This window comes from Pseudomonas sp. KCJK9058, assembly GCF_046230975.1.
Classification (GTDB): domain Bacteria; phylum Pseudomonadota; class Gammaproteobacteria; order Pseudomonadales; family Pseudomonadaceae; genus Aquipseudomonas; species Aquipseudomonas alloputida.
In genome coordinates this window covers 1-57,671 of record NZ_JBJJLR010000025.1, presented here as the reverse complement: position 1 = coordinate 57,671, position 57,671 = coordinate 1, and the positions used below count along the sequence as shown (strand labels likewise).

Here is a 57,671-nt window from a genome sequence, read left to right as displayed (position 1 = left end):
ACCGACAATCTGCTCGCTCAACGCGTTGAAATCCTCCGTGGCAGCCTCCGCGGTCAAGATAAGCCGCTCTATCTCGGCCTGAGCCTTGGCGATCGGTCCGCTAAGCTTCTTGCGCAGTCGCTCGCGGGCCAACTCGCCGGAGCGATCATTGCCACCGTGCAAGCGCGAATTATTGAGGCGCCAGACATCGCCGTCGCGCATCAGGTAGGGCCCAACCGTGCCGTCCGGACCGATGATGCGAAACGCTGCGTTATCAAGGCTGACTCGGTAGACATTACCGTCCAAAGACACGTAGAAATCATCCCCAATCCGCACCAGCCCCGCAGCCACGCCCTGCGTCTGCGGTTCACGCCCCTCCAGCGAAACGCTGGCCGCCAACGCCCGCATTTGGCCGCGCTGGGCACTCGACAGGCCGTTGAGCCCCCCAGCCCCACGCCAGGAAAAGTCGAGGTGGGTGTTGGCCATCGCCTGCAGGCTGTCGACCGAGACGCTGGGCTCCCGCGTCGCGGTGGAAAGGTTCGCCAACTCGATCCCATTGCCTGCAGCAGGCCCCTGGAGCAGCGATGGCGGCAGGTCGCCAGAGACGGGCGGCGCTGCCAGTTTCGGCGTCTGCAGGTGTATCAGCGCCAGCAGGGTGTTGTTCAGCACATCGACCATCGCCTGGATGCGCTCGTCGAAATGCGAACTGGCCAGGCCATGCACATCGTTGATCAAGCTGCGCATGCCGATGTAGAGCCAGGCAACCGAGGTGAGCGGCCCCGGTAACACCGGAAACACGACATTCAGCAGTTCCCAGGAAAATGCCGTGACCAGCCGCCAGCGCACCTCGCTGTTGCTCATGGCGCTGCGATCCGCCAGCTCCAGCAACATCCGGCCCTTGGCTTCGAACATTTGCCGATCCACATCCTGCGCCCAGAATTGCAGCGCCAACTGAACAGGCTGCGGTTTCTCCGGGAGGGTGTAAGGGTCGAGCAGCCATTGGGGCAGGTGCGGCTCCCGGAAGCCGCCATTGTCGTAGACCGCGCGCTGAGCTTGCTCGATCCACAGCAGCACGCTGTCCTGCAACGCCCCCGGGCGGCTGATCGCATCCAACAGTGCCTGAGCGCTGCCGAACTGAATCAGCGCCTTTTCGGTGTACAGCGGGCAGTACAACAGATGAACACCCAACTCGATGATTTCGATCACGTAGAAACCATGCGCCACGTCGACCCTCTCTGATGTCGGCGAGCGTTTGAACGCAAGCGGTGCAATCCGCACAGCGGCTGCACCTTCTTGGCCGCTACGGCAGAATTCTGCCAGGGCGCCGTAGGCGAACTTGTCGAGCCGTTTGACGGCACGCGCCCGCGCAGCATCGAACATCAGGGTGATACGCCAGCGTATGGCAAATGCCGAGATGTGTTCGGCCCGGCTCGCCGAGCGATCGATCATCGACTGTACATGACGTGGATAACTGCCGCCGATGTCGACTCGCTGTACCAGCTCACGGACGTAATCAATGGTCATCCACTTCATGATCAGCTGGTTTTCACGGTGCGCGATGTGTGTCACCACCCCTCCTGCGGTGGCATCCAGGCGGCCGATCGCCAACTGCGTCAAAGTCAGCTTCTTGTCGCCGGTCTTCTGGCCGAAGCCCAGCCCGTGACCGTCACTGACAAAGCGCTCGACAGTGAGGATAAGGTCATCAGGAAAGTAATTGGCGTCCACCGGGTGGTCATGCAGCATCTCCTCGCGCAGGCGCGTCGCCGCATAGGTGTGCAAGTCCGGCAGACCGTCCTGAATGCCCTGGGCTGGGGTGCGCTGTTGCAGTAGCGACAAGTCGAGCATGGCTTGTAGGTAGGCGGTCTGGCTATCCGTATCGGCTCGCGACAGGCCCTTGGGAAGCGCCAAGCCCAGCCCACCGGAGCCATAGTCACTGAACTCGGCAAAAAAGGACGCGGGGTCGCAGGCCACATGGCAGTAATGCTCCAGTTGGTCGACGCTGTCGATCGCACTCCAGCGCAGGCGGGCCACGCGCTCGAGCAAGATTTCCAGCAACAAGGCGCTGTACAGGGCGAAAGCGTCGCCCTCCACCGTCAGGCCTTGCCAGCTCAACTCATCAAACCGGTAACGTCCCGCCATCTGCATTTGCAACGCCGAGCCGAACGCAGCCTGGGCGTCAAAACTGCGGACCAGGCCTTCGGGAGAACACCAGAGTGTCAGTTCGCGAACCTCACTGGAGGCGGTAATCAGCAAGCCGGGCAACAGCTCATGGAAAGTGTCTTCGCCCTCACGTAATGCAACCCGCACCAGCTGCACATCGAGCCCGGTACGGTTGCCCATCATCAGGTCACGTAGCAGCTTGCGTTGTTCGTCGTCCAGCGCTTCGTCTTTCAGGCCATCGAGCAGGTTGGCGCGCAACAACTGCTGCAACCACAGGTCCCGGTCGATCGTGGCGTCGCCGTTCCAATAGTCGATCTGCGCTTGCTGGAAGTGCCAAAGCAGCATTGGCAGCAACGCGTTGAGGCCATCGGTCAGGCGCGCGGGCTCGATCAAATCGCCCTCAGCCGTTTCGAAGCTCGACTCGATGGCGAAAAAGCGCCGAGGCGGGTTCAGGCTAAGGCGGTAGTCACCCGCTGGGGTGAGGTCCAGTGGTTTAGCCGCAAGCAGGGCCTGCAGCACAACATCCACCAGCGGCTGAGGGTGCCAGACACCATCCGGTTGCAGGGACATCAGGTACAACGGTACAGCCGAGGTCATTTCAGGGCGATGCATGCCAACCAGAGGATAGTGCTCCAGGATCACCTTCATGATCTGTTCACCTGCGACCTGGCGGAATGTAGGACGGCTGGCGAACTGGGCGGCGACTGCGTGATTGAGGTTGTGCGCGTGAGTGGCGGGCATGACCAGGACTCGTTGTGGAATGAACCACAAAGCGTCCTGGAGATGTTATCGAATGAGGTGCTACATATTGCTGCTGGCAAGCCGCGACACCTGGCAGTGCGGCGGCCTGCCGGGAAGTCAGCTATAGACGCGGCCAAGCACCTGGCGATGGCTCTCGAACTGATCGAGCACATCACGCACGATCTGGTCTGGGGCAAAGCCCATCAGGTCGTACTCCTGACTGCCGTCATGCAGGTAGACCTCGGCGCGGTAGAAGCGCTGGCGCAGTTCAGGCTCACCCTCGACCGGCGGCTCGCTCGACGCGGCCATATAGCCGTCAAGGCTCACTTCGTAGACGAAAGGGTTGCCTTCTTCCATCATCACCCGCAAGCCCATCAGGTTGCGCGACTGGCCAACGCGGGTTTCCACCTCGAAGCCCTGCGTCTGCAGCTGTGCAGCGGCTTCTTTCAACGCCGGGCTGACCTGCTTGTCCATGAAGCGCTGCACCACGGCCTGGGTCGGCTGCAGTTCCAGCTGAGTCAGGCGCTCGCTAAAGCCGCGACGGCCACGGGCGGCCAGTTCGGCGCGCTCCTGCTCGATCACCACGTCCTGCTTCATGGCCTTGTACAGGCCGAACATGAACAGCACCAGCACCACCGAGAATGGCAGGCCCGCCAGCACGACCATGGTCTGCATGGCTTCGAAGTTACCGGCAAACAGCAGGCCGATGGTGACCAGGGTGATCACCACGGACCAGAACACCACCATCCAGTGCGGGGCATCTTCGTCGACCTTGCCGCCTGTGCACGACAGGTTGGCCATCATCACCGCGCCGGAGTCGGCCGGTGTGAGGAACAGCACGAAACCGACGAACACTGCCACACCAATGACGATCTTGGCTGCCGGGAAGTATTCCAGCAGCTGGTAGATCGACATCGATGGCTGTTCCAGCGCAGTCTTGCCCAGCTCCACGGCGCCCTGGTTGATCACCAGGTCCAGTGCGGTATTGCCGAAGATCGACAGCCAGGCCAGGGTGAAGCCCAGCGGGATCAGCAGCACACCCATCACCAGTTGGCGCACGGTGCGCCCCTTGGAAATACGCGCAATGAACATGCCGACGAACGGGCCCCAGGAGATCCACCAGGCCCAGTAGAACACGGTCCACAGGCCCAGCCAGCGCTCCGACTTGCCGGCTTCGCCTTCATACACATAGAGGTCGAAGGTTTTCAGCACGATGCCGTTGAGGTAGTCGCCAACGTTCTGCACGAAGCCGTTGAGCAGGTGCAGGGTCTCGCCGCCCAGCAGCACGAAGATCAACAGGCCACTGAACAGCATGATGTTCAGGTTGGACAGGCGGCGAATACCGTTTTCAACACCCGATACCGCTGCCACGGTAGCCACGCCAGCCATGACCAGGATCACCACCAGCAGGTTGGTCTTGCTGTGGTCCATGCCGAACAGGTATTCCAGGCCGGACGACACCTGCATCGAGCCGATGCCCAAGTTGGTCACCAGGCCCAGCAGGGTGACGAACATGCCGAAGATGTCGACGGCGTTGCCGGCAGCGCCCTTGACCCAACGCTCGCCCACCAGCGGGTACAGCGCCGAACGCAGTGCCAGCGGCTGGTTGTGACGGTAGGCAAAGTAACCCACGGCCAGGCCGACCAGGGCATAGATCGCCCAGCCGTGCAGGCCCCAGTGCAGGAAGGTCAGCTGCAGGCCCTGGCGCGCGGCCTCGAGGCTGGCAGGAGTGCCCTCCGGTGGGTTGAAGTAGTGGTCCAGGGGCTCGGAGGCGCCGAAGTACAGCAGCGAAATACCGATACCGGACGAGAACAGCATGCCGGCCCAGGCGCCGTAGCTGAAGTCAGGCTGGTCGTCCTTGCCACCCAGCTTGAGGCTGCCGTAGTCGGAGAAAGCCAGGTAGACGACGAACAGCAGGTATCCGCAGATGACCAGCATGTAGTACCAGCCAAAGGTGCGCGTCAGCCACTTCTGGGCCACGCCCAGCACCTGGCCGGCAGTTTCGGGTACAGCGATCAGCAAGGCAGTCAGAACAAGGATCATCAGCGCGGAGGTGAAGAACACCACGCGGTTGACCCGTACCCTCTCGGCGGGGGGCTTGGTAAGTGAGGCAGAACTCATTGCACGAATGCTCCGGGCAGTGCGGCTGTGGAGGCTAATCAGTCTTTCCCGAGCAATTGGTGGAATATCCCCACTGCATCAGGTGTTATAAAAGAACCCTGGAAACCGTGATCCCGAATCGATACGTTGCCAAAAACAGACAGGTGGCCTGCTGAAACTGCCACGCCTCAACGGAGGTGCGCGCATTCGTCACAGATCACCCCGCCCGCTCCAAGGGCCTGTCGCAGGGCCAATGGCCGTACGGCAGAATCTGCATTTCGCATCGCTCATGCCCGTCAACACCTTGTATTCCGGGGGTTACGCGATTTCCTGGGGTGTCAATCCGTGCCGTCTCGACCGCCTGAAAAACTGTCAATGGCACAAATTGTCGCAGAGCTTATTCTTTATTGATTGAACGTTCAATCAAAACAAAATAGACTGGCCTTCGCCGAGTCAGCCGCCTGTCGTCTGCTCGCAGGCCTGAGGAGATAGCAAGATGCCCAAGGTCGGTATGCAACCCATCCGGCGCCAGCAGTTGATCGAAGCCACATTGCAGGCGGTCGATCAGGTCGGACTGGGGGACGCCAGCATTGCGCTGATTGCCCGTTTGGCCGGTGTGTCGAACGGCATCATCAGTCACTACTTTCGGGACAAGAACGGCCTGATCGCAGCGACGATGGGTTACATCATGAGCATGCTCAACGAAGGCGTCAGAGCACGTCGCCAGGCCCTGAAAGACGACAGCCCGCGCGCCCACCTGAAAGTGATCATCGAGGGCAACTTCGATGCCAGCCAGGTAAACGGCCCGGCAATGAAAACCTGGTTGGCCTTCTGGGCTTCCAGCATGCACCAGCCCGATTTGCACAGGTTGCAGCGGATCAACGACCACCGCTTGTATTCCAACCTGTGCTGCCAGTTCCGCCGCGCCCTGCCGCTCTACCATGCGCGCAAGGCAGCCCGCGGCCTGGCAGCCCTGATCGACGGTTTGTGGCTGCGTGGCGCCCTGTCGGGTGATGCATTCGACACCGACCAGGCGATACGGATTGCTTACGAATACATGGAACTACAACTGGCCAAGCAGCACACCCTGGGCACAAACGACCAGGCTGCTGACAATGCGCGCAGGGCCCTTGCCAACCCGGCAGGAGCATGACGCGCAAGCCAAACCACACACTGCACTTGCGAGGACACTATGGCCCGTTTCGGAACGCAAAAACTCTACATTGATGGCGCTTACGTCGACGCTGGCAGCGATGCCACTTTTGAAGCCATCAACCCGGCCACCGGCGAAGTCCTCGCCCACGTACAGCGTGCTACCGAGGCAGACGTCGAGAAGGCCGTGGAAAGCGCCGAGCGTGGCCAGAAAGTCTGGGCTGCGATGACTGCCATGCAGCGTTCGCGCATCCTGCGCCGCGCCGTCGACATCCTGCGCGAGCGCAACGATGAGCTGGCCATGCTGGAAACCCTGGACACCGGCAAGTCTTACTCCGAAACCCGCTACGTCGACATCGTCACCGGCGCCGACGTGCTGGAATACTACGCAGGCCTGGTACCGGCCATCGAAGGCGAGCAGATCCCGCTGCGCGAATCGTCCTTCGTCTACACCCGCCGCGAGCCGCTGGGCGTGACCGTGGGTATCGGTGCCTGGAACTACCCGATCCAGATCGCCCTGTGGAAATCTGCCCCGGCCCTGGCCGCTGGCAACGCGATGATCTTCAAACCGTCGGAAGTCACCTCGCTTACCACCCTGAAACTGGCCGAGATCTACACCGAAGCCGGCCTGCCAAACGGCGTGTTCAACGTTCTGACCGGCAGCGGCCGCGAAGTCGGCACCTGGCTGACCGAGCACCCGCGCATCGAAAAAGTGTCCTTCACCGGCGGCACCACCACCGGCAAGAAAGTCATGGCCAGCGCCTCCAGCTCTTCGCTGAAGGAAGTGACCATGGAGCTGGGCGGCAAGTCGCCACTGATCATCTGTGCCGACGCCGACCTGGACAAGGCCGCTGACATCGCCATGATGGCCAACTTCTACAGCTCGGGCCAGGTGTGCACCAACGGCACCCGCGTGTTCATCCCGGCTGAAATGAAGGCGGCCTTCGAAGCCAAGATCGCCGAGCGCGTTGCCCGCATCCGCGTTGGCAACCCGGAAGACGAAAACACCAACTTCGGCCCGCTGGTCAGCTTCCAGCACATGGAAAGCGTGCTGGGCTACATCGCCAAAGGCAAGGAAGAAGGTGCCCGCGTGCTGTGCGGCGGCGAGCGTCTGACTGCCGGTGACTTCGCCAAAGGTGCCTTCGTTGCCCCGACGGTCTTCACCGACTGCACCGACGACATGACCATCGTCAAGGAAGAGATCTTCGGCCCGGTGATGAGCATCCTCACCTACGAAACCGAAGAAGAAGTGATCCGCCGTGCCAACGACACCGACTACGGCCTGGCCGCCGGCGTCTGCACCAACGACATCACCCGCGCCCACCGCATCATCCACAAGCTCGAAGCCGGTATCTGCTGGATCAACGCCTGGGGTGAATCGCCGGCCGAAATGCCGGTAGGTGGCTACAAGCAGTCGGGCGTCGGCCGTGAAAACGGCGTCAGCTCGCTGGCTCAATACACTCGCATCAAGTCGGTCCAGGTCGAGCTGGGCGGCTACAACTCGGTTTTCTGAACCCTGTCTAGCCCCGCCCGTGCCACCGCGCACGGGCGTTCCCGCTCCCCGATCACCGCCAACACGAGGGTACCTTCATGTCCCAAGAATTCGATTACATCATCGTCGGTGCCGGCTCGGCCGGTAACACCCTGGCGACCCGCCTGACCGAAGACGCCGGCGTCACCGTATTGCTGCTGGAAGCCGGTGGCCCCGACTACCGCTTCGACTTCCGCACCCAGATGCCAGCCGCCCTGGCCTTCCCGCTGCAAGGCCGCCGCTACAACTGGGCCTACGAGACCGACCCGGAGCCGTACATGGACGGCCGCCGCATGGAATGTGGCCGTGGCAAGGGCCTGGGTGGCTCGTCGCTGATCAACGGCATGTGCTACATCCGCGGCAACGCCATGGACTTCGACGGCTGGGCAGAACTGCCAGGCCTGGAAGACTGGACCTACCTGGACTGCCTGCCGTACTTCCGCAAGGCCGAAACCCGTGACATCGGCCCGAACGACTACCATGGCGGCGAAGGCCCGGTCAGCGTGACCACGCCGAAAGCCGGCAACAACCCGCTGTTCCATGCCATGGTCGAAGCCGGCGTACAGGCCGGTTACCCACGCACAGAAGACCTCAACGGTTACCAGCAGGAAGGCTTCGGTCCGATGGACCGCACCGTGACCAAGAACGGCCGCCGCTCCAGCACTGCCCGTGGTTACCTGGACCAGGCCAAGAAGCGCCCGAACCTGACCATCGTCACCCACGCCCTCACGGATCGCGTTCTGTTCGACGGCAAGCGCGCCATCGGCGTGACCTACCTGGTCGGCGACAGCGAAGAGCGCGTCGAAGCCCGTGCCCGCAAGGAAGTGATCGTCAGCTCCGGGGCCATCGCCTCGCCGCAACTGCTGCAGCGCTCCGGCGTCGGCCCGCGCGCCCTGCTGGAAAGCCTCGACATCCCAGTGGTCCACGACCTGCCGGGCGTTGGCGAAAACCTGCAGGACCACCTGGAACTGTACCTGCAGTACGCCTGCACCCAGCCGGTTTCGCTATACCCGTCGCTGCTGTGGTGGAACCAGCCGGCGATCGGTGCCGAGTGGATGTTCAACGGCACCGGTATCGGCGCCAGCAACCAGTTCGAGGCCGGGGGTTTCATCCGGACTCGTCCGGAATTCAAGTGGCCGAACATCCAGTACCACTTCCTGCCGGTTGCGATTAACTACAACGGCTCCAATGGCGTGAAGGAACATGGCTTCCAGGCGCACATGGGCTCCATGCGCTCGCCTGCCCGTGGCCGCATCCAGGCCAAGTCGAAAGACCCGCGCCAGCACCCGAGCATCCTGTTCAACTACATGTCCACCGAGCAGGACTGGCAGGAATTCCGTGACGGCATTCGCCTGACCCGTGAAATCATGGCCCAGCCGGCGCTGGACCCGTACCGTGGCCGCGAAATCAGCCCAGGCGCCGACGTGCAAACCGACGAACAGCTGGACAAGTTCATCCGCGAGCACGCCGAAACTGCCTTCCACCCGTCCTGCTCGTGCAAGATGGGCACCGACGACATGGCGGTGGTCGACGGCGAAGGCCGCGTGCACGGCATGAAGGGCCTGCGCGTGGTCGATGCCTCGATCATGCCGCTGATCATCACCGGCAACCTCAACGCCACCACGATCATGATCGCCGAGAAGATTTCGGACAAGATCCGTGGCCGCAAGCCACTGCCGCGCAGCACCGCCAAGTACTACGTGGCGGGCGATGCGCCAGTGAAAGGCAAGCCGATGCGTGAAGTGAAGCAGGGCTGAGGCCTTGATCAGGGGCCGCTCAGCGGCCCCTTTCACGTGTGCTCAGGAGGGCAGCGCAAAGAATGTGCGCATCAACGAATCATCCTCCGTGCCCAGCCGCATCGCCAGTGCCTGGCGATCGAACAGCTTGCCTGTGCGCATATCACGCACTGCCTTCCCGCTTGGCGCCTGCGCCAGCGCCTTCAGGCACACCTCGGTAAAGCGATAATTGTGCCCTTGAACGGCCGTCACCTTTTCCACTTGCAGGTAGCGCCCGGGCATCATCAAAGACTCCGCCTCATCCGGTCGCCTTGAAAAGGGCCCGATAGGCGTCGCCTGCATATCCTCGCCCGGCTCCAACACATAAACCAACGCGTTTTCATCAAAAATATCCCTGCCACTGATTTGAGCCTGCGGGTCGTTGAAAACCTCCCAGAGGGCATAGGGGTTTTCAGTGAATGACGTGAAGTCGGTGGTCACCAGCACGTCACCCACTTCAATGGCACCCTCACCAACTGCCTGAAAACCCGTGCCCCGCAGGCTGGAGGCAGCCCGATACAGCCTCACTTGATTAGTCACGCCGATCTGCCCAAGTGCGTGAGCAAGCGCATGGCTGCGCTGGATATGCGCGGCGCGCGTGCCCTCTAGCGGCATACCCCGCCACAGGTTGTTGTAACGCTCCGGCGAGCTGGTGTACTCGGCAATGGTGGGCGAGCCAAAGCCGTGCTCATCGCGAAAGACGGGGTAGGGTTCACTGAAGGCATCCAGATACTCGCCATTGGGCCCCAAGGCATCGAGATCAGCCCACGGTACCGCGCCCAACAGAGCTTGCTGGCGGGCCAGCGCCTGATCCGACACCGCCAGCAATTCATCCGCCGCCGGGGCCATGTAAAGCCCCCAGTCGACCTTGGCGGCAGAGGCTTGCGCCTGGCCAGCCACCCGCGGGGGGACGTGGCCATCGGTAAACAGCTCGCTGGCTCGCAGCATGGCTATATCAAGCAGGATGAACAGGATATCCGTCAGTACTGACCACCATGCTGCTGTGCGCCAGCCCTGCTTGCCATTAATTGCCCGGTCCAGATGCAACGCCAGGCTGGCGGTGCCCAGACCGAGCGATGCCAATATCACTGGCCAGCCAAACGGCGCCATCGGTGCTAGCACGAAGCTCGCCGCTTGCACGCCCGCCAGCCACTCGGCCTTTCGCAGCTGGGCATTGGTGGTGAGCCGTTCGTGAGCGTCGCGGGTCAGATCATCCATCACCGCATCACGTAGACGAACGAACAGGTCCCCTTCAATGGACTGCCCCAAGATGGCGGTTTCACCTCGCGACTGTGCGAGCAACTTGAAGTAATTGCGTAGTCGCGGGCGTAGCGACTGCGCCAGTACCCCGTCCCCGACGAACAGCCTGACCAGCCGCTCTCGCCCCACCGTCGTGGCGGCCTGGTCAGCCATCCACTCCTGAAACGCATGACGATCGTCGAACACCTGCACCACAGCCTGAACATCGGCAAGGTAGAGGCACAACCTGCCAGTCTTCAGCTTGCGCAAGAACATCAGCTTGGCGCTGATACCGCCGATGACAAGCGCGTTCCACCCAGATTGAGCACTCCCTTCCCGGGCCAGTCGCAAGGCTTTTACGGTAGTCGGCAGTGCGGGTGCAGCGAGCGTCACCCCCATTTGTTCCTGGCGCTCAGGTTCGCTCAACCCAGATTGCCCCACAGCAGCCATGAAGCGGGCGCGGGCCAGGACACAATAGTCTTCGCCATGCCGTGACCGAAACGTGCTCAGCGCCTCGGTGTAGCGCCCTGCAAAGTCCAACCGCCAGAACGCCGTCAGTACTTGCTGAGGGTCGAGCCGCACTTCGTTGCGCTCGTCGTAAACTGCGTGGCTGGCATCCACCCGGTAGAAGCCACCATAAATACTCAACTCGTCAGCACTGGCCTGCTGCTGCGGGCTGAATCGTTGGATGACCAGTTCGGTAAGGCTCAAAGAGCGTCGTGGCGGCCCACTGTGGCGCCAGCCGGTGAAGCTCAAAGAACTGCTGGCCGCCGACTGGAACTCGTGCCAATAGAGCCCGTCCGGATCCAGCCAGTACCCCAGTTGGCGGCGAAGCACATGGCCCGCCGCCTGGCGCGCCAAACTGTGCAAATCAGGAAATTGCCCGAGCAGGCGCTGGGCCACCTGGGCGAGAGAAATGGTTTCTTTGACATTCATGTCACTTGGCTGCCTGACAGTGGGCAAACCATTACAGCCGCAAGCCGCAGCGACGATGCGGTATCGCTTTACAGCCTGCGTCGGCCTCAGGTTAGAATCGATTGGCACGCGACCTGCTAGCTTTTGCTGGAAAATGCGCTACCACGTCCCTTCCCCGCTGTCTCGGAGTACCTGCCTTTGGATGCAAGCACCATCAACAGCCTGTTCCTGATCGGCGCATTGCTGGTGGGTGCAAGTATCCTGGTCAGCTCGCTGTCGTCGCGCCTGGGCATCCCTATTCTGGTCATCATCCTCGCCGTCGGCATGGTCGCCGGTGTCGATGGTGGCGGCATCATCTTCAACAATTACCCAACCGCCTACCTGGTGGGCAACCTGGCACTGGCCGTCATCCTGCTTGACGGTGGCCTGCGTACGCGGGTGGCAAGCTTCCGCGTGGCGCTGTGGCCGGCGCTGTCGCTGGCCACAGTCGGGGTGATGATCACCACCGCCCTCACCGGCCTGGTTGCCGCCTGGCTGTTCAACCTGAGCCTGATTCAGGGCTTGCTGATCGGTGCGATCGTCGGCTCCACCGACGCCGCTGCAGTGTTCTCGCTGCTCGGCGGCAAAGGCCTGAACGAGCGGGTTACGGCTACCCTCGAGATCGAGTCGGGCAGCAACGACCCGATGGCGGTGTTCCTCACTGTCACCTTGATCGACATGATCGCCAGCGGCCAGACCGGGCTGCACTGGGGCCTGCTGGGCCACTTGTTGCGTGAGTTCGGTATCGGCGGGCTGCTGGGCTTGGGCGGTGGCTGGCTGATGCTGCAACTGGTCAACCGCATCAACCTGGCCGGCGGCCTTTACCCCATTCTGGTAGTGGCCGGTGGCCTGGTGGTGTTCTCGCTGACCAACGCCCTGCATGGTAGCGGCTTCCTCGCCGTTTACCTGTGCGGCCTGGTGCTGGGCAACAAGCCTATCCGCAGCCGCCACGGCATACTGCACATGCTCGACGGCATGGCCTGGCTGGCGCAGATCGGCATGTTCCTGGTGCTGGGGTTGCTGGTCACGCCGCACGACCTGCTGCCCATCGCCCTGCCGGCACTGGGCCTGGCGCTGTGGATGATCCTGGTGGCGCGGCCACTGTCGGTGGTCGCGGCCCTGCTGCCGTTCAAGGCTTTTCACGGCCGCGAAAAGGGCTTCATTTCGTGGGTCGGCCTGCGCGGCGCGGTACCGATCATTCTGGCGGTGTTCCCGCTGATGGCGGGCCTGCCAGACGCCCAGCTGTTCTTCAACCTGGCGTTCTTCATCGTGCTGGTGTCACTGCTGGTGCAGGGCACCAGCCTGCCGTGGATGGCCAAGCTGCTGAAAGTGACCGTACCGCCAGACCCGGCGCCGATTTCCCGCTCCGCCCTTGAGGTGCACATCACCAGCGAGTGGGAGATGTTCGTCTACCGCCTGGGCGCCGAAAAGTGGTGCATTGGTGCCGCCCTGCGCGAGCTGAAAATGCCCGAAGGCACACGGATTGCCGCGCTGTTCCGTGGCGAGCAACTGCTGCACCCGTCGGGCAGCACCGTGCTGGAGGTTGGCGACATGCTCTGCGTGATCGGCCACGAACACAACCTGCCGGCCCTCGGCAAGTTGTTCAGCCAGGCGCCACAGCGTGGCCTGGACCTGCGTTTCTTCGGCGACTTCGTGCTCGAAGGCGATGCCGAACTGGGTGCGGTGGCAGCGTTGTACGGCCTGAAACTCGATGGCCTCGACGCGAAAATGCCGTTGGCCCAGTTCATCCGACAGAAGGTCGGAGGCGCTCCAGTAGTGGGGGACCAGGTCGAATGGCATGGCACTATCTGGACCGTGGCGACCATGGACGGGAACAAGATCCAGAAAGTAGGCGTCAGATTCCCCGAAGGAACGCGACCCGGACCAGGATTGTTCCTCTAAACTTCGTTTCAGCCGGATCCACAAGTAGTCTGCCTATGTCCCTGCGCGTGTACCTTCGCACAGCCCTGCTCGGGTTGTGCCTGTCCCTTTCTTTTGCCGCTAGCGCGGCAGAAGCCCCGACCACCGCCAGTATCCAGAACAGCCTCGACAAGATCGCCGAGCGCAAGCTGCCCGAGGCAGACCAGAAGGCGCTGCAGCAGGTGCTCGAACAAACGTTGAGCCTGCTTGCTGCCAAGGAAGACAACGAAAAGAAACTGGCTGCACTCAAGCAGCAGCTGAGCAGTGCCCCCAAGGAGACCAGCGACAGCCAGAAGGAGTTGGCCAGGCTCAAGGAAACCAAGGCACAACCGGTGGCACAGCGCTACGCCAACCTCACCGTGCCACAGCTTGAACAGATGCTCAGCGAACGCAACACGCTGCAGGGCGAGCTGCAAAAGGCGTTGTCTGAAGCCAACAGCCTGATCATCAACTCGCAAACCCGCCCCGAGCGTGCCCAGGCGGAGATCAGCAGCAGCCAGACCCGCACCCAGCAGATCAACAACATCCTCAAAACCGGCAAGGACGGTGGCAAAGCCATCAATGCCGACCAGCGCAATCAGCTCAACGCCGAGTTGGCCTCGCTCAACGCGCTGACCCTGCTGCGCCGCCAGGAACTGGCCGGCAACAGCCTGCTGCAAGACCTCGGCAATGCGCGTCACGACCTGCTGGTCGAGCGCGCTGCGCGCCTGGAGCAGGAAATCCAGGACCTGCAGACGCTGATCAACGCCAAACGCCTGGCCCAGTCCCAGGAAGCCGTCACCCAGCAGTCGATTGAGGCTCAGAAGGCCGGCGGCAGCAGCCTGCTGGCCACTGAAAGCGCGATCAACCTCAAGCTTTCCGACTACCTGCTCAAGAGCACCGACCGCCTTAACGAACTGACCCAGCAGAACCTGCGCACCAAGCAGCAACTCGACAGCCTGACCCAGGCCGACCAGGCGCTTGACGAGCAGATCAACGTGCTCAAGGGAAGCCTGCTGCTGTCGAAGATTCTCTACAAGCAGAAACAGACCCTGCCGCACCTGAAGGTCGACCGCGACCTGGCCGACCAGATCGCCGACACCCGCCTGTACCAGTTCGAAGTCAACCAGCAGCGCGAGCAGATGAGCAGCCCGGTCACCTACGTCGACAAGCTGCTGGCGGCGCAACCGCAGGAAGATGTGACCCCGCAGCTGCGCAAGGCCCTGCTGGAAGTGGCCATCACCCGCAGCGACCTGTTGGAGCGGCTGAACCGCGAGCTGTCGGCGCTGCTCAACGAATCGATCACCCTGCAGCTCAACCAGAAGCAGCTACTGGGCACCGCGCAGAGCCTGCGCACCACCCTCGACGAGCAAATGTTCTGGATCCCCAGCAACAAGCCGCTGGACTGGGACTGGCTGCAATACGTGCCGGAGCGCCTGGCCGACCAGGTCGCCAACCTGCCGTGGGGCTCCAGCCTGAAAGAGCTGGCCGATGGCCTGAGCCAGCGCCCGTTGCTGTTCCTGCCGCTGCTGTTGGTGATCGGCGCGCTGTTGTGGCGGCGCAAATACCTTTACCAACGGTTAGGCAAAGTGCACCAGGATATCGGCCACTTCCGCCGTGACAGCCAATGGCACACGCCCCAGGCAATCCTAATCAACATTCTGCTGGCGATGCCGGTCAGCCTTGGTCTGGCGCTGTGCAGCTACGCCCTGCAGATCGACGCCCGCGGGCAGAATGCCAACCTGGGCGCCGCACTCTGGCAGCTGGCCCAGGCCTGGCTGGTGTTCTATACCGCCTACCGTATCCTCGCACCCGGTGGCGTGGCGGAAGTCCACTTCCGCTGGCACAAACCGCAGGTCGAGTTCCTGCGCGGCTGGGTTCGCCGCCTGGGCACCGTGGTGCTGGCACTGGTCGGCGTGGTGGCGGTGGCCGAGCACCAGCCTTCGGCATTGGCAGACGACGTGTTGGGCATCGGCGTGGTGCTGACCTGCTATGCGCTGATGGCCTGGCTGCTCAGCCGCCTGCTGCTCAGCAGCCCGGCACACCGTGACACCTCGCTGTTCCGCAGGGCGGTGGGGGTAGCGTTCACCGCCCTGCCCATCGCCCTGTTCGTCGCCGTGTGCTTCGGCTACTACTACACCGCATTGAAGCTTACCGACCGACTCATCTACACCCTGTACCTGCTGCTGTTCTGGCTGGTGATCGAGGCCGCCTTCGTGCGCGGCCTGTCGGTGGCTGCACGACGCCTGGCCTACCAGCGTGCGTTGACCAAGCGTGCGGCAGCCAAGGAAGGGCTGGATGGCGAAGTCATCACCGAAGAGCCAACGCTGGATATCGAACAGGTCAACCAGCAGTCGCTGCGCCTGATCCGCCTGGCCCTGCTCGGCGGCTTCATCGCCGGCCTGTATTGGGTATGGGCCGACCTGATCTCGGTGTTCGCCTACCTCAACAATTTCGTCCTCTACGAATACACCAGCGGCACCGGCGCCGCGGCCAGCATGGTACCGATCAGCCTCGGCGACCTGCTCGGCGCGCTGGTGATCGTCGGCATAACTTTCGCCCTGGCCGGCAACTTGCCAGGCTTGCTGGAAGTACTGGTGCTGTCTCGCCTGAACCTGGCCCAGGGCAGTGCCTACGCCACCACCACGCTGTTGTCGTACACCATCGTCGGCATCGGCATCGTCAGCACCCTGTCGACCCTGGGGGTGAGCTGGGACAAGCTGCAATGGCTGGTGGCTGCGCTGTCAGTAGGGCTGGGCTTCGGCATGCAGGAAATCTTCGCCAACTTCATCTCCGGCATCATGATCCTGTTCGAGCGCCCGGTACGGATTGGCGACACCATCACCATCGGCAACCTGTCGGGCACGGTAAGCAAGATCCGCATCCGTGCCACCACCATCACCGACTTCGACCGCAAGGACATCATCGTCCCCAACAAGACCTTCATCACTGGCCAACTGATCAACTGGTCGCTGACCGATACGGTCACCCGGGTGACGCTGAAGCTGGGCATCGACTATGGCTCAGACCTCGACCTGGTGCGCGACCTGCTGCTCAAGGGCGCGCATGAGAACCCACGCGTGCTCAAGGATCCGGAACCGATCGTGTACTTCCTCAACTTCGGCGAAAGCTCGCTGGACCACGAACTGCGCATGCACGTCCGTGACCTGGGCGACCGCAACCCGACGCTGGACGAGATCAACCGCTACATCAACCGCGAGTTCAAGGCCCACAACATCAAGATCTCGGTACGCCAGGTAGAGGTGTTCCTGATGGATGCGAAGGGCAGCAAGCAGCAATTGATTCCGATGGAACAGCCGAAATCGGATGGCACTGCTTCGGCCTGAATGGGCTCGAATACTTTATTGTGTGCAAAATGGCTGCGAGGGCTTCGCCCTCGTTCGCGGGTGAACCCGCTCCTACACAGGGACCGCACGGCTTTCAGGCGCGGCATGTTCTTTGTAGGGGCGGGTTCACCCGCGAAGGGCCGCCAAGCGGCCCCATTGGCACCGATTCCAAGGAGCAGTCCCGTGAAAGCCCTCGACCAACTCACCTTCGACAACCGCTTCGCCCGCCTGGGCGATGCGTTCTCCACCCAGGTGCTGCCCGAGCCCATTGCAGACCCGCGCCTGGTGGTAGCGAGCGAGTCGGCCATGGCCTTGCTCGACCTCGACCCCGCCCAGGCCGAGCTGCCGGTGTTCGCCGAACTGTTCAGCGGCCACAAACTGTGGGAAGAGGCCGACCCTCGGGCGATGGTTTATTCCGGCCACCAGTTCGGCTCGTACAACCCACGTCTGGGCGACGGCCGTGGCCTGCTACTGGCCGAAGTGCTCAACGACGCAGGCGAACACTGGGACCTGCACCTCAAGGGCGCCGGCCAGACACCCTACTCCCGCATGGGTGACGGCCGCGCCGTGCTGCGCTCGTCGATTCGCGAGTTCCTCGCCTCCGAAGCCCTGCACGCCCTGGGCATCGCTACCAGCCGGGCACTGTGCGTGATCGGTTCCAGCACCCCGGTGTGGCGCGAAACCCGTGAAAGCGCGGCCATGCTGACGCGCCTGGCGCAGAGCCATGTGCGTTTCGGTCATTTCGAGTACTTCTACTACACCAAGCAGCCCGAGCAGCAGCGCGTGTTGATCGACCACGTGCTGGAACAGCACTATCCCGAATGCCGTGAGGCCGAGCAGCCCTACCTGGCCATGTTCCGCACCATCGTCGAGCGCAATGCCGAACTGATCGCCCGCTGGCAGGCGTATGGCTTCTGCCACGGCGTGATGAACACCGACAACATGTCGATCCTCGGCATCACCTTCGATTTTGGCCCCTACGCGTTCCTGGATGACTTCGACGCCAACTTCATCTGCAACCACTCCGACGATCGAGGCCGCTACAGCTACGCCAACCAGGTGCCCATCGCCCACTGGAACCTCAGCGCGCTGGCCCAGGCACTGACCACCGTGATCGAAGTTGAGCCACTAAAGGAAGCGTTGGGCCTGTTCGTGCCGCTGTACCAGGCCCATTACCTGGACCTGATGCGCCGGCGCCTGGGGCTGACCACCGCCGAAGATGATGACATGGCGCTGGTCGAGCGCCTGCTGCAGTGCATGCAACGCGGTGGCGTGGACTACAGCCTGTTCTTCCGCAAACTGGGTGAGCAGCCGGTGGCTGAGGCGCTGAAGGCAGTGCGCGATGACTTTATCGACCTGGCCGGCTTCGATGCCTGGGGCGCAGACTACCTGGCCCGCTGTGGGCGTGAACCCGGCAATGCCGAAGGCCGCCGTGAGCGGATGCATGCGGTGAACCCGCTGTACGTGCTGCGCAACTACCTGGCGCAGAAAGCCATCGAAGCGGCCGAGGCGGGGGATTACAGTGAAGTTCGACGGCTGCACCAAGTCCTGACCAGGCCGTTCGAGGAACAGCCCGGGATGCAGGCCTACGCCGAGCGACCGCCGGAGTGGGGCAAGCACCTGGAAATCAGCTGCTCTTCCTGATTAGCGCCGAATCCTGTGGGAGCGGGCTTGCCCGCGAAGCAGGCAACGTGATGGATTGCACCGGCTTCGCCGGTGTTCGCGGGCACGCCCGCTCCCACAAGGAAACCGTGAACCCAACACCGGAGATGAAATGACCGACCCACTGGTAATCCCCTGCCCCCACTGCAACGGCCTCAACCGCCTGCCCGCCGAGCGCCTGGGCGATGCGCCGAAATGCGGTCGCTGCAAACAGGACGTGCTGTTGAGCACCCCTTTCGAGCTCACCGAAGCCAGCTATGCCAGCCAGATCAAAGGCGACCTGCCGCTGCTGGTCGACATCTGGGCCGACTGGTGCGGCCCGTGCAAGTCATTCGCCCCCACCTTCGAAGAGGCCGCCCGCAAGCTTGCTGGCCGCTGCCGCCTGGCCAAGCTCGACAGCGAAGCCAACCGTAACCTCGCAGGGCAACTGGGCATACGCTCGATCCCCAGCCTGCTGCTGTTCAAGAACGGCCGCGAAGTCAGCCGCCAGGCCGGGGCGTTTCCACTCCAGTCCCTGCTGGAGTGGCTGCGTAACCACGGGGTTTAAGCATTCTCCTCAAGCAGCGAATGCAACTCGACAAACTGCAGAGTCAGCTTGTGCCGCGGCTCCAGGTGAATCAGCGGCAGGCTGGCGTGGTGCGATTCGCGCATTTTCACTGAGCTGCCCAAGTACACCGGCAGCACCGGCAACCCTTCGGCCAGCAGTTCGTCGAGCATCTGCTGGGGCAGGCTGGCACGTGACTGGAACTGGTTGACCACGATGCCTTCGACCACCAGGTCTTCGTTGTGGTCTTCCTTGAGGTCTTCGATCTCGGCCAGCAGGCCATACAGGGCCTGGCGCGAAAAGCTGTCGCAGTCGAAGGGGATCAGCACGCGATCGGCAGCGATCAGCGCAGAAACCGCATAGAAATTAAGCGCCGGCGGGGTATCGATGTAAATACGCTCGTAATCCTCGTCCAGCTCGTCGAGCAACTTGCGCAGCTTGTTGATCTTGTGTTTTGCCTCCAGCTTTGGCTGCAGGTCGGCCAGCTCGGCAGTGGCGGTGACCACATGCAGATTGTCGAATGGGGTTTCGTAGATATCGACCTTGTTCTTCTTGCTGAACGGCCCGCTGGAAAGGCTTTGCTTGAAGAAGTCGGCGATGCCCATGGGGATGTCCTCGCCGGTCAGGCCGGTGAGGTATTGGGTCGAGTTCGCCTGGGCATCCAGGTCGATCAACAAGGTCCGGTAGCCTTCATTGGCACTGACCGCCGCCAGGTTGCAGGCAATGCTCGACTTGCCCACGCCACCTTTCTGATTGAACACCACGCGCCGCATGATTGACCTCCGTGTATCAACGAATGCCCGAGTATGTGGCGGCAGTGGGGCAATGACCAGTGCCATTTGACCGGCATCACGCCTGACCGACCACCTGCCCTGTCAACAACTCGGCAAATGCCTTGGCCATCACCGAATGGCCGCGCTCACGCTGCACCAGCCACACCGCCGTCATCGCCTCTTCATCGAGCAAGGTGCGGTACACCACCCCTTCTATGCGCATGCGCTGGAACGACGCCGGCAGCACCGACACCCCCAGCCCCGCCGAGACCAGGCCGATGATGGTCATCGCTTCCCCTGCCTCTTGCGCAAAATGGGGGCTGAAACCCGCATGCCGCGCCAGGCTCAGCAATTGTGCATGCAAGCCGCTGCCATAACTGCGCGGGAAGAACACGAAGGGCTCAGGGGCCAACGCCGCCATGTAGACGCCTTGCTCAGTGCCCTCGGCCAGCGGATGCGAGGCATTGATCACCGCCACCAACGGTTCTCGGAACAACTCGGTGGCCACCAACCCTTCCGGCAGCGGCATCGGCCGCATCAACCCCACCTCGATGGACTCGTCGAATACCCCTTCGGCAACATCACGGCTGCTCATTTCCTTGAGGTTCAGGTGCACCGCCGGAAAGCGCTGACGGAAGGCGTGAATGGCCTTGGGGATTTTCGAGGTGAACGGGGCCGAGGAGGTGAAACCGATTTTCATCTCCCCCAGCTCGCCCAACTGCGCACGCCGGGCGACATCCGCGGCCTTCTCCACCTGCGCCAATACCTGGCGCGCTTCCTCGAGGAACAATCGCCCGGCCTCGCTCAGTTCTACACGACGGTTGGTACGATCGAACAGCCGGGCCCCCAACTCCTGCTCCAGAGCCTGGATCTGCTGACTCAAGGGCGGCTGGGAAATACCCAGCTGCTGGGCGGCGCGGCCAAAGTGCAGCTCTTCGGCCACAGCAATGAAGTAACGCAGATGACGCAATTCCATGATCTGCTCCAAACAAGTCGCCAAACATCTCAAATAGGTCGAACAATATATTGGATCTAATCGTTAGCCAGCTATATGCTTTTTTCATTGCGCCAGAGGTACCCGCCCGTGAAAACTGCAGTAGCCCCCCTCCTCCTTGAGCCACAACCTGCCATCCTGACCGAAATGTGGATCGTAAAAGGCACACCCGCTTTCATGAAAACCGTGCTGGCCTTGTTCAGCGGCGGTTTCGCCACCTTCGCCTTGCTGTACTGCGTACAGCCAATGATGCCTCTGCTATCCAACGAGTTTTCCATCAACGCGGCGCAGAGCAGCCTGGTGCTGTCGGTGTCCACCGCCATGCTGGCGTTCGGCCTGCTGATCACCGGCCCCATTTCTGACCGCATCGGGCGCAAACCCGTGATGGTGTTCGCGCTGGTCTGCGCCGCCCTGTCCACCTTGGCCAGCGCAGTGATGCCCAGCTGGGAGCTGGTACTGGCCACCCGCGCCTTGGTCGGCCTGTCGCTGAGCGGCCTGGCGGCAGTGGCGATGACCTACCTGAGCGAAGAGATCCACCCGCAACACATTGGCCTGGCCATGGGCCTGTACATCGGCGGCAACGCGATTGGCGGCATGAGCGGGCGGCTCATCACTGGCGTACTGATCGACTTCGTCAGCTGGCACACGGCGATGCTGACCATTGGCGGCCTGGCCCTGGTGGCCGCGCTGGTGTTCTGGAAGGTGCTGCCGGAATCACGCAATTTCCGCGCACAGACGATGAACCCACGCAGCCTGCTGGACGGTTTTGTCATGCACTTCAAGGATGCCGGCCTGCCCTGGCTGTTTCTTGAAGCCTTCTTGCTGATGGGCGCCTTCGTCACCCTGTTCAACTACATCGGCTACCGCCTGCTGGCCGAGCCCTACCACATGAACCAGGCGCTGGTCGGCTTGCTGTCGGTGGTTTACCTGTCAGGTATCTACAGTTCGGCACAGGTCGGCGCCCTGGCGGACAAACTGGGCCGGCGCAAGGTGTTCTGGGCCAGTATCGTGGTAATGGCGGGTGGCTTGCTGATGACACTGGCCAGTCCGCTGGTGATGGTGATCGTGGGCATGCTGGTGTTCACCTTCGGCTTCTTTGGTGCGCACTCGGTGGCCAGCAGCTGGATCGGCCGCCGGGCGCTGAAGGCCAAGGGGCAGGTGTCGTCGCTGTACCTGTTCTGCTACTACGCTGGCTCCAGCGTGGCCGGTACGGCGGGCGGGGTGTTCTGGCACCAGTGGGGCTGGAACGGGATTGGGCTGTTCATTGGCAGCTTGCTGGCGGTGGCATTGCTGGTGGCGTTGCACCTGAGCAAGTTACCACCCAAATCGGTGTGAGGCATTCGCGGGCATGCCCGCGAACAAGCCCTTGGATTAGTTGATGATCTCAACCATATCCACATCAACCTCCCGGCTCATCAGGTGTTTCTCCACCTCACCGGTCAGCTTGACCTTGGTCTTTTCGTTGAACGGAGTCGGCGGCAAGTCTTCATCATCAATTTCTACGCTGATGGTGCCGGTGTTGTCCTTGAATTCGTACTTGTCGTCGTTGTTGATCTTCTTGGTCACGAAGCCCTGCAGCACCACCGGGGTGTCATCGGCGGCATCGTTGGCCGTGGCAACGGTGGTAACCGGCTGGGCACCGGGGCCGGTATAGCCCGCAGCCAAGGCGGCAGTGCTGAACAGCGGGGCAAGGATTAGGGCGAGGTAGCGAGCTTTCATGGTGGCAGGTCCTGTTTCGTTTTCGATGGGAACAGCCTACCCAAGCTGGCTGAAGCGAATCTTAATCGGCTCAGGCTCCGTCCAGCTCCAGTACCAGCTGCGCTTGCAACTGTTCGCCGATCACCTGCAACTGCAAACTGCGGAACTGCACGCCATCACGTTCCAGCGCGTGCAGCCAAACCAGCAGTTTCGCAGGCTCGCCCTCCAGGCTGGCGTCCACCTGAGCGGCACGCGCCTGCAGCCCGGTGATTCGCAGCCCAGCAGCCAGCGCTCGCTCGTTCAGCTCGGCGGGCGTCAGTGCCTGCACAGCGTCCAGGGCCATGGCCGGGCCTGTCGAAACCCTCTGCAGGTGCCCGGCCAGCTCCAGGGCTCGCGCATGATCAAGCTCGGCCTGCTGCAAGCGCTGCTTGCCGGGGCTCCAGGCAACTTGCCAGAGAACGACCAAGGCCAGGCTCCAGAGACTGGCCACAATCACACCCCGCCGGGCGCCGGGTATCGATTGCCATTGGCGTAGCCAGGCCTGCCCAAACCACCGCATCATCGAGCCCCCAGCCAAGTCAGGGTCGCCCGCACGCCTTGCCCGGCCTGGCGCGCCTGGTCCATCAGCACCGCAGGCGCCTGTTGACGCAAGCGCTCAAGGTCAGCGAACCCTTGCGCTACCACTTCCATGCGCCACCCTTCGGTGGGGCTGAACACAGCCCGTTCAACGGTGATGTTCCCGGCTTCAACCAACCGCTCGCTGAATACTGCCAGTTCGTCGACAGTGGTCACTGCCTGGGGACGGAACTCCAGCGCCCTGACCTGCGCAACCAGGTTGCCAGTGACAGGCTGCCCAGGCGCCCAGCGCTGAAATACCTGAACGTTCTCGGCATCCAGCTGTGCCGTGCGTTGCATCAACCACGCGATGCGCAGATGATCCGCCAGGCACACCATTGCCAATGCCAGCAGCACCCCGCCCGCCAAGGCGGGCCAAGGCAAGGCCGATCCGCGTCTCCGGAATGCCCCCTGGCGCAGGTCCAGGGCCGTGGCTCGCCCTTGCACCAGGGTGTGGACGGCGCTATCGACTGTTTGGTTGCAGAGCGCCTCCCCTGCATGAGCAAGCTCAGCCTGCCATGCCATCGGCGGCAACTGCTGCGCCAGGACCTCGGCGGCCTGCGGACTGGCGACCAGACATAGGCCATTCGGGCCGCCCAGCAGCCAGCGGCCCTCGAACCACAATGCGCAGGGCTGCCCGGCCCCCAGCAAGTCGGCATCGGCGTAGATGCCAAGCGGGTCGATACCCTGGGCTTGCAGCAGCGCCACCAGGTTGGCCATGACCTGAAGCTCTATCACCAACGCGCGGCGATGCCCTTGTGTACAGGGCGGACCAAACACCAAGTGCAACGTTTCCAGCGGCGCTGCCAACTGATCCTCGGCGGCGTACGCCAGTGTTTCCGGTTTCGGCCGTTTACCCGGTACCGGGCCGATCTCACAGCTGCCCAGCATTTCCATGGGCACTACCACGATCACTGGGCCGGACAGGGTCGAGGCCAGCTCACCCAGGCGCGCCTTGCTCAGGGTGCCGTCCCCCGAACGCAACCACACCGGCCACTGCGCATCAGCTGCCGCAATGCCTTCGGGCAACAGGTACAACCAGCTCTCACTCATCTGCACTTCGCTCCCGCCTTGCCGAAAACACACGCCGCACCACACGAACCTGGTGCGTGTTCAAATCGATCTCCAGATCGCTGTACAAGTACATGCGCCGACCTGCCAGCTCCGCCTGTACCTCCAGGCGAAACCAGCGGCTGCTCACTGCCAGCCCACGCCTGTCCAGGCCCTGGCCCTCCAGCTGGGGCTGGGCAAGAAAGCGCTCCACGGTGGGGTATCCCGCCTCGGGGCGCGCCCTTGCGAGCTCCGCGGCTACCGTCGGTGACAGCTCGGCGAACGCCGCCAGCAAGCGCGCCGGGGCCGTATTGATGTTGAGCCGCGCCTCCTTGGGCAATACCACCACCCACGGCTGCAACCGCGTCATCACCTCGGCGGTGACCCCCGGCAATGCGCGCAACTGCGTTGGGTCGAGCATCGGCTGGCCAACGAGCCCGTCCAATGCCGGTGGCTCCAGCTGCAATGAATGGCACAGGCGTTCCCAGCGTTCGAGCAGCAACGGGTCGGGTGCCTTTCCGGCCATCAGGGCTCCCAGGTTCAGCCGACCCGAAAGGTCTTCCAACTGCAGGCTTATCTGCCCTTGATCGAGGTTCAACACCCGGGGCTGGGCCCAGGCTTGCCGATCATGGGTGACCTGCAATACCTCGCCCAGCTCGCGGCGCAGGGTCACCAGACCCTGCTGCTCGCCTGCCTGGGCCAGGCGCATTAAACGCGTACCCTCGATCTGCCGGGTAACCCCGCCAACCAACAGTTGATGGCTGTGCAACATGCCGGCTACCAGCATCGTGAGCAGCGCCATGACCAGCAGCACGGTAACCAATGCGAGCCCCCTTTGCCGTTGCCACCTCACTGGCTGGCGCCCCCCAGTGGCAGTACCCGCCGAACCTGCTCAAACCGCTTGGTCGACAGCGTCACCTCCAGCGCCTGTGGGGGCACCGGCCGCCGCTGGGTCATGGGCCAGCGTGCCTGCCAGCCGCTTCCGGGCACATGCACCCGCCAATGCAGCTCGCGTACACCTTCGAGCAAGCGCTGCGGCCGAGGCTGGTCTTGCCCCTGCGTGCGCCGTTGACGCCACAGCACGCCTTCCTCGAGCCAATACTCGACAACCCTCAACTCGCTGCGCTTGAGCGCCTGGTTGTCTTGCTCCCTGGCCAACCAATGCGCCCGTGCGCCGTGCAGCAGTACACCGTAACCGCCCTTGCCGAGGCTCGCAGGCTGATAACCCAGCAGGGCATCGCGTTGCATCAGGCTCATGGCCCTGCCCAACGCTCGCAGCTCATTGGCCTGCATCTGACGTGCGCTTTCGGCACGCATGAACACATCGAGCACGCGCGCGCTGCCCACCGCCAGCAAGGCAAAGATAGCGATCGCCAGCAGCAGCTCGATCAAGGTGAAGCCCCGCTGACCGGTCAACCTGCCTGGCCTAGCGTGGCGCATCGACCAGCCCCAACCATCCCGTGGCCTGGTGCAGTACTTGGCGGTCCGAAGCAAGGCCTACCCGTACGTGTACTTCCAGCAGGGTACCCTCACCCAGGCCGCGGCGGGTTTCCTGCAGGGTCCAGCGACGCTGGCCGAACATGACATCCAGGGTGCGCTCGCCAGGACCCGGTGCAGGTTGCAGGCGCATCTCCATCAAGTGGTTGTCCGCGACCCAGCTGGCGAGCAAGCGCTTCTCAAGCCCCTGCGATTGCACCAGTACATGCTGGCTGGCCGAGGTAACCGCCACGGCCAGTACCGCGAAGATCACCAACGCCACCAACACTTCCAGCAAGGTGAAGCCGCGTTCAGCGCAGGAAACTGGGGTCATTGATGCCATCACTCGACACAGAAACAAGGCGTACATCGTCCACCCCGAAATGAAGGGCAAACGGCGTGTGCTCGTCGTTGCCATACATCACCAGTTGCGGTGCCCTCCCAGGCACACTGGGAGGCACCGGAACCCCATCGATCTCCACGTGCAGGTCCAGGTCGATATCTCGATGCTTGCCCGCAATCTCCCAGTGGTGTCCGGCGGCTCTAAGCAGTTGATAGCCCCGGGCATCAATGCGGATACCCAGTGCCAATCCTTCCAGCACCGCCTGGTGCCGCGCGTGCTGTACCAACTGGAAAAAAAGGCTGGCTTCCTGATTGGCCATACGTTGCGGGTCACGCCCGAACATGACCCCTGCCATGCTCATCACGATGCCCAGCAGCAGCATGACCAGCAGCAGCTCCAGCAGCGTAAAGCCTCGAGAGCGGCGCTGTTTCATTCAGGCCAGTTACCGATATCGGCATCCATCTCCTCACCACCCGGCTGACCATCGGCCCCCAGGGAGTAAAGGTCATAGCCTTGGGCCGAACGGGTGCCTGGGCTTGCAAACCGGTAAGGCGAGCCCCAGGGGTCGATGGGTGTGCTCTTGAGATAGCCTTGGGCACTCCATTGACGCGGGAGTGGCGCTACGGTTGGTCGCGTCACCAAGGCTTCCAGGCCTTGCGAGGTGGTCGGATAGCGGCCGTTATCCAGACGGTAGATTTCCAACGCGGTAGAGATCGACTGGATATCAGTGCGGGCTGCAGTCAGCTTGGCATGGTCAGGACGGCTCATCACGTTGGGCAGCACCAGCGCACCAAGCACCCCAAGAATGATCACCACCACCATGATTTCGATGAGGGTGAAGCCGCGTTGCGCGCGGCGTGCTGAACGTATGGACATATCAGTTGACCAGTTGGTTGAGGTTGAGAATCGGCAGCAGGATCGCGAGCACGATGAACAGCACGATGCCGCCCATCACCAGCAGCATCAGTGGCTCGCACAGGCTCACCAGCAACGAGATGCGCCCCGCCAGTTGCCTGGCCTGAAGGTCTGCGGCACGTTCAAGCATGGTGTCCAGCTCACCGGCGCGTTCGCCACTGGCGATCATGTGCAGCATCAGCGGCGGCAAGGTGTCGCTGCGTGCCAGGCAATTGGCCAGCGAGCAGCCCTCGCCCAGCTCGCGGGCGGCCTGCAGCAAACGCTCGCGCAGGATCTGGTTGCCGATCACCGCTGCGCCGATGTTCATTGCCTCGACCAGGGCTACCCCGCTGCGCCCCAGGATGGCCAAGGTACTGATGAACCGTGCCGCTTCACTGGCGCGGACAAACTCGCCATAGCCCGGCAGGCGCAGTGAAAAGCCATGCCATTGCCTGCGCAGTGCCGGCTGGCGAAGTGCCCAGGCAACCAGCGCAGCGGCTACCACCAACAGCGCCAGCGCTGCCAAGCCGTAATGTTGGGTGGCATCGCTCAGGGCGATCAGCACTTGCGTTGCCAGCGGCAGCTGCGCCTGGTCGCGCGAAAAGGCTTGCACCACATCGGGCACCACATAACCGAGCAGAAACCCCACCACCAGTAACGAAACAACCAGGAGGATCACCGGGTAAACCATGGCCAGCTGTACTTTCTGGCGCAGGGCCTGCTGGTTCTCGCCATGCTCGGCCAAGCGCTCGAGTACACCCGCCAGGTGGCCGGAGCGTTCGGCGGCGGCCACGGTGGCCCGGTAAACCATGGGGAACGCCTGAGGGTAGTGCGCCAGAGCCTGGGCCAGGGCGAGGCCTTCGGCAACCCGCTCAACAACACCTCCCAGCACCAGTCGTACCTGGCGCTGGGTGCTCTGGCCGGCGACTGCCTGCAAGGCCTCGATCAACGGCACCCCGGCATGCAGCAGCGTCGCCAACTGGCGGGTCAGCAACGAGCGTTGGGCCAGGCTCATGCCTTTACCTGTGCGCCAGCCGGCCATTGGCGATGTCCCTACGGGGGCCAGCTTCAGCACCAGCAAGCCTTGCTCGCGCAAGGTTTGCCGGGCCTGACGCGCCCCCGGTGCCTCCAGCGTTCCTCGCTGGCGCGCCCCCTGCGCATCCTGGGCCTGGTAGCGGAACATCGGCATGTCAGCCCTGCCCCGTCACACGCAGCAGCTCTGCCAGGCTGGTCTGCCCCAGGCAGACACGCTGGACGCCATGCTGGAACAAGCTTGGTGTGGCCGCGCGGATCACTTCGGACATGTCAGCCACGGACGCACGGGCGTGGATCGCCTGGGCCAATGTGGGCGTCACCACCACCATCTCGTGCAAGGCCAGGCGCCCGCTGTAACCCTGCAGGCATTCGCTACAGCCCTGCGCTTCGTAGAGCTGCGACGGCAACCCGGCGGGGTGGCCCAAAGCGCTGGCCGTGGCCTCGTCCACCTCATAGACGACCTTGCAGTGGTCGCAGAGCCGCCGCACCAGGCGCTGGGCCATCACCCCGGCCAGCGATGAGGCAAGCAAGCAAGTATCGATGCCCATGTCGGCAAGGCGCGCGATGGCCCCCAGCGCACTGTTGGTATGCAGGGTGGAAAGCACCAGGTGGCCGGTCAGCGAGGCCTGCACCGCGATGTCCGCAGTCTCCCGGTCACGGATTTCGCCCACCATGACCACGTCCGGGTCCTGGCGCAGGATGGCGCGCAGGCCACGGGCGAAGGTCATGTCGACCTTGGTGTTCACCTGGGTCTGGCCGATGCCGGGCAGGTGATACTCGATCGGGTCCTCGACGGTGAGGATATTGCGGGATACCTGGTTTAGGTATGACAGCGCGGTATACAGCGTCGTGGTCTTGCCGGACCCGGTGGGCCCGGTGACCAGAAAAATGCCGTGCGGTTTTTCCAGCATGTGCATGAAGCCCGCCCGCACCGAGCTGTGCATCTGCATGTGATCGATGTCGAGGCGTACTGCCTGCTTGTCCAGCAAGCGCAGCACGACCCGCTCGCCATGGGCGGCAGGCAAGGTCGACACCCGCACGTCCACTTCATGGCCGGCAAGACGCAGGCTGATCCGGCCATCCTGGGGCACACGCTTTTCGGCGATATCCAGGCGCGCCATGACCTTGATGCGCGAAACCAGCAGGGCAGACAGCTCCCGGGGCGGCGTCAGTACTTCGCGCATGACGCCGTCGATGCGCATGCGCACGCGCAGCTGCTGCTCGAAGGTTTCCAGGTGGATATCCGAAGCCCGCGATCTCACCGCCTCGCTGAACAAAGCGTTGAGCAAGCGAATGATCGGCGCGTCGTCTTGTTGCTCAAGCAGGTCGCAGGTCTGCGGCAAGGCTTCGGCCAACCGCGACAGGTCGATTTCCTGGTCAAGGTCCTGGACCACCGCCTGCGCGGCATCCTGGCCTGGGCCGTAGCATTGGGCCAGGCGCTCGGCAAAGTGGGCATCGCTCACGCGACGCAGAGGCCAAGTACAGCCTACTAGCCTACAGGCCTCGGCCATGGCCGCCAGTGATGCGCCTTCACGCATCAGCAAAGCAGGCTCGGCTGCCTGGTGGTCGAGCAGGATGCCGTGACGTCGGGCAAAGCTGAACGGCAGGGCGATGCTCATGGGCGCGGCCGGTGCGCGTCAGGCAGACGCCGCGTATCGAACATCCGCCGGGCATCTTTCGGCAAGGTCGAATCATCCGCATTGCGCAACCCTTCGTAGGCACGCCCCCCCGCCTCGACCCGCTCGGCCTGGCTGCGCAAGATGGTCGGGCGCAGGAACACCATAAGGTTGGTTTTCTCCTGGGTGTCGCTGCGCCACCGGAACAAGCCACCCACCCAGGGAATACGGCTGAGCAGCGGCACGCCGCGCTCCACCTGGCGCACGCTGTCCTTGATCAGGCCACCAATCACGATGATCTCGCCATCGGAGGCCAGGATGGTGCTCTTGAGCGTGCGCTTGTTGGTGATCAGATCATTCTCGGCCGCGCTGGGTGCAATTTCCGAGCTTTCCTGCTCGACCTCGAGGCGCAGGCTGTTGCCTTCGTTGATGTGCGGGCGCACCTTCAGGCTGATACCGATGTCCTTGCGCTCGACTGTGGTGAAGGGGTTTTCCGAACCACTGCCGGGGGTCACGTAAGAGCCTGTCTTGAACGGCACGTTCTGCCCAACCAGGATCTGCGCCTCCTGGTTATCCAGCGTCAGCAGGCTAGGCGTGGACAACAGATTGCTGCGGCTGTTGCTGGCCAAAGCCGATACCAGGGCGGCAAAACGATCAGAGCCGATGGCCAGGGCGGCGCCCCCCGGCAGCTTGGCCTCTTTGCCCAGCAGGTCGGCCAATGTAGCGCCGCTTTCGCTGTAGGTAATGCCACCTTTGAGGCCACCCTTGTCCATGCCCCATTGCACGCCCAGTGCCTCCTCGATGCTGCCGCTGACTTCAACGATTGCCGCATGAATAAGCACCTGCGCCCGCGGCTGGTCCAGTTGCAGGATGATCTGTTCCACACTGGCCAACGTTTGCGGCTCGCCCAGCAGCACCAGCGCGTTCTGGCTGGCATCGGCCTTGACGATGGCTTCGCCGGTAATGTCGACGCCCGGAGTGTTTGTGCCCGGCGTGCCATCCAGGCGTTTGCCCACCTCGCCCAGCACTTCGGCAAGCTGCTCGGCATTGCTGTGTTGCAGGCGCACCACCCGCCAGTTCTGCGAGGTAGCGGGTGCTGGTACATCCAGCGAGCGTGTCAGTTGCGCCATGCGTTGCCTGGACTTGGCCGGGCCAAGGATCAGCAGGCGGTTACCGCCCGTATCAACCAGCACCCGCACGCCGCTGTCGGGCCCTCCAGCGGCTGCTTCGACCACCGGGAACACCGCATCGGCCCGGGCTTGGCGCAAGCTCACCAGCTCATGGTCATGCCGCTGGCCGCTGTCGAGTTGCAGAACCAGGTGCTCCAGGCGGTCAAGGTTGGCTGCGGAGTCGGTCACCACCAAGGCATTGGCCGAACTGGACGGCCCAATGTAGCCACTGCTGGAAACCAACGGCCGTAACAGCCCGGCCAGGTCAGCAGCCACACTGCCCGACAGGTTGAAAACACGCGTCGTGAACGCTGCCGGTATCGCCTCCACCTGCTGGTTGGCCCAGGCCTTGGCCTCACTGGCCGGCAGCACCAGCAAACGGTGGCCGTCGTTCACAGCGGCAAAGCCCTGGGCATTGAGCACCGAGTAGAACAGCCGGCGGATCCCTTCGCGGTCCAGCGCTTCGTTGGAAAGGACTGTGATACGGCCTTGCACGCGCGGGTCGAGGATGATCGTCTGGTCAAGGATCGCGCCCACTTCGCGTACCACCTCGCGTACATCGGCATCGCTCATCGCCAACTGCCAGGTGGGCGCCTCGGCCAGCGCCAGGGAACAGTTCAGGGTAAGACAGGCGCCGAACGAGGCGACGCGCAGATATCGCTTGAGAGTCATTGCACCTCCCGCAACAGGCGGGATGAAGGGTCGGGAGTGTGGTGCGGGCGAACGGCAGCACCTGCAGGCAGGAACACGGTTGGAGCGGGCGCGGACATCGACACGACTTCCTCGCGGCCTCCGGACCACAACACGATGGAACGCACATCGATGCGGCGCAGCACGCCGCGGCCCGGTATGCGGTCACCGACGCGGTAGATAGCCTCACCGCCATTGCTTTTCACCAAGGCGCGAGCCTCGCCCTGGCTGGAAACAAAACTGGCCTTGAGGGCGACATCCGCTTGGCCCGCCTGCTGCGGGCGCGTTGCCTGGAAGCCGAACGCCAACGCCACGGTGGCCGCCGGCAACGGTTTTGCCGGCAGCTGGGGTGTCTCCACCGGCACTGCCGGAACCGCCGGCGGGGCAGCGACGGGATAAGTCCTTTCCCGCCATGCCAGCCAGGCAAGCGTTGCCACCACGCACGCCAGCCAGATCAAATGCGAAGTGCGCTTCATCCGGGTCAGGGCAGCATCCGCCGTAACACGCGTCGCCCGCTCAGTTCATGCAACACCACGGCAGCGATATGCAGCGCTACCCCCGTGGCCAGCAGCAGGCAGGCAGCAATGTGAATGTAGAACCAGACGCGGTGCCAGACCGGCTCGCTCAGCAGTGGCGCGATGGAGAACCAACCGAACACGTCTATAGCCCTGTCCATCATCAGCAGGCCGGACGCCAATACGATCGCCGTGGTCCAGTACAAGCCCTCGTGCACGACATGCGCAATGCGCTGGCCCTTTGGATCATCGTGCAGGCTTCGTGGCTTGAGACAGGTCAGACGCAACAGCCAGCGCAGCAGGAATACAGGGATGAACAACGTAGTCATGGCGACGTTGATGAAGGCGACCCGGTGAAGCGTGGCGGGGGTGACATCCATGTGCGCCACGTAAAAACCGCTGATCAGCGCCCAAAGGATGACCATTGCAGAGACCCAGTGCAGGAGGATCTGCTGCCAGCAATACTTTTGTACTTGCATTTGGAGTACTCGAAGAGCCTGGCCCCCTCAAGGGGCCAGGTTTGATGCCTTATTTCTCGGTCCAGGCCATGTTCCAGTGAGAGCCAGTGCCTGGCTCGAACTGGCCAGCGGCTGCGGAGTACTGCACGCAATAACCCGAGGCAGGGAATGGCTGGCACTCGTAGACCTTGCCATTCTTGGGCTGCAGTACTTTGGTACCCGCTTTGTAGTTTGAGAGCGATTCAGGGAAGACAAAGTCATAGGAAGCATCGCCTGCTGCTTTGAGCTGCAGCGTCTTCTGGTCCTGGAGCAGCACCCGATCAAGCTTGTCCACGCCCACGACCTTGAGGGTGTGCATACCTTCACCACTCACAACATTCAGCGCGAACGGTTCCGTACCGTTAACGTTCTGGCGCGAGTAAGAGACCTGCTTGTTGTTGCTGTCGAACAGCCGCGCCGTCACGGTCAAGGCCTTGTTGGTCATGACGGAGAAATCCACGCCACCTGTGCCGTCCACAATCGTGTACTCGGGTTTCACATCGTGCAGGTGCATCGTGGTCGGATCGCCAGCGGCGGTTTCAAAGTCCAGAATGTAGTTGGTCAGGCCGCTTTCGGCTTTGGCGAAGATGCTGTTGGAGCCCTGCACGGGCTCGATGTTGCCGTCCGTGTCCATCTGACCGGCACGCACCAGCGTCTGGGTTTCATTGATCTGCCTGGCCAGCTTGTAGGCCCAGTTGGCAGCGATGCCCTCTTCGGCGCTATCGACCGTGATGCTCACATGGTGCGACGTACGCTCGCCATTGGCATCGAATGCGCGTGCAGTGACTTTATCGCCAACTTCAAGGTCACGATTGGCACTGATTTCAGCCAGCCGCGGCCACTCAGGGGCTGGGCCGCCATCGAGCTGGATATCGACGTCAGCAACGCTATGGAAAGCCTTGTCGGTATCGCCAACTTTCCAGACGCCAAGAATCACGTGCTGGCCCGTGCGGTCAGTCGGCAATGTGCAGCTGTGCTTCGGGTTGGTACCTGTACCAGCAGCGGGTATCTGATGCTTGCCATCTACCACGCAGAACGGGGTGGCATCGAAAGCGGCACGCGTCAATGCTGCGTTGGGGTTCCAATCCGCCTTGGTAATGAAGTACTCCCACGAGGTAACCGGATGCGGGGCTTCATAATGCCAGTCGAATTGCATGTTACGGTCAGTGACCGGGGTCAGGTGCCAGCGGTTGGCCGATTGCTCATCCAGGGCGCCGAAGTCGCCACGCGCACCGCCACTGGCAATTTTTCCATCAACAGGGCCAGCACCTGGGAAACGCCCTATCGCCTCACCGACTGACCACGGTTCGTACTGAGCGCCACCACAGTTGGTGTTGAGATTTTTCTGGTTCGCATGGCAGAGCGCCGCGCGAGAAGGTGGATCTGCCAGGTTGCCATGCGCATTGGCCATTTGAGCTTGTAAAGCTGTGCCTGCAATCGCCATCCACACACCGGTGGCGACAACGCTTTTTCGCAGGGTCTTTGTTGTATTCATCACGAACTCCGAACGCATTGCTGGTGAAATGCGCAAGGGCGCATTTACTGGAAGCGAATGCGCCTTCTGCGCAAGGGGAGTCCGGACTTTAGAGAAAAGCAGTTTGCCTATATGTAGGAATAAACCTGTCTAGCTCCCCGATTCGCAACCTTTGCGCTCGGGGAGCTTCGAATCAGCCGTGATACTGCGCAGAAAGCTCGTGAACGGCATTGATGAATACGCCGGCATGCTCCGGGTCGACTTCCGGGGTAATGCCGTGGCCAAGGTTGAACACATGACCGGTGCCATGGCCGTAGCTGGCCAGGATGCGCGCCACTTCCTTGCGAATGGCCTCGGGCTTGGCGTACAGCACGGTCGGGTCCATGTTGCCTTGCAAGGCTACTTTGTCCCCCACGCGGCGGCGGGCGTCGCCGATTTCGCAGGTCCAGTCCAGGCCCAGTGCGTCGGCACCTGCGTCGGCGATGCTTTCCAGCCACAAACCACCATTCTTGGTGAACAGGATCACCGGCACCTTGCGCCCCTCGTGCTCGCGGATCAGGCCGCTGACGATCTTGCGCATGTAGGCCAGTGAGAACTCCTGGTAGGCCGCCGCCGACAGGTTGCCGCCCCAGGTGTCGAAGATCTGCACGGCCTGGGCGCCGGCCAGGATCTGACCGTTAAGGTAGCTGGTGACCGACTGGGCCAGCTTGTCCAGCAGCAAGTGCAGGGCTTGCGGATTGTCGTAGGCCATGGCCTTGGTCTTGCGGAAGTCCTTCGACGAGCCGCCTTCGACCATGTAGGTGGCCAGGGTCCACGGGCTGCCGGAGAAGCCGATCAACGGCACACGGCCATTGAGCTCACGGCGAATGGTGCTGACCGCGTCCATCACGTAGCCGAGGTCTTTCTGTGGGTCCGGGACTGGCAGCGCTTCGATGTCAGCGGGGGTGCTGATGACCTTCTTGAAACGCGGGCCTTCGCCGGTTTCGAAGTACAGGCCCAGGCCCATGGCATCGGGAATGGTAAGGATGTCCGAGAACAGGATCGCTGCGTCCAGCGGGTAGCGGTCCAGCGGCTGCAGGGTGACCTCGCAGGCGAACTGCGGGTTCATGCACAGGCTCATGAAGTCACCGGCCTTGGCGCGGCTGGCGCGGTACTCCGGCAGGTAGCGGCCGGCCTGGCGCATCATCCACACCGGGGTGACGTCTACGGGTTGCTTGAGCAGTGCACGCAGGAAACGATCGTTCTTCAGGGCAGTCATGTCGGCATCCGGAAAAATAGTGCGGGTATTTTCTCAGACGCACAAAGAAAAGGCACGGCTGATTGCCGTGCCTTTTATCCATCGGTATGTCTCAGGTCAATAGGTTTTGTATACAAAATCATAAAACCGTACGTTTGATGTCAGTTCGCGCTCTGTTCGAAAGCAAAACCCATCGATAGCAGCACTTCTTCACTCCAGGGCAAGCCCAAAAAATATAGCCCCACTGGCTGCCGGGCAGCGTCCTGGCCTGCTGAAACCTGCAAACCGGGGTAGCCTGCCTGAGCACCCACTCCTTGCAATTGGCCACCCGAGAGGTCTATCACCGCATCCAACTGATGAACATGGTGGGCTACATCCAACACTTTCCGGCTCTCATCGCGCAATTTGTTGGCAGTTTCCCAATATGCAGATTCGCCAATGTCCAACGCCTGGGCGTCCTCCAGCAGTTGTTGCCCATAGCCCTCCTCGCCCGGGTAGTTTCGATTGAAGGCAATGAGGTCAGCAAGATTTCGCACCTCTATGCCCGGCCGTCCTTGCAGGTAAGCCGCAAGGTCCCGCTTTATGCCGTAGTTCAAGACGGTCATCTGCTCTGCAAAAAGTAGGGGTATTTTCATGTCCACGGGCAGCAAGGTTGCACCCGCCCGTTCTAGCCGGCCTGCCAGGGTCTTGAAGTGTGGGTGGTCGATTGTCAGGGAACCATCGCCACGGTAAAGCGGATATCCCAGGCGCTTCCCAAGCAGAGAGCTGGCATTCAGTTTCCCGTGGTAATCCTTTACGCCCCCAGGCGCGGGGGGCATATCAGCGCGACGCTCATCATTTCCCTGCATGGCGCCTAGCAACAATGCCACATCGCTGACCGTTCGCCCCATCGGTCCGGGTGTATCCTGCCAACTGGACAGCGGGACGATCCCGGCCTGGCTCAGCAGGCCAAGGGTTGGCCGCAAGCCCACGACTTGGTTGTAATACGCAGGGCAAATGATCGAACCATTGGTTTCCGTACCGACCGCAAGCGGGGCATAGCCTGCTGCCAGACCCGCCGCTGACCCGGCGCTGGACCCGCAAACTGGCAGCTCGGTGCCCCAGGGGTTGCCCACCTGGCCACCACGACCGCTCCAACCTGATGGTATGCCCCAGTCCCGGAAACCAGCCAGCTCACTAGCATTAGCCTTGCCGAGCACGATTGCACCCGCCTGGCGCAAGCGCTGTACGACAAATGCATCCTGAAGGGCAGGCCGCCCTACCAGCGCCAGGGAACCGCTACTGGTCTGCATCGAGTCCCCGGTGTCGATATTGTCTTTGACCAGGACAGGCACACCATGCAGAGGGCCACGCAACCGTCCTTCGGCACGTTCGGCATCCAGATCGTTGGCAATGGCCAGTGCATCGGGGTTGATCTCGACCACCGCGTTGAGGGCTGGACCATTGCGGTCGATCGCCCCAATTCGTGCCAAAGCCCGTTGCACCAACTGCATCGATGTCACAGAGCCATCAGACATGCGCGACTGGAGCTCTGCAACCGTAGAGAAGTCGATCACATCCGGAGGTATGAATGACTCGAAGCCTGGCCCATCAAAAGATGAGTCAGGCTCCGCCGCGATACTGCCAATACTGGCCAGCACAAAACTGGAAATGAATGCACAACTTATGAATCGGTTCATGATCCGCCCTCGAAATGAGCACTTACGCAACAAAGGAGTCGCTCAGTGTCGAGAGTCGGTCATGCCTAATGCAGCAGGAGATAACTCCTCACTCTGAAGCACCGCGCACATTGTGCGCGGATCATCAGGTCACACTTCCAGATAGTCCAGGATACCCTCGGCAGCCGTACGCCCTTCGAAGATTGCAGTCACCACCAGGTCCGAACCGCGCACCATGTCGCCACCGGCAAACACTTTCGGGTTGCTGGTCTGGTGCTTGAACTTGCCCTTCTCCGGGGCAACCACACGACCCTGGCTGTCCAGCTGAATGCCATGCTGCTCAAACCACGGCGCCGGGCTCGGGCGGAAGCCGAAGGCGATTACCACGGCGTCTGCCGGCAGGATCTCTTCGGAGCCCGGGATTGGCTCAGGGCTGCGGCGCCCACGGGCATCAGGCTCGCCCAGGCGAGTCTCGACCACTTTGACGCCTTCGACCTTGTCCTCACCCACAATGGCGATGGGCTGGCGGTTGTAGAGGAACTTCACACCCTCTTCCTTGGCGTTCTTCACCTCTTTGCGCGAACCCGGCATGTTGGCTTCGTCACGACGATAAGCACAGGTCACTGCCTTGGCACCCTGACGGATCGAGGTACGGTTGCAGTCCATCGCGGTGTCACCACCACCCAGCACCACCACTTTCTTGCCCTGCATGTCGACGAAGTCTTCCGGCGACTTCTCGAAGCCCAGGTTGCGGTTGACGTTGGCGATCAGGAAGTCCAGTGCGTCATGCACGCCCGGCAGGTCTTCACCCGGGAAGCCGCCCTTCATGTAGGTGTAGGTACCCATGCCCATGAACACCGCGTCGTACTCGGCGAGCAGCTGTTCCATGGTCACGTCCTTGCCCACCTCGGTGTTCAGGCGGAACTCGATGCCCATGCCGGTGAACACTTCACGGCGGTTGCTGAGCACGGTCTTTTCCAGCTTGAACTCGGGGATACCGAAAGTCAGCAGGCCACCGATCTCAGGGTTTTTGTCGAACACCACCGGGGTTACCCCGGCGCGCACCAGCACGTCGGCGCAGCCCAGGCCCGCCGGGCCGGCGCCGATGATGGCAACGCGCTTGCCGGTTGGCTTGACCTTGGACATGTCCGGGCGCCAGCCCATGGCGAAAGCGGTGTCGGTGATGTACTTCTCCACCGAGCCGATGGTCACCGCGCCGAAACCGTCGTTCAGGGTGCAGGCACCCTCGCACAGGCGGTCTTGCGGGCAAACACGGCCGCACACTTCCGGCAGGGTGTTGGTCTGGTGCGACAGTTCCGCCGCGGCCAGGATGTTGCCTTCGGAGACCAGCTTCAACCAGTTGGGGATGAAGTTGTGTACCGGGCACTTCCACTCGCAATACGGGTTACCGCAGCCCAGGCAGCGGTGCGCCTGCTCCACGGACTGCTGCGGCTTGAATGGTTCGTAGATTTCCACGAACTCCTTCTTGCGCTGGCGCAGCAGCTTTTTTTTCGGGTCCTTTCGGCCCACTTCGATGAACTGGAAGTCGTTGTTCAGACGTTCAGCCATTTTTCAAAACCTCTTTACAGCAGCTGCAAGCTACACGCTGCAAGCCGCAAGACGATCACTTAAGCCGGGCAAACCTCTCACTGCCATTACGTGCAGCTTGAGGCTTGCCACTTGCAGCTGTTTTTACTGCGGGTTGGCACGGGTGCTGGACAGCAGCTGCTTCAGATTGGCTGCCTTTGGCTTGACCAGCCAGAAGCGCCGCACGTAGTCGTCCAGGTTCTCCGAGAGCTCACGCCCCCACTCGCTGCCGGTCTCATCCACATACTCGGCAAGGACACGCGCCAGGTGGCTACGGTAGGCCTCCATCGCTTCGCCACTGATACGCTGGATTTCCACCAGCTCGTGGTTGAGCTTGTCGACGAAGCTATTGTCCATGTCGAGCACGTAGGCAAAGCCGCCAGTCATGCCAGAGCCGAAGTTGTAACCGGTCTTGCCCAGAACGCAGACAAAGCCGCCGGTCATGTATTCACAGCAGTGATCGCCAGTGCCCTCGACAACAGCATGGGCGCCGGAGTTACGCACAGCGAAGCGCTCGCCCGCAGTACCTGCGGCAAACAGCTTGCCGCCAGTGGCACCGTACAGGCAGGTGTTGCCGACGATGGCGCTGTGCTGGGTTTCGAACGGGCTGCCGGCTGGCGGCACGATGGTGACCTTACCACCGGTCATGCCTTTGCCGACGTAATCGTTGGCGTCGCCTTCCAGGTGCAGGTTAAGGCCACCAGCGTTCCACACGCCAAAGCTCTGGCCCGCAGTCCCCTTGAAGCGGAAGGTGATCGGCGCCGCGGCCATGCCCTGGTTGCCGTGCAGGCGGGCGATTTCGCCCGACACACGCGCACCAATGGAGCGGTCGCAGTTGCAGATGTCGAGGCTGAACTCGCCACCCGCCTGATCGCGGATGGCCGGCATGGCCATATCAACCATCTTCTCGGCCAACTCGCCCAGGTCGAACGGCGGGTTCTTGTCGACTTCGCAGAACTGCGGTTTGTCCGCCGGAATGTGCGAGCTGCCCAGCAGCGGCGACAGGTCCAGGTACTGCTGGCGTTCGGTGTCACCTGGCAGCACTTCGAGCAGGTCGGTACGGCCGATCAACTCGCCAAGGCTGCGCACACCCAGCTTGGCCAACCACTCGCGGGTTTCTTCGGCGACAAAGGTGAAGAAGTTGATCACCATGTCGACGGTGCCGATGTAGTGGTCCTTGCGCAGCTTGTCGTTCTGGGTGGCCACGCCGGTGGCGCAGTTGTTCAGGTGGCAGATGCGCAGGTACTTGCAGCCCAGGGCAATCATTGGCGCGGTACCAAAGCCGAAGCTTTCGGCGCCGAGAATGGCCGCCTTGATCACATCCAGGCCAGTTTTCAGACCACCATCAGTCTGCACCCGCACCTTGCCACGCAAGTCGTTGCCGCGCAGGGTCTGGTGGGTTTCCGCAAGGCCCAGCTCCCAAGGGGCGCCGGCGTATTTGATCGAGGTCAGCGGCGAAGCACCGGTACCACCGTCGTAACCGGAGATGGTGATCAGGTCGGCATAGGCCTTGGCCACACCCGCGGCGATGGTACCCACGCCCGCTTCGGCTACCAACTTGACCGATACCAGCGCCTGTGGGTTGACCTGCTTGAGGTCGTAGATCAGCTGCGCCAGATCTTCGATCGAGTAGATGTCATGGTGGGGCGGTGGCGAGATCAGGGTCACGCCCGGTACCGCATAACGCAGCTTGGCGATCAGGCCGTTGACCTTTCCGCCCGGCAACTGGCCGCCCTCACCCGGCTTGGCGCCCTGGGCAACCTTGATCTGCAGCACTTCGGCGTTGACCAGATACTCCGGGGTCACACCAAAACGGCCGGTGGCCACCTGCTTGATCTTCGAGCTCTTGATGGTGCCATAGCGCGACGGGTCTTCGCCGCCTTCACCCGAGTTGGAGCGTGCGCCCAGGCGGTTCATGGCCTCGGCCAGCGCTTCGTGGGCTTCCGGCGACAGTGCACCCAGCGAGATACCCGCCGAGTCGAAACGCTTGAGAATCGCCTCCAGCGGCTCGATCTGCTCCAGCGCCAGCGGCTGGTCGGCCACTTTCACCTTGAGCAAGTCACGAATCATCGACACCGGGCGCTGGTCCACCAGCGTGGTGTATTCCTTGAACTTGGCGTAGTCGCCCTGCTGCACGGCGGCTTGCAGGGTGTTGACCACATCCGGGTTGTAAGCGTGGTATTCGCCACCGTGGACGAACTTCAGCAGGCCACCTTGCTGGATCGGCTTACGCGCGCTCCAGGCTTCGGCCGCCAGCAGCTTCTGGTCGTTCTCCAGGTCTTCGAAGCGCGCACCCTTGATGCGGCTGGACACGCCCTTGAAGCTCAGGCCCACCACTTCCTCGGCCAGGCCGATGGCTTCGAACAGCTGTGCACCGCGGTACGAGGCGATGGTGGAGATACCCATCTTCGACAGGATCTTCAGCAGGCCCTTGGAGATACCTTTGCGGTAGTACTTGAACACTTCGTCCAGGTCGCCCAGCACTTCACCGGTACGGATCAGGTCAGCCAGTACTTCATACGCCAGGTACGGGTAAACGGCCGAGGCACCGAAGCCCAGCAGCACGGCGAAGTGATGCGGATCACGGGCGGTAGCGGTTTCCACCAGGATGTTGCTGTCGCAACGCAGGCCCTGTTCGGTCAGGCGGTGGTGCACTGCACCAACGGCCAGCGAAGCATGCACCGGCAGCTTGCCCGGGGCGATATAACGATCGCTCAGCACCAGCTGGGTCTTGCCCCCACGCACAGCTTCTTCGGCCTGGTCGGCAATGTTGCGGATGGCCGCTTCCAGGCCCACGCTCTGCTCATAGTTGAGGTCGATCAGCTGGCGGTCGAAGCCTTCGCGCTCCAGGCTCATCAGCGAACGCCACTTGGCGGGCGAGATGACCGGCGAGCTGAGGATGACCCGCGAAGCGTGCTCCGGGGACTCCTGGAAGATGTTGCGCTCGGCACCCAGGCAGATTTCCAGCGACATCACGATCGCTTCACGCAGCGGGTCGATCGGCGGGTTGGTTACCTGAGCGAACTGCTGGCGGAAGAAGTCGTACGGCGAGCGCACGCGCTGCGACAGCACGGCCATCGGCGTGTCGTCACCCATCGAGCCAACGGCTTCCTGGCCCTGCTCACCCAACGGGCGCAGCACCTGGTCACGCTCTTCGAAGGTGACCTGGAACATCTTCATGTATTGCTTGAGCTGGTCAGCGTCATAGCTGGCCACGCCCTGGTCGTCGGTCAGCGTCGCCTGGATGCGGGTGGCGTGCTGACGCAGCCAGCGCTTGTACGGGTGTCGCGACTTCAGACGGTTGTCGATGGCATCGGTGTCGAGGATCTGGCCGGTTTCGGTGTCCACGGCAAGGATCTGGCCCGGGCCGACACGGCCCTTGGCCAGCACTTCCTCAGGCTGATAGCCCCATACGCCGATTTCCGAGGCGATGGTGATGTAGCCATTGGTGGTGGTGACCCAACGCGCCGGGCGCAGGCCGTTGCGGTCAAGCAGGCACACCGCGTGGCGGCCTTCGGTCATGACGATACCGGCCGGGCCATCCCACGGCTCCATGTGCATGGAGTTGTATTCGTAGAAGGCGCGCAGGTCGGCGTCCATGGTCTCGACGTTCTGCCACGCTGGCGGTACCAGCATACGCACGCCGCGGAACAGATCGATGCCACCGGTGACCATCAGCTCCAGCATGTTGTCCATGCTCGACGAGTCGGAACCGACGCGGTTGACCAGCGGGCCAAGCTCTTCGAGGTCGGGGATCTGGTCATTGGCGAACTTGGTGCGACGAGCAACGGCCCAGTTACGGTTGCCGGTGATGGTGTTGATCTCGCCGTTATGGGCGAGGAAGCGGAACGGCTGCGCTAGCGGCCATTTCGGCAGGGTGTTGGTGGAGAAGCGCTGATGGAACACGCAGATCGCGGTTTGCAGGCGCTCGTCACCCAGGTCTGGATAAAACGCCGCGAGATCGCGCGGCATCATCAGGCCTTTGTAGATGATGGTCTTGTGCGAGAAGCTGCAGATGTAGTGGTCGGCGTCGTGGGCGTTGGCCACCGACGAACGACGACGGGCACTGAACAGCTTGATGGCAAATTCCTGGTCGCTCAGGCCTTCACCGCCAATGAACACCTGCTCGATCTGCGGCAGGCGCTCGAGGGCCAGGCGGCCGAGTACGCTGGTGTCGATCGGCACCTTGCGCCAGCCAACCAGTTTCAGGCCAGCGGCGACGATCTCGCGGTCCATGTTGGCGCGGGCAGCTTCGGCTTTGACCGGGTCCTGGTTGAAGAACACCATGCCGACGGCGTACTGCTTGGGCAGCTCGACAGCAAAGTGCTCCTGGGCCATGGCACGCAGGAATTTATCGGGCTTCTGCATGAGCAGACCGCAACCGTCACCGGTCTTGCCGTCAGCATTGATGCCACCGCGGTGGGTCATGCACGTCAGCGCCTGCATGGCGGTTTGCAGAAGGTGGTGGCTCGGCACACCCGTCATATGGGCGATCAGGCCAAAACCACAGTTGTCCTTGAATTCTTCGGGATGGTACAGACCTGTTTTCATAGACACATTCTCACCAGGTTCACCTCTCAACGGAGGTAAATCTCTTTTTTAACAACCACTTACCATCCACGCCGATCAAACGCCAGCTTTTTTGCGGTGGTCATGGAAAACCATTGTTGCACAGCGACAGCGACGCCCACAAATTTTCATGTCTCATCATTGAAAATTTATGTCGCAATTTTGAATGTTTTTGCGCCATGCGCCGTGATAGCGGCTTGGCTCGAGTCTGAAGCGTTTCAGCCATGACTGCAACTAGGGGCTTGTGGCCGGCAGTCCGGGACAGAAAAGCCTGCCGCGCTCGGGCGCAGCAGGCTAGTCGAAAGCTAGAATTCGCTTAGCTACTGGGCGGCGGGGTGATGCCGCCCGGAAGGTATCAGCGGGCCGTGGCCAGCTCTTGTTGGACGCTGCCGACGGTACGTGGCCAAGGTTTACCAGCCTGGACCTTCGCTGGCAAGTTCTTGATTGCCGCTACCGCTGCGTCGCGGTTGGCGAAACTGCCGTAAGTCACGACGTACAAGGGTTTGCCCTGCAGGTTTTTCTTGAAGTAGCGATAGTCGCCACCCTGGGCCTTGACGTAAGCCTGGGCCGACGCCTCGGAGCTGGTACCGAGGATCTGCACCACGTAATTGCCCGGCCTCTGTCCGGCATACCAGCCGCTGTTGCCAGCGCTAGCGGGGGCTGGTTTTTCAGCTGGTTTTTCGGCAGCTTTGGCGGCCGGCTTGGCCACGGCGACCTGGGTCGGCGCTGGTGCTGGCTTGGCCGGCGCAACCGGTTTCGCGGGCTGGGTTGCAACAGGCTTGGGCGCAGGCGCAACCGACTGAACTGGCTGGGCCGGCGCAGGCGCCGGGCCAGCTGGCACACCTTGTGGCGGAGCGATTGTGGTCACGGTGGGTGGCGGGTTGCCAGGCTGCAGCGCGGTGTCGACAGCCGGGCCTCCCTCTTCACCCTCGCCCATGCCTGCGGCTTGGGCCAGCGGCTCGCGCATCACCGGCTGCGACTGGCCAACCAGTGGCAGCGGCATTGGCTGGGACGAGCCAGAGAACTCGATGGCAGCACCCTGCTTGCCGTCACCCAGCGGCAACTGGGCCTGGGCGGCCGGCGCTTCGGCAGGGGCCTTGTCGCCTTTTTTGGGCATCAATACCGCGGCCGCAACGGCAACCACGACCACAGCGGACAGTGCGAGCACATGTTTTTTAGGCATCTTGAACCCCATGGTTGGTCGCTTGGCCGTCGAGCGGCTGGCGATCATGGCTTCGATCAAAGTGTCACGGGCGACCTGATTGATGTTGCCAGGCCAGCCGTCGGAGTTTTCATGGATATCGGCGATCTGTTCACGGCTGAACACCTCGATGCCCCGACCAGCCCCTTCCAGGCGCTGTTCCAGGTACTCGCGGGTTTCTTCTTCACTGTAGGGCGCAAGCTCGATGATGTGGAAACGTTCTTCCTCGACATTGAGCTCATCCAGCCCGGCAATCAGCGATGGCTCACCGAACAGAAACACGTGCGGACGCCCTTCAGGAACCCCCGCCGCCAACTCCAGCAACGCTTGGAGTGCCGACTCGTCGAGTTGTTCCGCATCGTCCACCAGCAAATACACTTCCTGCCCGGTCAGTGCCAGCTGCACCACCTTCGACAGGATCGCCTGCACCTCGGGCTGGGCCACACCCAGCTCCTGCGCGACCTGCGCGAGCATACTGGAGGCGTCGCTGGCGCTGCGGGCCGACACCACCACACTTTGCACAGTCTGCTTGTTGGTGCTGGCCACCAGGGCCTGGCGAAGTAGCGACTTGCCGCTGCCCAACGGGCCGCTGACCACCAGCATCAACTGGCTATAGCGCGCCAGGTGGTGCAGTTGGCCAAGCACCGGTTTGCGCTGGGCCGGGAAGAACTTGAAGCCAGGTACGCGGGGCGCGAACGGATCATGGCTCAACTGGTAATGGTCGAGAAAGGCCTCATCGGCATGCAAACTTGTCATTGCGCTGTCACAACCTCAAAGCTGGGCCACGATCGCGCGGTAATCCGCCGACAGCGTGGCCTGAAGAATCTCTTTCGAATAGTCGTCGGTCACCACGGCCTCGCCCATCTGGCGCAGCAGCACCAAACGCAAACGACCGTCGAGCACCTTCTTGTCGACCGCCATGTGCTCCATGAAGTGCGCCGGGGTCATTTCCTGTGGTGGCACCACCGGCAAACCTGCGTCCTGCAACAGGCGGATTCCACGATCGCGCTCAGCCTGGTCGATCCAGCCAAGGCGCATGGACATTTCCAGGGCCATCACTGTGCCCGCCGCGACAGCCTCGCCGTGCAGCCACACGCCATAGCCCATGTGGGTTTCGATAGCATGCCCGAAGGTATGCCCCAGGTTCAGCGTGGCCCGTACGCCCGACTCGCGCTCGTCAGCACCCACCACTGCGGCCTTGGCCGCGCAAGAGCGGCGGATGGCCTCGGTCAGGGCTGCCGAATCGAGGGCACGCAGTGCCTGCATATTGTCTTCGAGCCAGGCGAGGAACGGCTTGTCGCAAATCAGGCCGTACTTGATCACTTCGGCCAGACCTGCGGACAGCTCGCGCGCTGGCAGGGTCTTGAGGCTGGTGGTATCGATCAGCACCGCATTGGGCTGATAGAACGCACCGACCATGTTCTTGCCCAGCGGATGATTGATGCCGGTCTTGCCACCCACGGAAGAGTCGACCTGGGACAACAGGGTAGTCGGCACCTGGATGAAGTCGACGCCGCGCTGGTAGCAGGCGGCTGCGAAACCAGCCATGTCACCAATCACGCCACCACCAAGCGCGACCACAGTAGTACGACGATCATGCCGAGCTGTCAGCAGGCCATCGAAGATCAGCTGCAATGTTTCCCAGTTCTTGTGGGCTTCCCCATCGGGCAACACCACTGGCAGTACCGAGTAGGCTCCGAGGGCCTTGCTCAGGCGTTCGAGATACAGCGGCGCGACGGTCTCGTTGGAAACGATGGCTACCTGCCGACCCGCAATGTGCGGTGCCAGCAGCTCAGGCTGGTCCAGCAGGCCTTCGCCAATGTAGATCGGGTAGCTACGCTCGCCCAGGTCGACCTTTAGTGTCTGCATGTATCCCCACAATGTACTTGGGCGCGGCGCCATCCGGCGACCTGCGCGGTAACGTTGAGCCTCGCCTCGGCGCTGGAGGCCGAGAATAGTCCCGGGTTAACGGGGCGGCAACTGCTGCAAGCGCTCGAGAATATCGATCACCACCATGCGTGGTGGCCGCTCGTCGGTTTCAACCACCAGGTCGGCGATCTCGCGGTAGAGCGGGTCGCGGGTTTCCAGCAAGGTGCGCAAGGTCGCCTCCGGATTGGCTGTGCGCAGCAGCGGGCGATTGCGGTCGCGCGCGGTGCGACCGACTTGCTGCTCGACCGAAGCATGCAGGTAGATCACCCGGCCACCCTGATGCAGCGCCTGCCGGTTGGCTTCGCGCATCACCGCGCCACCACCGGTGGCCAGCACCACACCGTCGAGCGCGCACAACTCGGCAATCATCGCTTGCTCGCGATCACGGAAACCCGGCTCGCCTTCCTTGTCGAATATCCACGGGATGTTTGCGCCGCATCGCAGTTCGATTTCCTTGTCGGAATCCTTGAACAGCAGGCGCAGCTCTTTGGCCAACAGGCGTCCGATGGTGCTTTTACCAGCGCCCATGGGCCCCACAAGTATCAAATTTCGCACAGAATCAACGACTCACAGCAATCGCCTGGTCACTCATGATACGCGGAGTCAGGAAGACCAGCAGCTCGGATTTTTTCTCTTGTAATGCATCGCGTCGAAACAGCCGCCCAACATACGGCAGATCGCCGAAAAATGGCACCTTGTCGACCACATTGTTTTGCGAAGTCGAGTAGACGCCACCGATCACGATCGTTTCGCCGTCAGCCACACGAACCTTGGCATTGACCTCGTTCTTGCGGATCGGCGGTACGTTGTTCAAGGCATTGACGTAATCCGGCTCGTCCTTGGTCACCCGGACGGTCATGATCACCTTGTTGTCCGGAGTGATCTGTGGCGTTACTTCCAGCGACAGCGAGGCTTCGCGAAACGATACCGAGGTAGCGCCGCTTTGGCTGGTTTCCTGGTAAGGCACCTCGGTACCCTTGAGGATCCTCGCCGTTTCCTTGTCAGCCGTGACCACCTTGGGCTGCGAAATGATCTCGCCGTTGCCGCTTTTTTCCATGGCACTGAGTTCCAGATCCAGCAACACGTCACCGCGCAACAGACCCAGGCCGATACTGCTGCCGGCTCGCTCCAGACCGAGGTCGACGAACAGCTCCTTGCCGGGCCGCAGTTTCTCGCCGTACAGCGGCCCACCCCAGCGTACACCCAGGCTTTTCTCATAATCGACGTTGGCCTCAACGATACGCGCCTCGATCGCTACCTGACGCACCGGCACGTCCAACTGCGCCACCAACTGGCGCATCTCGGCCAGGCGGTCAGCGGGCAGGTACACCACCAGCGTATTGGTGCGCTCATCGACACTCAGGCTACCCGTGGAGATGCCGCCACCCTCCAGACTTGCCAGCAGCAACTGCGCCAAATCGGCGGCCTTGGCGTGGTGAATGGTCAGCAGCTCCCGACGCAATGGCTGCAGCTGCGCGTCCAGCACTTGGCTCACCCGGGCGTCTGCCGATTGCGCGGCAAACTCGGCTGCAGGCGCCACCAAGAGCACATTGCCCTCCTGGCGCCGGGACAGGCCCTTGCTGCGCAGCACCAGGTCGAGCGCCTGATCCCACGGCACGTCCTGCAAACGCAAAGTGACGCTGCCTTGTACCGCATCACTGGCGACCAGGTTGACGCCGGCGTAGTCAGCCAGCACCTGCAGCACCGCACGCACCTCTACATCCTGGAAGTTCAGCGACAGGGGTTCACCCTGGTAAGGCGTCGCCGAAGCCAGCGGGATCGACAGCAGGGTTGCCAGCAGGTATTTCATCCACGTTTTCATTCGGGTCCGAGGCCTCCTTGCCCAGGCGCTTGGCGAGGGTGATGAACGCCGTGCGCTCGTGCCATACCCCCGCCATGAACAGCCGCTCACGCACTTCGACCTGACGTTGGTCTATATGCATCACTACCCCCTGATCACGCCCTACCCGGTCGCCCGGGCGTACGCGATAGAGCTTGCCAGCCGCCATCAGCAGTGCCTCGCGTGCCGCCCCGCGCGCCAGGCTGCCGACCATTTCCAGCTGCGCCAACGGCACGCCGACCAGCCCGGCACTGGCCACTCGTGCAGCAGCCGGCGCAAACGGGTCCACTTCAGGTGCAGCCATTGCGGCCCTTGCCGGCAGGTCCGCCAGCATTGCAGGTGCTTTCAGGGGCGTAGCCGCGTGATAGGCATCAACCCGCAACTGCAGGCGCAACAGTCCAGGCTGGCGATCAACGGTTGCCAGGCTCATGTCACCGCTGCGCAGAATCCGTGCCTGCCCTAACCAGTCGCCCAGCCACAGCCGCAAGGCCGAGTAACGCCCTACCACTTGCACCACCAGCGGTACCTTACTGAATCCGGCCTGTTGATCGCCCTCACCTACATCGAGGCGCTCGACAAGCAAGCCGTGCGCACGCCCCGACACTGCCAGACGCTCAAGCAGGTCGCTCATGCTCTCCCCGGCCGCCAGGTACCAGTGCGCCGCTTGCAACCGCTGTTCGGCAATCACCGTTAGAGCCTTCAGCCGCTCCAGTTCGGCCAACTGCGATGCACTGGCTGCCTGCAGCTGGCTCAACTCGACATGCCTGGCATCCTCCCGCGCCTGCTGCTGCAACAGGGCGGGCAGGCGCATCGCGCAGCCCAGGCTGAACAACACAACAGCCACCAGCACTGGCGCCAGCCGTCGGAAGCGCCCTGAGCCCTCGACCACCGCCAGCCAAGCGAGCATCTGCGCAGTACTCACGACCAGAACGCCGCAACGCGAGCGGTCAGCAGAAACTCATCGCCGTCCGGCAGGCTCTTGATGCGTTTGAGTTCCAGATCGAGCAAAACGCTCGAGCGGTTCAAGTCGCGCATGAACTGAGCAACCACAGCACCGGACGCAGCCACCCCTGTCATCTGCAAGCGGCCACTATCAAGGCTCAGGTCAAGTAGCTGCACACCTTCAGGCAACGCCCCTTCAAGGTCGGCGAAGACACCGGCCAATACACCCTGATGGGCGCGCAGGCCTTCCAGGGCCACCGCACGGGCGAGTAGCGCTTCATGCTGCGCACGCACGTCGGCCAGCGAATGCAACTGCTCATCCTGTGCATCAAGGGTCGCTTGGCGCTGGGTATTGGCCAGCACCTGCTGATGCCCGCGTTGGCGGGCCAGCTGATCGACCAGCATCACGGCGCACAAAGCCAAGAGTGCACCACCCACCAGCTGGCCTCGAAAGCGCCGCAGCGCCGCCTGACGCTGCCGTTCGCGCCAGGGCAGAAGGTTCAGTCGCATCATGGGCGCAAACCTCCCAAGGCCAAGGCGCAGGCCAGGAGCATCGCCCCATCAACATGCTCAAGCCCTGCCAGCCCAGGCAGGTACGTGCACCGCACATTCAGCCGGCTGCCAAGGCCTTGCAGCCAGCCCGGATTGATCGATGAGCTGCTGGCAACCCACAACCCCGCAGGCAGGCTCTGCCTGGCAAGTAAAGCCTGCAGGCGCTCTGGCCATTGCCCGTTCATATCCGGGCCAGTCGTTTGCAGTTCAGAACGCTGGTACACCCTGCCCGGCTGCCAGTCATGAAGCGTTACGCTGCGGGTTTCGACACGCAGCAGCGCTGCTCCCTCAAGGCCACCCTGTGGCAACATGCGGCACAAGGCAATGGTGTCGACCTCGACGGCTTCCAACTGCAAGCCCGCCTCCTCGACGACGGCTTCGAGTGACGCCAGCGCACTCTGTCGACAGGCAGCAACCATTACCTCTGAGCAACCTGGCTGGTCATGGGAAGCCCCCATGACCTGAAAATCCAAGGCCAGGTCTTCCAGCGGAAACGGAAACAGCCGCTCTGCATCGGCAAGCAGTTGTGCCTCCAACTGCGCCCCGCTCTGCTCCACCGGCAGATGGCACAACTTGCAGATAACCTGACTGGCCGGCAGTGCCAGCGCGACCCGGCGTTGCCTGAGGCCGCTGCGCCGGTAAGCGCGCTGCAGCGCAGCCACCACTTCCCCAGGCGCCTCAGCCCAGTCATCGGCCAGCGGCGCCTGAAACAGCTCTTGTGCCGACCCCATCACACGCCAGCGTCGATTGCGCTGCTGCAGTTGCATTATCCGAACGGCGTCGGGCGTGATTTCCACCCCCACCAGTGAACCGGCATCCTTGCCGAAGCGTCCAAACATCGCGACTCCTTTGCTGTCTGTTGCAGCTGCCAAGCGCAGCCACCTGTCGCAACCCCCGCGGCAACACTGAGCCGGGGCTACTCATCGAGTCGACGGGTAGCCTGGCCGGTCACCCGGAGAGGCGAAAAATGCTTATAATGCCCAGCGTTTTTTGGTCCACCGGACCTGCGTGCAATCCACTCCCAACCTGGACACCGAAAAGCCTTGATACGTCTGCTGAAGTTCTTCTGGTGGTCTTCCGTCGCAGTCATCTGCGCGCTCGTACTCGGTGTGAGCGGTGCGTTTCTGTATCTTAGCCCCAGCCTGCCCTCGGTCGAGTCCCTCAGAAGCATCCAGTTGCAGATCCCCCTCCGGGTGTACAGCAGCGATGGCAAGCTGATTGCCGAATTCGGCGAAATGCGCCGCTCGCCGATCCGCTTCGCGGAAATCCCCCCACAATTCATTCAGGCGTTGCTGTCAGCCGAGGACGACAATTTCCTCAACCACTACGGTGTCGACCCCAGCAGCCTGATGCGCGCCGCGACCCAGCTGGTGAAAACCGGTCATATCCAGACCGGCGGCAGCACCATCACCATGCAGGTGGCGAAGAACTTCTTCCTCACCAGCGAACGCAGCTTCTCACGCAAGACCAACGAAATCCTGCTGGCCCTGCAGATCGAGCGTGAGCTGACCAAGGACGAAATCCTTGAGCTGTACGTGAACAAGATCTACCTGGGCAACCGCGCCTACGGTATCGATGCAGCAGCACAGGTGTATTACGGCAAGTCCATCCGTGACGTGAGCCTGGCGCAGATGGCGATGATCGCCGGCCTGCCCAAGGCACCTTCGCGTTTCAACCCGCTGGCCAACCCGGTGCGCGCCAAAGAGCGCCGCGACTGGATCCTTGGGCGCATGTACAAGCTAGGCAAGATCGACCAGGCCAGCTACGAGGCCGCCCTGGCCGAGCCGCTCAACGCCAGCTATCACGTGCCGACGCCTGAGGTGAATGCCCCGTACATCGCCGAAATGGCCCGCGCGGAAATGGTCGGCCGCTACGGCAGCGACGCCTACACCGAAGGCTTCCGCGTCACGACCACCGTGCCTAGCGACATGCAGGAAATGGCCAACAAGGCCGTCCTCAAGGGCCTCTCCGATTACGATGAGCGCCACGGCTACCGTGGCCCTGAAGCACGCTTCCCGGGCCGCACCCACGCAGCCTGGCTGCAGGAGCTGGGCAAGCAACGCACCCTTGGCGGCCTGGAGCCAGCCATTGTCACCCAGGTGGAACACACCGGCCTCAAGGTGCTGACCCGTGACGGCCAAGAGGCGCAGGTTGCCTGGGACACCATGAAATGGGCGCGCCCGTTCATCAACAACAACGCCCAGGGCCGTTCACCGCAATCGCCGGCCGACGTGGCCCAGGTCGGTGACCTGGTGCGCCTGCAACGCCTTGACGATGGCACATTGAAGTTCAGCCAGGTGCCCGTTGCGCAGAGTGCCCTGGTCACCCTCGACCCGAACAACGGCGCCATCCGCGCCCTGGTCGGCGGTTTCTCGTTCGAACAGAGCAACTACAACCGCGCCGTGCAGGCCAAGCGCCAACCGGGCTCGAGTTTCAAACCCTTCATCTACAGCGCCGCGCTGGACAGCGGCTACACCGCTTCCAGCCTGGTCAACGATGCGCCGATCGTGTTCGTTGACGAGTCGGTGGATAAAGTGTGGCGACCAAAGAACGATACCAACACCTTCCTCGGCCCTATCCGCATGCGTGAGGCGCTGTACAAGTCACGTAACCTGGTGTCGATCCGCCTGCTGCAAGCCATGGGCGTGGACCGCACCATCGACTACATCGCCAAGTTTGGCTTCAACAAGCAGGACCTGCCGCGCAACCTGTCGCTGGCCCTGGGCACCGCCACCCTGACCCCGATGGAAATCGCCACCGGCTGGAGCACCTTTGCCAACGGTGGGTACAAGATCACCCCGTACCTGATCGAGCGCATCGAGAGCCGCAGCGGCGAGACACTGTTCACCGCCAACCCGGCCCGCGTACCGCAAGGTGCCCAAGACCAGGCGGGCCTGGCCGCACCCGAGCAGCCAATCAGCACTGCGGCCATGCCGGGCGAAGCACCTTCTGCCTTGAGCCAGGTGGCCGCGGCACCGCAAGCGCCGGCAGTGGCCGAACAGATCATCGACGGGCGTACCACCTACATCCTCACCAGCATGCTGCAGGACGTGATCAAGCGCGGCACCGGCCGCCGGGCGCTGGCCTTGGGCCGCACCGACCTGGCGGGCAAGACGGGTACGACCAACGAATCCAAGGACGCCTGGTTCTCCGGTTACAACGCCGATTACGTGACTACCGTTTGGGTCGGCTTCGACCAACCGGAAACCCTCGGCCGCCGCGAATATGGCGGGACTGCGGCACTGCCGATCTGGATGAACTTCATGGGCGCGGCGCTCAAGGACAAGCCTGCGCATGCCCCGGCAGAGCCGGAGGGCATTCTCAGCTTGCGCGTCGACCCGGTCAGCGGGCGCGCGGCATCGCCGAGCACACCGAATGCCTACTTCGAGCTGTTCAAAGCCGAAGATTCGCCGCCGTCAGTGGACGAGCTGGGCAATGGCGCGGCACCGGGCAGCCCGCTGCCAGCCGATGAAGCGACGCCGATGGATCTGTTCTAAGGCAGGGCGCCTGACTCAGGTTTTGCGTGGGCGCGTGAATCGAGCGCCGCCCGCGCGGCGCATCGCGACGCCGCTCCCACATCTGCTGCAACGTGCCGAACCTGCCAGGCCATGGTTGCCCACCTGGGTGCATGCCTTGAGACAGGCGGGGCGGCATCAATGCCCACCTCCAAATCCAGTCACGCCAGCAAGGCTGACAACCATGGCCTCACAGACATAGCCACGTTGCAACAAATGCGGGAGCGGCGTCGCGATGCGCCGCGCGGGCGGCGCTCGATCTGATAGGCGCCACAAGTGCCCTGACGAACACCTTGCAGCCCTGACACATTCCCAAGCCCCAACAAAAAGCCCCGGCTCATGCGAGCCGGGGCTTTTTTATGTCGCTTGCGGCAATCAGCCGTTGAACACTTCATCCACGCTGGTCAGCGGGTAGTGCTTCGGATATGGCAGGGTAGCCACGCCGGATTCGATGGCAGCCTTGGCCACAGCATCGGAAACGACGGTGATCAAGCGTGCATCCAGCGGCTTCGGAATGATGTACTCACGGCCGAACTCCAGGCCTTCAACGCCATAGGCTTCGCAAACTTCCTTCGGCACTGGCAGCTTGGCCAGGTCTTTCAGGGCGATAGCGGCAGCGATCTTCATCTCTTCGTTGATACGCTTGGCGCGAACGTCCAGAGCACCACGGAAGATGAACGGGAAGCCCAGTACGTTGTTGACCTGGTTCGGGTAGTCGGAACGACCGGTCGCCATGATCACGTCGTTGCGAGTGGCGTGCGCCAGCTCTGGCGAGATTTCCGGGTCCGGGTTCGAGCAGGCGAACACGATCGGGTTGGCAGCCATCGACTTCAGGCCTTCCGGGCTCAGCAGGTTCGGGCCAGACAGACCTACGAACACGTCGGCACCGTCAAGGGCGTCGGCCAGGGTGCGCTTGTCGGTCGCGTGGGCGAACTGCGCCTTGTACTGGTTCAGGTCGTCACGGCCAGCGTGGATCACGCCACTACGGTCGATCATGAAGATGTTCTCGACCTTCGCACCCATGCTTACCAGCAGCTTCATGCAGGAAATGGCAGCAGCGCCGGCGCCCAGGCAGACGATCTTGGCGTCTTCCAGTTTCTTGCCAGCGATTTCCAGGGCGTTGATCATGCCGGCGGCAGTCACGATGGCAGTACCGTGCTGGTCATCGTGGAACACCGGGATGTCGCACTGTTCGATCAGGGTACGTTCGATTTCAAAGCACTCAGGCGCCTTGATGTCTTCAAGGTTGATGCCACCGAAGGTGATCGAAATGCGGCGAACGGTGTCGATGAACGCTTGCGGGCTTTCCGATTCGACTTCGATGTCGAACACATCGATACCGGCGAAACGCTTGAACAGAACACCCTTGCCTTCCATGACCGGCTTGGAAGCCAGTGGGCCGAGGTCACCCAGACCGAGGATGGCAGTGCCATCGGAAATCACCGCAACCAGGTTGCCTTTGCCGGTGTATTTGTAAGCCAGCTCTGGATCACGGCCAATTTCGCGCACCGGCTCTGCAACACCTGGGCTGTAGGCCAGGGCGAGGTCACGGGCGGTGGCAGTGGGCTTGGAGAGTTCAACGCTCAGTTTCCCCGGACGAGGTTGAGCGTGATATTCGAGAGCGGCGGTTTTCAGGTCTGACATGGTGGGCATTCCGCTATTTACTGTTCTGACGGACCGCCGAGGATACGCAAAGAGCCGGGGAGCCACAAGACTGGCCGGTCACTTGTGTCAAGGCCTTTAGCCTACGACTTTACGCTACAACCCACGGGGGCATACGACCAACAGTGTGTACAATCTCGTAGCGAAATGTCTACATCTTTTAACCTGAAATGCGCTCCAACATGCTTGGATCGGTCAATGGCAACACCCAACGTCGCTGCCCGGGCTTGAGGCCACCCCTGCGGGAACGATCCAGCACCCAGCCGCGCGCTTCGACCTGGCGTCCCTTGAGATTATCGAAGAAGCTGGCGGGGAAGTTGCGCTGCAGACGAGCGGGAACCTGCAGTACCAGGGTACCGCCCAGGGTAAGCCAGACCCCACCACGATTTCGCTCGATGCCTTCGATACGACCACGCACAACAGCGAAACCTGACTGCCTGACATCGCTTGCAGCCACTACGGGCGAACGCCGCCACAGGCCAACGCCAGCCTGGCGCGCTACTTGTTCGGCAAGCTGCTGGCAACCACTGAAACGCACATTAGGGGCAATGGCCACGCGGTAGCCCAAGCCCTCGCTAAGCAATTGTGCTTCCAGATTGTCGCCATTGCGGCTGTAGATGTGCGCCAGTGTGCGACCGTACTTGTCCTTACCTTCAATACCAGGCACCAGCCCGACACGATCGTCATTGGCCTTTACCAAGGCCTGCAATCGCCGCCTGGCAGCTTCGGCATAGGGCTCACTGGTACGCCCCTTGCGGCCTATTTCCGGGGCATTGATACCGATCAGCCGCACACTGCGGCCATCGACCAGACGCAAGGTGTCGCCATCAACCACCTGTCGTACCGCTACCCATTGGGGCTTATCCGGCTGTGGGCAGAACGCCAGGACCGGGAAATGCCAGATAACGCCCACAAAAAAGGCGCCCACAAGGGACGCCTTCTTCAGCAACAATGCGAAGCCCGAAGGATTCGCCCTGCGCATGATTACTTCTTGGCACCGAACATGCCGAAGCGATCGGCGAACTTCTGTACGCGACCACCGGTGTCCAGAACTTTCTGCTTACCGGTGTAGAACGGGTGGCACAGGTTGCAAACGTCGATCGACAGGACGTTGCCCAGGGTCGAACGAGTTTCGAACTTGTTACCGCAGCTGCAGGTGACTGCAACTACTTCGTAGTTCGGGTGGATACCTTCTTTCATGGTCACTTCCTCGAGCTGCGTGCCGCCACCCAACACCAATTGTTGAATACCGCACGTAATTAGGCGGCGAATAATACCAGAGCACACCGTCAGCGCAAGATGTCGCTTGCACCGACCGTCGTCTGCTAGGCTCGCCAGTCCTTGTAACGCCCTCCGAGACTTTCCGCGTGTCCGACGTCATCCTGCGCCTTGCCCTGCCCTCTCCGCTGCGGCGCCTGTTCGACTACAAGGCGCCGGCGAGCATGGCGCGCCAGACCTTGACCCCTGGCATGCGCATCCGCGTGCCCTTTGGCCGCCGCGAAATGATCGGCGTGCTGATAGAGGTGTGCACGCAGAGCGAAGTGCCCGCCGACAAACTGAAGCCGGCCACTGCCCTGCTCGACCCGGTGTCCCCCATCCCCGCGTCGCTGTTCAAGCTGTGCCTGTGGACCGCCCAGTACTACCAGCACAGCCTGGGCGATACCCTGAGCTGGGCGCTGCCCACGCTACTGCGCCAGGGTGAAGCCGCCGAAATGCGCCAGGAACGCTTCTGGCACATAGCCCCTGGCGCACGCCTGGAGGACCCGCGCATCGCCCGCGCGCCGCGCCAGCGCGACGCCCTCAAGACCCTGGCCCAGCACCCGCACGGCGTGGCCCACAGCCTGCTGGCCAAACTCAACCTGAACAAGGACAGCCTCGACCTGCTGCTGGCCAAGGATCTGGTGCAGATCGAGACGCGCCGCCACTTGCCGGCCCTGCGCCATGAGCACTGGCTGGCACAGCCGGAACTCCCCCTCAACGAAGAGCAACGCGATGCCTTCGACGCCGTGTGCGAGGGCTTTGGCGGTTTCGGCGCGTTCTTGCTGGCCGGCGTCACCGGCAGTGGCAAGACCGAGGTCTACCTGCAACTGATCCGCGAAACCCTGGAAGCCGGCAAGCAGGCGCTGGTGCTGATCCCGGAGATCAACCTCGGCCCGCAAACCCTGGCGCGCTTCGAGCAACGCTTCAACGCGCGCATTGCCCTGCTGCACTCTGCGGTGAACGACCGCGAACGCCTGGATGCCTGGCTGGCGGCACGGGACGGCGAGGCCGATATCATCATCGGCACCCGCTCGGCATTGTTCACGCCGATGAAAAACCCCGGCCTGATCATCATCGACGAAGAGCACGACGGCTCCTATAAACAGCAGGAAGGCCTGCGGTACCACGCCCGCGACCTGGCGCTGGTACGCGCTCACCAGGAGAACATCCCGATCCTGCTCGGCTCCGCTACACCGTCGCTGGAAACCCTGCATAACGCCCTGACCGGCCGCTACCGCCTGCTGCGTATGAACCAACGCGCCGGGGGGGCACGCCCGCCGCGCATGCTGCGCCTTGATGTGAAGAGCCTGCCACTGGACAGCGGCATCAGTGGCCCGCTGCAGCAGGCTATCCGACAGACCCTGGAAGCTGGCCAACAAGTGCTGGTGTTCCTCAACCGCCGCGGCTTTGCCCCAACCTTGCTGTGCCACGATTGCGGCTGGCTGTCCGAATGCCCACGCTGCGATGCGCGCATGACCGTGCACCAGCGCTCCGGCGTGCTGCGCTGTCACCACTGTGGCTATGACGAACGCCTGCCGCACCAGTGCCCGCAATGCAACCACGTCGACCTGCGCCCGGTCGGTGCCGGTACCGAGCGCGCCGAAGAGCGCCTGAAGGTGCTGTTCCCGGATTACCCGATCCTGCGCGTGGACCGCGACAGCACGGCGCGCAAGGACGCCATGCACAACCTGTTCAGCACCATCCAGCGCGGCCAGCCAAGCATCCTCGTCGGCACCCAGATGCTCGCCAAGGGCCACCACTTCCCGCGGGTGACCCTGGTGGCCATCCTTGATGCCG

General features: G+C 62.5%; 43 protein-coding genes and 1 pseudogene (1 of these 44 running past the window's edge). 10 read left to right on the top strand and 34 right to left on the bottom strand.

The features are described from left to right. From ACK59Z_RS15010 to ACK59Z_RS15000, 3 genes and pseudogenes are all read right to left on the bottom strand, one after another. Positions 1-2,880: the 5' portion of a dermonecrotic toxin domain-containing protein gene (locus ACK59Z_RS15010; RefSeq protein WP_409293347.1), read on the bottom strand. 1,806 nt of this gene lie to the left of the window's left edge; 2,880 of the gene's 4,686 nt are visible here — the first part of the coding sequence; its start codon is at positions 2,878-2,880; the stop codon falls past the left edge of the window. 117 nt (positions 2,881-2,997) lie between these two features. After that, entirely contained in the window at positions 2,998-3,462 is a 465-nt protein-coding gene (locus ACK59Z_RS15005) for a hypothetical protein (protein ID WP_177331254.1), read from the bottom strand. Continuing rightward, positions 3,410-4,944 (bottom strand): annotated as a pseudogene (locus tag ACK59Z_RS15000) (BCCT family transporter). The gene ACK59Z_RS15005 and the pseudogene ACK59Z_RS15000 overlap by 53 nt, the downstream one beginning before the upstream one ends. 532 nt (positions 4,945-5,476) lie before the next feature. Between ACK59Z_RS15000 and betI the strand changes: the two are divergent. The 3 genes from betI (at position 5,477) to betA (ending at position 9,420) form a co-directional block, all read left to right on the top strand. Then, positions 5,477-6,133, top strand: a complete 657-nt coding sequence (betI, locus tag ACK59Z_RS14995) for a transcriptional regulator BetI (protein ID WP_014859113.1) — start codon at positions 5,477-5,479, stop codon at positions 6,131-6,133. Between the two features lie 39 nt (positions 6,134-6,172). Further along, positions 6,173-7,645 (top strand): betaine-aldehyde dehydrogenase, encoded by a 1,473-nt coding sequence (gene betB / locus ACK59Z_RS14990; RefSeq protein WP_003249182.1) that lies wholly within the window; start codon positions 6,173-6,175, stop codon positions 7,643-7,645. Between the two features lie 77 nt (positions 7,646-7,722). Next, complete coding sequence (gene betA / locus ACK59Z_RS14985; RefSeq protein ID WP_108190475.1) at positions 7,723-9,420, top strand: choline dehydrogenase; 1,698 nt, start codon at positions 7,723-7,725, stop codon at positions 9,418-9,420. A gap of 42 nt (positions 9,421-9,462) precedes the next feature. Here the strand turns inward: betA and ACK59Z_RS14980 are convergent, their stop codons facing one another. Further along, positions 9,463-11,613: a dermonecrotic toxin domain-containing protein gene (locus ACK59Z_RS14980; protein ID WP_409293345.1), complete on the bottom strand. Its 2,151-nt coding sequence runs from the start codon at positions 11,611-11,613 to the stop codon at positions 9,463-9,465. A gap of 177 nt (positions 11,614-11,790) precedes the next feature. Between ACK59Z_RS14980 and ACK59Z_RS14975 the strand changes: the two genes are divergently transcribed. The 4 genes from ACK59Z_RS14975 to trxC all read left to right on the top strand — a co-directional run bounded on the left by ACK59Z_RS14975 (position 11,791) and on the right by trxC (position 19,086). Beyond that, positions 11,791-13,533, top strand: a complete 1,743-nt coding sequence (locus ACK59Z_RS14975) for a potassium/proton antiporter (RefSeq protein ID WP_003249176.1) — start codon at positions 11,791-11,793, stop codon at positions 13,531-13,533. A gap of 35 nt (positions 13,534-13,568) precedes the next feature. Continuing rightward, positions 13,569-16,877 carry a mechanosensitive channel MscK gene (gene mscK, locus ACK59Z_RS14970; RefSeq protein ID WP_003249174.1) on the top strand — a complete coding sequence of 1,103 codons (3,309 nt, stop codon included), beginning with the start codon at positions 13,569-13,571 and terminating at the stop codon, positions 16,875-16,877. 183 nt (positions 16,878-17,060) lie between these two features. Further along, positions 17,061-18,521, top strand: coding sequence for a protein adenylyltransferase SelO (gene selO / locus ACK59Z_RS14965; protein ID WP_108190477.1), 1,461 nt, complete (start codon positions 17,061-17,063; stop codon positions 18,519-18,521). A 130-nt stretch (positions 18,522-18,651) separates the two neighbouring features. After that, positions 18,652-19,086 carry a thioredoxin TrxC gene (gene trxC, locus ACK59Z_RS14960; protein ID WP_003249170.1) on the top strand — a complete coding sequence of 145 codons (435 nt, stop codon included), beginning with the start codon at positions 18,652-18,654 and terminating at the stop codon, positions 19,084-19,086. On the opposite strand, the gene ACK59Z_RS14955 is transcribed toward trxC, so the two are convergent. Both ACK59Z_RS14955 and ACK59Z_RS14950 read right to left on the bottom strand, forming a co-directional pair. Continuing rightward, positions 19,083-19,856, bottom strand: a complete 774-nt coding sequence (locus tag ACK59Z_RS14955; protein ID WP_003249168.1) for a ParA family protein — start codon at positions 19,854-19,856, stop codon at positions 19,083-19,085. The genes trxC and ACK59Z_RS14955 overlap by 4 nt on opposite strands. Positions 19,857-19,932: 76 nt before the next feature. Continuing rightward, positions 19,933-20,832 (bottom strand): LysR family transcriptional regulator, encoded by a 900-nt coding sequence (locus tag ACK59Z_RS14950; RefSeq protein WP_010955618.1) that lies wholly within the window; start codon positions 20,830-20,832, stop codon positions 19,933-19,935. Between the two features lie 165 nt (positions 20,833-20,997). On the opposite strand from ACK59Z_RS14950, the gene ACK59Z_RS14945 reads away from it, so the two are divergent. Continuing rightward, a complete protein-coding gene (locus ACK59Z_RS14945) occupies positions 20,998-22,185 on the top strand; it encodes an MFS transporter (RefSeq protein WP_409293354.1) in 1,188 nt (395 codons plus the stop codon). A gap of 36 nt (positions 22,186-22,221) precedes the next feature. Here the strand turns inward: ACK59Z_RS14945 and ACK59Z_RS14940 are convergent, their stop codons facing one another. The 25 genes from ACK59Z_RS14940 to pilM all read right to left on the bottom strand — a co-directional run bounded on the left by ACK59Z_RS14940 (position 22,222) and on the right by pilM (position 50,276). After that, the gene (locus tag ACK59Z_RS14940) at positions 22,222-22,569 is read right to left on the bottom strand and encodes a NirD/YgiW/YdeI family stress tolerance protein (protein ID WP_014754709.1); all 348 of its coding nucleotides are present in this window, start codon (positions 22,567-22,569) and stop codon (positions 22,222-22,224) included. A 70-nt stretch (positions 22,570-22,639) separates the two neighbouring features. Then, positions 22,640-23,110 (bottom strand): hypothetical protein, encoded by a 471-nt coding sequence (locus ACK59Z_RS14935; RefSeq protein ID WP_108190479.1) that lies wholly within the window; start codon positions 23,108-23,110, stop codon positions 22,640-22,642. Then, complete coding sequence (gene gspL / locus ACK59Z_RS14930; protein ID WP_108190480.1) at positions 23,107-24,216, bottom strand: type II secretion system protein GspL; 1,110 nt, start codon at positions 24,214-24,216, stop codon at positions 23,107-23,109. The genes ACK59Z_RS14935 and gspL overlap by 4 nt, the downstream gene beginning before the upstream one ends. Further along, positions 24,209-25,027, bottom strand: coding sequence for a general secretion pathway protein GspK (locus ACK59Z_RS14925; RefSeq protein WP_258229808.1), 819 nt, complete (start codon positions 25,025-25,027; stop codon positions 24,209-24,211). Before ACK59Z_RS14925 ends, gspL begins: the two co-directional genes overlap by 8 nt. A gap of 35 nt (positions 25,028-25,062) precedes the next feature. Continuing rightward, positions 25,063-25,653: a type II secretion system protein GspJ gene (locus ACK59Z_RS14920; RefSeq protein WP_108190482.1), complete on the bottom strand. Its 591-nt coding sequence runs from the start codon at positions 25,651-25,653 to the stop codon at positions 25,063-25,065. Beyond that, entirely contained in the window at positions 25,640-26,023 is a 384-nt protein-coding gene (gspI, locus tag ACK59Z_RS14915) for a type II secretion system minor pseudopilin GspI (protein WP_108190483.1), read from the bottom strand. The genes ACK59Z_RS14920 and gspI overlap by 14 nt, the downstream gene beginning before the upstream one ends. Continuing rightward, a complete protein-coding gene (locus ACK59Z_RS14910; protein WP_108190484.1) occupies positions 26,001-26,465 on the bottom strand; it encodes a prepilin-type N-terminal cleavage/methylation domain-containing protein in 465 nt (154 codons plus the stop codon). The genes gspI and ACK59Z_RS14910 overlap by 23 nt, the downstream gene beginning before the upstream one ends. After that, positions 26,462-26,908, bottom strand: a complete 447-nt coding sequence (gene gspG, locus ACK59Z_RS14905; RefSeq protein ID WP_047603612.1) for a type II secretion system major pseudopilin GspG — start codon at positions 26,906-26,908, stop codon at positions 26,462-26,464. The genes ACK59Z_RS14910 and gspG overlap by 4 nt, the downstream gene beginning before the upstream one ends. Before the next feature lies 1 nt (position 26,909). Further along, positions 26,910-28,115, bottom strand: coding sequence for a type II secretion system inner membrane protein GspF (gene gspF, locus ACK59Z_RS14900; protein WP_108190485.1), 1,206 nt, complete (start codon positions 28,113-28,115; stop codon positions 26,910-26,912). Between the two features lies 1 nt (position 28,116). After that, positions 28,117-29,580 carry a type II secretion system ATPase GspE gene (gene gspE, locus ACK59Z_RS14895; RefSeq protein WP_108190486.1) on the bottom strand — a complete coding sequence of 488 codons (1,464 nt, stop codon included), beginning with the start codon at positions 29,578-29,580 and terminating at the stop codon, positions 28,117-28,119. Then, positions 29,577-31,418 (bottom strand): type II secretion system secretin GspD, encoded by a 1,842-nt coding sequence (gene gspD, locus ACK59Z_RS14890; protein WP_108190487.1) that lies wholly within the window; start codon positions 31,416-31,418, stop codon positions 29,577-29,579. The genes gspE and gspD overlap by 4 nt, the downstream gene beginning before the upstream one ends. Next, entirely contained in the window at positions 31,415-31,912 is a 498-nt protein-coding gene (locus ACK59Z_RS14885; protein ID WP_409293339.1) for a protein XcpP, read from the bottom strand. Before ACK59Z_RS14885 ends, gspD begins: the two co-directional genes overlap by 4 nt. 5 nt (positions 31,913-31,917) lie before the next feature. Next, positions 31,918-32,430, bottom strand: a complete 513-nt coding sequence (locus ACK59Z_RS14880; protein ID WP_108190488.1) for a cytochrome b — start codon at positions 32,428-32,430, stop codon at positions 31,918-31,920. A 49-nt stretch (positions 32,431-32,479) separates the two neighbouring features. Then, a complete protein-coding gene (gene gbpA, locus ACK59Z_RS14875; protein ID WP_047603798.1) occupies positions 32,480-33,943 on the bottom strand; it encodes an N-acetylglucosamine-binding protein GbpA in 1,464 nt (487 codons plus the stop codon). A 172-nt stretch (positions 33,944-34,115) separates the two neighbouring features. Continuing rightward, on the bottom strand, positions 34,116-35,180 hold the full coding sequence (gene hemE, locus ACK59Z_RS14870) for a uroporphyrinogen decarboxylase (protein ID WP_017148005.1): 1,065 nt from the start codon (positions 35,178-35,180) through the stop codon (positions 34,116-34,118). 140 nt (positions 35,181-35,320) lie between these two features. After that, positions 35,321-36,838, bottom strand: a complete 1,518-nt coding sequence (locus ACK59Z_RS14865; protein ID WP_409293337.1) for an amidase family protein — start codon at positions 36,836-36,838, stop codon at positions 35,321-35,323. 129 nt (positions 36,839-36,967) lie between these two features. Then, the gene (locus ACK59Z_RS14860; protein WP_003249156.1) at positions 36,968-38,386 is read right to left on the bottom strand and encodes an FAD-dependent oxidoreductase; all 1,419 of its coding nucleotides are present in this window, start codon (positions 38,384-38,386) and stop codon (positions 36,968-36,970) included. Between the two features lie 123 nt (positions 38,387-38,509). Continuing rightward, positions 38,510-42,955: a glutamate synthase large subunit gene (gltB, locus tag ACK59Z_RS14855; RefSeq protein WP_409293335.1), complete on the bottom strand. Its 4,446-nt coding sequence runs from the start codon at positions 42,953-42,955 to the stop codon at positions 38,510-38,512. 373 nt (positions 42,956-43,328) lie between these two features. Continuing rightward, positions 43,329-44,930 carry an SPOR domain-containing protein gene (locus ACK59Z_RS14850; protein ID WP_409293333.1) on the bottom strand — a complete coding sequence of 534 codons (1,602 nt, stop codon included), beginning with the start codon at positions 44,928-44,930 and terminating at the stop codon, positions 43,329-43,331. Between the two features lie 15 nt (positions 44,931-44,945). Further along, entirely contained in the window at positions 44,946-46,043 is a 1,098-nt protein-coding gene (gene aroB / locus ACK59Z_RS14845) for a 3-dehydroquinate synthase (RefSeq protein WP_003249149.1), read from the bottom strand. Between the two features lie 96 nt (positions 46,044-46,139). Next, positions 46,140-46,658, bottom strand: coding sequence for a shikimate kinase AroK (aroK, locus tag ACK59Z_RS14840; RefSeq protein ID WP_010955625.1), 519 nt, complete (start codon positions 46,656-46,658; stop codon positions 46,140-46,142). Between the two features lie 4 nt (positions 46,659-46,662). Continuing rightward, positions 46,663-47,925, bottom strand: a complete 1,263-nt coding sequence (locus ACK59Z_RS14835) for a type IV pilus secretin PilQ (protein ID WP_019752678.1) — start codon at positions 47,923-47,925, stop codon at positions 46,663-46,665. After that, the gene (locus ACK59Z_RS14830; protein WP_108190490.1) at positions 47,849-48,850 is read right to left on the bottom strand and encodes a pilus assembly protein PilP; all 1,002 of its coding nucleotides are present in this window, start codon (positions 48,848-48,850) and stop codon (positions 47,849-47,851) included. Before ACK59Z_RS14830 ends, ACK59Z_RS14835 begins: the two co-directional genes overlap by 77 nt. An 11-nt stretch (positions 48,851-48,861) precedes the next feature. After that, a complete protein-coding gene (locus ACK59Z_RS14825) occupies positions 48,862-49,398 on the bottom strand; it encodes a PilN domain-containing protein (protein WP_108190491.1) in 537 nt (178 codons plus the stop codon). Then, positions 49,395-50,276: a type IV pilus biogenesis protein PilM gene (gene pilM / locus ACK59Z_RS14820; protein WP_108190492.1), complete on the bottom strand. Its 882-nt coding sequence runs from the start codon at positions 50,274-50,276 to the stop codon at positions 49,395-49,397. Before pilM ends, ACK59Z_RS14825 begins: the two co-directional genes overlap by 4 nt. 207 nt (positions 50,277-50,483) lie before the next feature. Here pilM and ACK59Z_RS14815 point away from each other — a divergent pair, with 207 nt between their 5' ends. Continuing rightward, complete coding sequence (locus tag ACK59Z_RS14815) at positions 50,484-52,934, top strand: penicillin-binding protein 1A (RefSeq protein WP_374755163.1); 2,451 nt, start codon at positions 50,484-50,486, stop codon at positions 52,932-52,934. A 393-nt stretch (positions 52,935-53,327) separates the two neighbouring features. Here ACK59Z_RS14815 and ACK59Z_RS14810 read toward each other — a convergent pair whose 3' ends face one another. From ACK59Z_RS14810 to rpmE, 3 genes are all read right to left on the bottom strand, one after another. Then, positions 53,328-54,596, bottom strand: coding sequence for a malic enzyme-like NAD(P)-binding protein (locus tag ACK59Z_RS14810; RefSeq protein ID WP_003249133.1), 1,269 nt, complete (start codon positions 54,594-54,596; stop codon positions 53,328-53,330). A gap of 178 nt (positions 54,597-54,774) precedes the next feature. Next, entirely contained in the window at positions 54,775-55,596 is an 822-nt protein-coding gene (locus ACK59Z_RS14805) for a thermonuclease family protein (protein ID WP_108190493.1), read from the bottom strand. A 2-nt stretch (positions 55,597-55,598) separates the two neighbouring features. Next, a complete protein-coding gene (rpmE, locus tag ACK59Z_RS14800) occupies positions 55,599-55,814 on the bottom strand; it encodes a 50S ribosomal protein L31 (protein WP_003249127.1) in 216 nt (71 codons plus the stop codon). Between the two features lie 167 nt (positions 55,815-55,981). Between rpmE and ACK59Z_RS14795 the strand changes: the two genes are divergently transcribed. Beyond that, a partial coding sequence (locus tag ACK59Z_RS14795) for a primosomal protein N' (protein WP_409293329.1) occupies positions 55,982-57,671 on the top strand: 1,690 nt, incomplete at its 3' end.

Coding starts and splice junctions, on each gene's coding strand:
- betI (WP_014859113.1), top strand. CDS start 5,477: ATGCCCAAGGTCGGTATGCAACCCATCCGGCGCCAGCAGTTGATCGAA.
- betB (WP_003249182.1), top strand. CDS start 6,173: ATGGCCCGTTTCGGAACGCAAAAACTCTACATTGATGGCGCTTACGTC.
- betA (WP_108190475.1), top strand. CDS start 7,723: ATGTCCCAAGAATTCGATTACATCATCGTCGGTGCCGGCTCGGCCGGT.
- ACK59Z_RS14980 (WP_409293345.1), bottom strand. CDS start 11,613: ATGAATGTCAAAGAAACCATTTCTCTCGCCCAGGTGGCCCAGCGCCTG.
- mscK (WP_003249174.1), top strand. CDS start 13,569: ATGTCCCTGCGCGTGTACCTTCGCACAGCCCTGCTCGGGTTGTGCCTG.
- trxC (WP_003249170.1), top strand. CDS start 18,652: ATGACCGACCCACTGGTAATCCCCTGCCCCCACTGCAACGGCCTCAAC.
- ACK59Z_RS14955 (WP_003249168.1), bottom strand. CDS start 19,856: ATGCGGCGCGTGGTGTTCAATCAGAAAGGTGGCGTGGGCAAGTCGAGC.
- ACK59Z_RS14950 (WP_010955618.1), bottom strand. CDS start 20,832: ATGGAATTGCGTCATCTGCGTTACTTCATTGCTGTGGCCGAAGAGCTG.
- ACK59Z_RS14945 (WP_409293354.1), top strand. CDS start 20,998: ATGTGGATCGTAAAAGGCACACCCGCTTTCATGAAAACCGTGCTGGCC.
- ACK59Z_RS14940 (WP_014754709.1), bottom strand. CDS start 22,569: ATGAAAGCTCGCTACCTCGCCCTAATCCTTGCCCCGCTGTTCAGCACT.
- ACK59Z_RS14935 (WP_108190479.1), bottom strand. CDS start 23,110: ATGATGCGGTGGTTTGGGCAGGCCTGGCTACGCCAATGGCAATCGATA.
- gspL (WP_108190480.1), bottom strand. CDS start 24,216: ATGAGTGAGAGCTGGTTGTACCTGTTGCCCGAAGGCATTGCGGCAGCT.
- ACK59Z_RS14920 (WP_108190482.1), bottom strand. CDS start 25,653: ATGCGCCACGCTAGGCCAGGCAGGTTGACCGGTCAGCGGGGCTTCACC.
- gspI (WP_108190483.1), bottom strand. CDS start 26,023: ATGACCCCAGTTTCCTGCGCTGAACGCGGCTTCACCTTGCTGGAAGTG.
- ACK59Z_RS14910 (WP_108190484.1), bottom strand. CDS start 26,465: ATGAAACAGCGCCGCTCTCGAGGCTTTACGCTGCTGGAGCTGCTGCTG.
- gspG (WP_047603612.1), bottom strand. CDS start 26,908: ATGTCCATACGTTCAGCACGCCGCGCGCAACGCGGCTTCACCCTCATC.
- gspF (WP_108190485.1), bottom strand. CDS start 28,115: ATGCCGATGTTCCGCTACCAGGCCCAGGATGCGCAGGGGGCGCGCCAG.
- gspE (WP_108190486.1), bottom strand. CDS start 29,580: ATGAGCATCGCCCTGCCGTTCAGCTTTGCCCGACGTCACGGCATCCTG.
- gspD (WP_108190487.1), bottom strand. CDS start 31,418: ATGACTCTCAAGCGATATCTGCGCGTCGCCTCGTTCGGCGCCTGTCTT.
- ACK59Z_RS14885 (WP_409293339.1), bottom strand. CDS start 31,912: ATGAAGCGCACTTCGCATTTGATCTGGCTGGCGTGCGTGGTGGCAACG.
- ACK59Z_RS14880 (WP_108190488.1), bottom strand. CDS start 32,430: ATGCAAGTACAAAAGTATTGCTGGCAGCAGATCCTCCTGCACTGGGTC.
- gbpA (WP_047603798.1), bottom strand. CDS start 33,943: ATGAATACAACAAAGACCCTGCGAAAAAGCGTTGTCGCCACCGGTGTG.
- hemE (WP_017148005.1), bottom strand. CDS start 35,180: ATGACTGCCCTGAAGAACGATCGTTTCCTGCGTGCACTGCTCAAGCAA.
- ACK59Z_RS14865 (WP_409293337.1), bottom strand. CDS start 36,838: ATGAACCGATTCATAAGTTGTGCATTCATTTCCAGTTTTGTGCTGGCC.
- ACK59Z_RS14860 (WP_003249156.1), bottom strand. CDS start 38,386: ATGGCTGAACGTCTGAACAACGACTTCCAGTTCATCGAAGTGGGCCGA.
- gltB (WP_409293335.1), bottom strand. CDS start 42,955: ATGAAAACAGGTCTGTACCATCCCGAAGAATTCAAGGACAACTGTGGT.
- ACK59Z_RS14850 (WP_409293333.1), bottom strand. CDS start 44,930: ATGACAAGTTTGCATGCCGATGAGGCCTTTCTCGACCATTACCAGTTG.
- aroB (WP_003249149.1), bottom strand. CDS start 46,043: ATGCAGACACTAAAGGTCGACCTGGGCGAGCGTAGCTACCCGATCTAC.
- ACK59Z_RS14835 (WP_019752678.1), bottom strand. CDS start 47,925: ATGAAAACGTGGATGAAATACCTGCTGGCAACCCTGCTGTCGATCCCG.
- ACK59Z_RS14830 (WP_108190490.1), bottom strand. CDS start 48,850: ATGCTCGCTTGGCTGGCGGTGGTCGAGGGCTCAGGGCGCTTCCGACGG.
- ACK59Z_RS14825 (WP_108190491.1), bottom strand. CDS start 49,398: ATGATGCGACTGAACCTTCTGCCCTGGCGCGAACGGCAGCGTCAGGCG.
- pilM (WP_108190492.1), bottom strand. CDS start 50,276: ATGTTTGGACGCTTCGGCAAGGATGCCGGTTCACTGGTGGGGGTGGAA.
- ACK59Z_RS14810 (WP_003249133.1), bottom strand. CDS start 54,596: ATGTCAGACCTGAAAACCGCCGCTCTCGAATATCACGCTCAACCTCGT.
- ACK59Z_RS14805 (WP_108190493.1), bottom strand. CDS start 55,596: ATGCGCAGGGCGAATCCTTCGGGCTTCGCATTGTTGCTGAAGAAGGCG.
- rpmE (WP_003249127.1), bottom strand. CDS start 55,814: ATGAAAGAAGGTATCCACCCGAACTACGAAGTAGTTGCAGTCACCTGC.